44 protein-coding genes, 1 other RNA gene and 3 pseudogenes are annotated in these 54,207 nt (G+C 60.1%); 24 read left to right on the forward strand and 24 right to left on the reverse strand.

Annotated features, from left to right (window positions below; all coding sequences use genetic code 11):
* Nucleotides 1-117: 117 nt before the first annotated feature.
* The 10 genes and pseudogenes from ACW9H9_RS20570 to ACW9H9_RS20615 form a co-directional block, all read right to left on the reverse strand.
* Nucleotides 118-248, reverse strand: a pseudogene (locus ACW9H9_RS20570) (IS66 family transposase); the annotation flags it as partial.
* Between the two features lie 109 nt (nt 249-357).
* A complete protein-coding gene (locus ACW9H9_RS20575) occupies nt 358-1,467 on the reverse strand; it encodes a glycosyltransferase family 4 protein (protein WP_457344983.1) in 1,110 nt (369 codons plus the stop codon).
* On the reverse strand, nt 1,464-2,099 hold the full coding sequence (locus ACW9H9_RS20580) for an acetyltransferase (protein ID WP_457344984.1): 636 nt from the start codon (nt 2,097-2,099) through the stop codon (nt 1,464-1,466). Before ACW9H9_RS20580 ends, ACW9H9_RS20575 begins: the two co-directional genes overlap by 4 nt.
* Before the next feature lie 18 nt (nt 2,100-2,117).
* On the reverse strand, nt 2,118-3,746 hold the full coding sequence (locus ACW9H9_RS20585) for a glycosyltransferase (protein ID WP_457344985.1): 1,629 nt from the start codon (nt 3,744-3,746) through the stop codon (nt 2,118-2,120).
* Nucleotides 3,737-6,025, reverse strand: a complete 2,289-nt coding sequence (locus ACW9H9_RS20590; protein WP_457344986.1) for a glycosyltransferase — start codon at nt 6,023-6,025, stop codon at nt 3,737-3,739. The genes ACW9H9_RS20585 and ACW9H9_RS20590 overlap by 10 nt, the downstream gene beginning before the upstream one ends.
* Nucleotides 6,025-6,777 (reverse strand): ABC transporter ATP-binding protein, encoded by a 753-nt coding sequence (locus ACW9H9_RS20595; RefSeq protein WP_457344987.1) that lies wholly within the window; start codon nt 6,775-6,777, stop codon nt 6,025-6,027. Before ACW9H9_RS20595 ends, ACW9H9_RS20590 begins: the two co-directional genes overlap by 1 nt.
* Nucleotides 6,774-7,511, reverse strand: coding sequence for an ABC transporter permease (locus ACW9H9_RS20600; RefSeq protein WP_457344988.1), 738 nt, complete (start codon nt 7,509-7,511; stop codon nt 6,774-6,776). The genes ACW9H9_RS20595 and ACW9H9_RS20600 overlap by 4 nt, the downstream gene beginning before the upstream one ends.
* A 150-nt stretch (nt 7,512-7,661) precedes the next feature.
* Nucleotides 7,662-8,747: a DegT/DnrJ/EryC1/StrS family aminotransferase gene (locus ACW9H9_RS20605; protein WP_457344989.1), complete on the reverse strand. Its 1,086-nt coding sequence runs from the start codon at nt 8,745-8,747 to the stop codon at nt 7,662-7,664.
* A gap of 12 nt (nt 8,748-8,759) precedes the next feature.
* Nucleotides 8,760-9,854 (reverse strand): GDP-mannose 4,6-dehydratase, encoded by a 1,095-nt coding sequence (gmd, locus tag ACW9H9_RS20610; protein WP_457344990.1) that lies wholly within the window; start codon nt 9,852-9,854, stop codon nt 8,760-8,762.
* A 225-nt stretch (nt 9,855-10,079) separates the two neighbouring features.
* Nucleotides 10,080-11,525, reverse strand: a complete 1,446-nt coding sequence (locus tag ACW9H9_RS20615) for a mannose-1-phosphate guanylyltransferase/mannose-6-phosphate isomerase (protein WP_457344991.1) — start codon at nt 11,523-11,525, stop codon at nt 10,080-10,082.
* Between the two features lie 453 nt (nt 11,526-11,978).
* Here ACW9H9_RS20615 and ACW9H9_RS20620 point away from each other — a divergent pair, with 453 nt between their 5' ends.
* Nucleotides 11,979-13,544, forward strand: coding sequence for a methyl-accepting chemotaxis protein (locus ACW9H9_RS20620; protein ID WP_457344992.1), 1,566 nt, complete (start codon nt 11,979-11,981; stop codon nt 13,542-13,544).
* A 61-nt stretch (nt 13,545-13,605) separates the two neighbouring features.
* Here ACW9H9_RS20620 and ACW9H9_RS20625 read toward each other — a convergent pair whose 3' ends face one another.
* Nucleotides 13,606-14,289, reverse strand: a complete 684-nt coding sequence (locus ACW9H9_RS20625) for an alpha/beta family hydrolase (protein WP_457344993.1) — start codon at nt 14,287-14,289, stop codon at nt 13,606-13,608.
* Between the two features lie 79 nt (nt 14,290-14,368).
* Between ACW9H9_RS20625 and ccoN (ACW9H9_RS20630) the strand changes: the two genes are divergently transcribed.
* From ccoN (ACW9H9_RS20630) to hemN, 14 genes are all read left to right on the forward strand, one after another.
* Nucleotides 14,369-15,790, forward strand: coding sequence for a cytochrome-c oxidase, cbb3-type subunit I (gene ccoN / locus ACW9H9_RS20630; RefSeq protein WP_457344994.1), 1,422 nt, complete (start codon nt 14,369-14,371; stop codon nt 15,788-15,790).
* 10 nt (nt 15,791-15,800) lie between these two features.
* Nucleotides 15,801-16,409 carry a cytochrome-c oxidase, cbb3-type subunit II gene (gene ccoO, locus ACW9H9_RS20635; protein ID WP_457344995.1) on the forward strand — a complete coding sequence of 203 codons (609 nt, stop codon included), beginning with the start codon at nt 15,801-15,803 and terminating at the stop codon, nt 16,407-16,409.
* A 3-nt stretch (nt 16,410-16,412) separates the two neighbouring features.
* Nucleotides 16,413-16,613, forward strand: a complete 201-nt coding sequence (locus ACW9H9_RS20640) for a cbb3-type cytochrome oxidase subunit 3 (RefSeq protein WP_457344996.1) — start codon at nt 16,413-16,415, stop codon at nt 16,611-16,613.
* Entirely contained in the window at nt 16,610-17,533 is a 924-nt protein-coding gene (ccoP, locus tag ACW9H9_RS20645) for a cytochrome-c oxidase, cbb3-type subunit III (protein ID WP_457344997.1), read from the forward strand. Before ACW9H9_RS20640 ends, ccoP (ACW9H9_RS20645) begins: the two co-directional genes overlap by 4 nt.
* Nucleotides 17,534-17,901: 368 nt before the next feature.
* A complete protein-coding gene (gene ccoN, locus ACW9H9_RS20650; protein ID WP_457344998.1) occupies nt 17,902-19,344 on the forward strand; it encodes a cytochrome-c oxidase, cbb3-type subunit I in 1,443 nt (480 codons plus the stop codon).
* Nucleotides 19,344-19,952: a cytochrome-c oxidase, cbb3-type subunit II gene (gene ccoO, locus ACW9H9_RS20655; RefSeq protein WP_457344999.1), complete on the forward strand. Its 609-nt coding sequence runs from the start codon at nt 19,344-19,346 to the stop codon at nt 19,950-19,952. The genes ccoN (ACW9H9_RS20650) and ccoO (ACW9H9_RS20655) overlap by 1 nt, the downstream gene beginning before the upstream one ends.
* Before the next feature lie 5 nt (nt 19,953-19,957).
* Nucleotides 19,958-20,143, forward strand: a complete 186-nt coding sequence (locus ACW9H9_RS20660) for a cbb3-type cytochrome oxidase subunit 3 (protein WP_105523028.1) — start codon at nt 19,958-19,960, stop codon at nt 20,141-20,143.
* Nucleotides 20,140-21,117: a cytochrome-c oxidase, cbb3-type subunit III gene (gene ccoP / locus ACW9H9_RS20665; RefSeq protein WP_457345000.1), complete on the forward strand. Its 978-nt coding sequence runs from the start codon at nt 20,140-20,142 to the stop codon at nt 21,115-21,117. Before ACW9H9_RS20660 ends, ccoP (ACW9H9_RS20665) begins: the two co-directional genes overlap by 4 nt.
* 303 nt (nt 21,118-21,420) lie before the next feature.
* Nucleotides 21,421-22,836 (forward strand): cytochrome c oxidase accessory protein CcoG, encoded by a 1,416-nt coding sequence (ccoG, locus tag ACW9H9_RS20670; protein WP_457345001.1) that lies wholly within the window; start codon nt 21,421-21,423, stop codon nt 22,834-22,836.
* A 15-nt stretch (nt 22,837-22,851) separates the two neighbouring features.
* Nucleotides 22,852-23,385 (forward strand): FixH family protein, encoded by a 534-nt coding sequence (locus ACW9H9_RS20675; RefSeq protein ID WP_457345002.1) that lies wholly within the window; start codon nt 22,852-22,854, stop codon nt 23,383-23,385.
* Between the two features lie 42 nt (nt 23,386-23,427).
* On the forward strand, nt 23,428-25,872 hold the full coding sequence (locus tag ACW9H9_RS20680; RefSeq protein ID WP_457345003.1) for a heavy metal translocating P-type ATPase: 2,445 nt from the start codon (nt 23,428-23,430) through the stop codon (nt 25,870-25,872).
* A 22-nt stretch (nt 25,873-25,894) separates the two neighbouring features.
* Nucleotides 25,895-26,113, forward strand: a complete 219-nt coding sequence (ccoS, locus tag ACW9H9_RS20685) for a cbb3-type cytochrome oxidase assembly protein CcoS (RefSeq protein WP_457345004.1) — start codon at nt 25,895-25,897, stop codon at nt 26,111-26,113.
* Nucleotides 26,106-26,789, forward strand: a complete 684-nt coding sequence (locus tag ACW9H9_RS20690) for a sulfite exporter TauE/SafE family protein (RefSeq protein WP_457345005.1) — start codon at nt 26,106-26,108, stop codon at nt 26,787-26,789. Before ccoS ends, ACW9H9_RS20690 begins: the two co-directional genes overlap by 8 nt.
* A gap of 102 nt (nt 26,790-26,891) precedes the next feature.
* Nucleotides 26,892-28,274, forward strand: a complete 1,383-nt coding sequence (gene hemN / locus ACW9H9_RS20695; RefSeq protein WP_457345006.1) for an oxygen-independent coproporphyrinogen III oxidase — start codon at nt 26,892-26,894, stop codon at nt 28,272-28,274.
* Nucleotides 28,275-28,281: 7 nt separating this feature from the next.
* On the opposite strand, the gene ACW9H9_RS20700 is transcribed toward hemN, so the two are convergent.
* Complete coding sequence (locus ACW9H9_RS20700) at nt 28,282-28,758, reverse strand: hypothetical protein (protein WP_457345007.1); 477 nt, start codon at nt 28,756-28,758, stop codon at nt 28,282-28,284.
* 155 nt (nt 28,759-28,913) lie between these two features.
* Here ACW9H9_RS20700 and fnr point away from each other — a divergent pair, with 155 nt between their 5' ends.
* Both fnr and ACW9H9_RS20710 read left to right on the forward strand, forming a co-directional pair.
* A complete protein-coding gene (gene fnr / locus ACW9H9_RS20705) occupies nt 28,914-29,648 on the forward strand; it encodes a fumarate/nitrate reduction transcriptional regulator Fnr (protein WP_457345008.1) in 735 nt (244 codons plus the stop codon).
* A 79-nt stretch (nt 29,649-29,727) separates the two neighbouring features.
* A complete protein-coding gene (locus ACW9H9_RS20710) occupies nt 29,728-30,276 on the forward strand; it encodes an adenine phosphoribosyltransferase (RefSeq protein ID WP_457345009.1) in 549 nt (182 codons plus the stop codon).
* 43 nt (nt 30,277-30,319) lie between these two features.
* Here the strand turns inward: ACW9H9_RS20710 and recR are convergent, their stop codons facing one another.
* The 4 genes from recR to ACW9H9_RS20730 all read right to left on the reverse strand — a co-directional run bounded on the left by recR (nt 30,320) and on the right by ACW9H9_RS20730 (nt 34,491).
* Nucleotides 30,320-30,922: a recombination mediator RecR gene (gene recR, locus ACW9H9_RS20715; protein WP_457345010.1), complete on the reverse strand. Its 603-nt coding sequence runs from the start codon at nt 30,920-30,922 to the stop codon at nt 30,320-30,322.
* A gap of 132 nt (nt 30,923-31,054) precedes the next feature.
* Nucleotides 31,055-31,393 carry a YbaB/EbfC family nucleoid-associated protein gene (locus tag ACW9H9_RS20720; RefSeq protein WP_457345011.1) on the reverse strand — a complete coding sequence of 113 codons (339 nt, stop codon included), beginning with the start codon at nt 31,391-31,393 and terminating at the stop codon, nt 31,055-31,057.
* A 44-nt stretch (nt 31,394-31,437) separates the two neighbouring features.
* On the reverse strand, nt 31,438-33,498 hold the full coding sequence (gene dnaX, locus ACW9H9_RS20725; protein ID WP_457345012.1) for a DNA polymerase III subunit gamma/tau: 2,061 nt from the start codon (nt 33,496-33,498) through the stop codon (nt 31,438-31,440).
* Nucleotides 33,499-33,573: 75 nt separating this feature from the next.
* Nucleotides 33,574-34,491, reverse strand: a complete 918-nt coding sequence (locus ACW9H9_RS20730) for a DMT family transporter (protein ID WP_457345013.1) — start codon at nt 34,489-34,491, stop codon at nt 33,574-33,576.
* Between the two features lie 97 nt (nt 34,492-34,588).
* Here ACW9H9_RS20730 and ACW9H9_RS20735 point away from each other — a divergent pair.
* Nucleotides 34,589-35,451 (forward strand): annotated as a pseudogene (locus tag ACW9H9_RS20735) (LysR family transcriptional regulator).
* Between the two features lie 24 nt (nt 35,452-35,475).
* On the opposite strand, the gene ffs reads toward ACW9H9_RS20735, so the two are convergent.
* From ffs to ACW9H9_RS20765, 6 genes are all read right to left on the reverse strand, one after another.
* Nucleotides 35,476-35,572: signal recognition particle sRNA small type (gene ffs, locus ACW9H9_RS20740), an RNA gene on the reverse strand.
* 132 nt (nt 35,573-35,704) lie between these two features.
* Nucleotides 35,705-36,871, reverse strand: coding sequence for a zinc-binding metallopeptidase family protein (locus ACW9H9_RS20745; protein ID WP_457345014.1), 1,167 nt, complete (start codon nt 36,869-36,871; stop codon nt 35,705-35,707).
* A 63-nt stretch (nt 36,872-36,934) separates the two neighbouring features.
* The gene (gene ligA, locus ACW9H9_RS20750; protein ID WP_457345015.1) at nt 36,935-39,283 is read right to left on the reverse strand and encodes an NAD-dependent DNA ligase LigA; all 2,349 of its coding nucleotides are present in this window, start codon (nt 39,281-39,283) and stop codon (nt 36,935-36,937) included.
* Nucleotides 39,284-39,370: 87 nt separating this feature from the next.
* Complete coding sequence (gene zipA / locus ACW9H9_RS20755; RefSeq protein ID WP_457345016.1) at nt 39,371-40,249, reverse strand: cell division protein ZipA; 879 nt, start codon at nt 40,247-40,249, stop codon at nt 39,371-39,373.
* A 250-nt stretch (nt 40,250-40,499) separates the two neighbouring features.
* Nucleotides 40,500-43,988, reverse strand: a complete 3,489-nt coding sequence (smc, locus tag ACW9H9_RS20760) for a chromosome segregation protein SMC (RefSeq protein WP_457345017.1) — start codon at nt 43,986-43,988, stop codon at nt 40,500-40,502.
* Nucleotides 43,989-43,990: 2 nt separating this feature from the next.
* The gene (locus ACW9H9_RS20765; RefSeq protein WP_457345018.1) at nt 43,991-44,650 is read right to left on the reverse strand and encodes a GntR family transcriptional regulator; all 660 of its coding nucleotides are present in this window, start codon (nt 44,648-44,650) and stop codon (nt 43,991-43,993) included.
* Nucleotides 44,651-44,931: 281 nt separating this feature from the next.
* On the opposite strand from ACW9H9_RS20765, the gene xdhA reads away from it, so the two are divergent.
* The 4 genes from xdhA to guaD are packed head-to-tail and all read left to right on the forward strand — an operon-like array spanning nt 44,932 to nt 50,953.
* Nucleotides 44,932-46,380, forward strand: coding sequence for a xanthine dehydrogenase small subunit (gene xdhA / locus ACW9H9_RS20770; protein WP_457345019.1), 1,449 nt, complete (start codon nt 44,932-44,934; stop codon nt 46,378-46,380).
* Nucleotides 46,373-48,772, forward strand: a complete 2,400-nt coding sequence (gene xdhB, locus ACW9H9_RS20775) for a xanthine dehydrogenase molybdopterin binding subunit (protein ID WP_457345020.1) — start codon at nt 46,373-46,375, stop codon at nt 48,770-48,772. Before xdhA ends, xdhB begins: the two co-directional genes overlap by 8 nt.
* Nucleotides 48,773-48,798: 26 nt before the next feature.
* A complete protein-coding gene (xdhC, locus tag ACW9H9_RS20780; RefSeq protein WP_457345021.1) occupies nt 48,799-49,641 on the forward strand; it encodes a xanthine dehydrogenase accessory protein XdhC in 843 nt (280 codons plus the stop codon).
* A 7-nt stretch (nt 49,642-49,648) separates the two neighbouring features.
* A complete protein-coding gene (gene guaD, locus ACW9H9_RS20785) occupies nt 49,649-50,953 on the forward strand; it encodes a guanine deaminase (protein WP_457345022.1) in 1,305 nt (434 codons plus the stop codon).
* Between the two features lie 61 nt (nt 50,954-51,014).
* On the opposite strand, the gene ACW9H9_RS20790 is transcribed toward guaD, so the two are convergent.
* Entirely contained in the window at nt 51,015-51,779 is a 765-nt protein-coding gene (locus tag ACW9H9_RS20790; protein WP_457345023.1) for a GntR family transcriptional regulator, read from the reverse strand.
* A 229-nt stretch (nt 51,780-52,008) separates the two neighbouring features.
* On the opposite strand from ACW9H9_RS20790, the gene ACW9H9_RS20795 reads away from it, so the two are divergent.
* Nucleotides 52,009-53,181: a benzoate/H(+) symporter BenE family transporter gene (locus ACW9H9_RS20795; protein ID WP_457345024.1), complete on the forward strand. Its 1,173-nt coding sequence runs from the start codon at nt 52,009-52,011 to the stop codon at nt 53,179-53,181.
* Nucleotides 53,182-53,230: 49 nt separating this feature from the next.
* On the opposite strand, the gene ACW9H9_RS20800 is transcribed toward ACW9H9_RS20795, so the two are convergent.
* Nucleotides 53,231-53,569 (reverse strand): YggL 50S ribosome-binding family protein, encoded by a 339-nt coding sequence (locus ACW9H9_RS20800; RefSeq protein WP_457345025.1) that lies wholly within the window; start codon nt 53,567-53,569, stop codon nt 53,231-53,233.
* Between the two features lie 238 nt (nt 53,570-53,807).
* Here ACW9H9_RS20800 and ACW9H9_RS20805 point away from each other — a divergent pair.
* A pseudogene (locus ACW9H9_RS20805) lies at nt 53,808-54,155 on the forward strand (D-alanyl-D-alanine carboxypeptidase); the annotation flags it as partial.
* Between the last annotated feature and the right edge of the window lie 52 nt (nt 54,156-54,207).

Consider the following 54,207-nt stretch of genomic DNA (forward strand, 5'->3'; position numbering starts at 1 on the left):
GCCACGGTAAACCGTTAGCCCACTGTTGGGTAGGTGGGGTTTATGGATCGCATACTTCAAGTGCGTGGCACAGCCTCGATAGCCGTCAAGCAGGCGATCAGTACGTCCTTCACTAGACTGCAAGTGCTCGCCGCACGGGATAACCCAATGCGCCAAGGTCTGGCGCGAAATATCAATGCCATAGCGCCCACGTACGTTTCAAAGCGGTTAAGAGGCAAACGGTATACGTACTTGGTGGTCAGCAGTATCGGCTGAGATCTATTTTTGGTGACCTTCGGGCTGTTATCATCCGAAGTTAGCGGCTGCGTAAGGGCCGCTCATTAAGCGACCCGGCAACCGTGCATCGTTTCCGTCAGCTCAGCGAAGCAAAGAACGATACACGTCTGTGTAAGCACTCACCATACGATCAGCCGTAAACAGTTGCTCGAAACGCAATACGGCTCGTTGACCCATCGCCCTACTTTTTTCAGGGTGCTCCCATAGCCTGATCATCGCCTGCGCCAACGCATTCGCGTCGCAAGGGGGCACCACCAGCCCGGTTTCTTCGGCGACATTGATATAGGTTGTTCCTGTACCAATCTCACAGGAGATAAGGGGTTTTCCAAACATCGCACCCTCAAGTAGCGAAACACCGAATGCTTCAGAGCGAAGATGGGATGGAAAAACCAGGCAATAGCACAACGTCAACAAAGCAACTTTATCGTCGTCGGGCAAACCACCCAGGAAATGTATTCCGCCGAGCCCCAGTTTGTTGGCCTTAGCTTTCAACTCTGCTTCCAACGGTCCCCGCCCCACAATCACAATCGGGAACCGGGCCGTGCGAGCGGCCTCGAGCAAGTACTCCAACCCTTTGTAGTATCGCAGCGCCCCAATAAAAAGAAAAAAACGCTCGCCGACTCTTTCTTTCCAATAGTTCAGCTTTTTCGGAAGTACCGACGGGTAAGTGCCCCTCTCCAGCCCAATAGGAATTACGGTGACTTTATCCTTGAACTTTTGAAGCACAGGACTGCTTTCTACATACTGCGGAGATGATGCAACAATACGATCAACCCTTCCCAGAAAGCGATACATTAACGGCTGATACAACTTGAGCAGCATCTTCTGCTTAACAATATCTGAGTGATAACTAACAACCGTCGGCTTGTGCACTCGCGACACAAAATGAACTACATCCATAAATGGCCATGGGAAGTGGTAGTTTATGATATCCGCTTCCCTGGCCAACTCAGCAAAGTCGTTAAACGCAGACAACGAAAAACCCGTCGAAGCCAAGTGTAAATCCAGCTTTGAGGTATGGGCCAAGTGTCTTCCTACCGTAACGTCACGTGCCACACCATCAGCACTTAACGATAACACCTGTGCAGCGACCCCATATTCTCCTACACCCTCCGAAAGCTGAAAGATAACTTGCTCAACTCCCCCCATGGTTTGTGGGTAATAGGTTTTAAAGAAATGGAGAACTTTCAATCTAATATTTCCTTCGTAACTTTCTTCGCTGGTACGCCAACATAGACACCAGGGTCCAACAAATCACGGTGAGCGCATGCACCCGCGCCCAATGTGACTTGCGCACCTACACGAATGCCGTCGATAACCGTCGAACCGGCGCCGATAAAACAAAGGCTCCCTATACGCGATCGCCCTGCAACAGCGGCATTGATCGAAACATGGGTAAAATCATCAATGGTACATTCGTGCTCAACAATAGCACCGGTATTGATAATGCACCCCGCACCGACAGATGCCATCGGACCGACGTGAGCATGATGCCCCACAAATGTTCCAAGTCCTAATACAGCACCAAAGCCTATCGTTGCAGTGGGAGCGGCCAGCATTGCCATAGGCCAGCCCTGCTTATTGATCCAATCGTATTGTTGTTGGCGTTTGTGGTTGTCGCCTGCCGCCGGCATGACAAGCCACCCCTGCGGAAGTATGCCCTCCCAATGCGTGTACACCGGGAACGCCCCCAAACATTCATTCGGGCGGGCATTGCTGTCAATAAAGCACAGCGTTTTAAATCCGGATGACAACGCCACGTCCGCAACACTGCGGGCGTGACCGCCAAAGCCGAGGACCAGCAAACCTGATACTTCGCCCATTACGCCCTGCACCTCGCCCTAATCACCCTTTGAAATACGATCCAAGACGTCAACGTGCTCATTAACAACATCGGTCCATGAGCGCAAGTTTAATTTTTTATAAAACTGCTTTTGGGTGGCCAGTACCTGTTCGCGGTCGTTTAAGGTCATTTGAATACGCATCGCCATGTCTTGCCAGTCATAGGGATCAAAGAACGTGATCGCTTGAATCGCTTCATCATTCAAGACCTCTTCAGCCACCGGAATTCTGGCCATGACAACAGGCGTATCGACGGAGAGTGCCTCCGTAAAGGTGAACGGACATCCGCCTTCGCTCAGGCTTGGGTTCACAGCGAGATCTGCCAATTTATAACAAGCTGCCAGTTCCTGGACTGTCAAGCCATGGAGACACACGACGTCGTTTTCCAGCGTATGATCCTTGATGAACTTTATGACGTCTTCCATGCCATTCGGGTTACCCGTCAAAATCAATTTATGTCCGATAAATTTGCTACGAAGCAGGTATTCATAGGCACGGAGCAGTGACAACACATTTTTATTGGGCCTTATTTGACTCGCATAAAACAAGAAGTTTACATCAGGATTAGAAAACGTGGCGGCGTATTCAGAACCGACCGACTTCTGCAATGCTTTCTTGAATAAGCTGTGGCAAAGACTACGAGATGCCTGTTCCGGGTTCATCCCACCCGACACGTCAACCCACTGATTCAACCTATTAGGTGCGTGATGAATGACCGAAATTTTAGAGTGATTGATAGCATACCGATCAACCAAGGTATCCCATTTTACAGTGCTGCTATAAGTCACATAGTTCTGCCCTTTATAAATAGTGTCCTCTATCTCACCGAAAATTCTCAAAAATCTTTCGCCGCCAATGCTGGAAAACCCAACAGGAAAGTCGGTGAGCACCACGTCAGGAACACACATGAGCTTGGGTGCTTTAATCAAGTTAAACGCTGGCCAAAAAGCAGTAGGGCTATACCAGGCCAATACATGATCGAGCTGCTCGATCAGCGCCAGCATTCGCTTCGACTCAACGCCCTCCATGCCTTTGTACAATCGCAAAATCAAAGCATCTTCTTTGGGCGAGCTCAAAACCAACTTGAGACGAAAGATTTTTCTTGAAAGAGGCCGCGCAATCTTGTTAACAAAGAGCCGAAGTTTCAACAAAGAAACGATTAATAAACCGAGCAGCAAAACAGGAGAAAGTACCACCCCTAACACACACACACACAAACCAATCACCGCCAAAGGAATGAGGTGATAAAACGAGTGCGCAACGACTAACCGTTCTTCAAAATAATTAGCAACCTGCTTATAGCTCCACGATAATACACCTGCAATCCGAGCAACCAATGTAGGCCCTCGATCTCGCTTTTTGTATTTCAAATAAGATTCATATAGCTTTAAAATCAAGGGTTCTTTGTCAGGAGAGAGCAACTTAAATCGACTTTTTTGAACACCTTCACTTAGAAAAAGATCTTCGAGGCTATTTTTCGACCAGCTCGGGCAAACCAGCACAAATTGAATATCTTCACGTCCGGAGGCTCCCTTCAGGAAGGCCGCCAGATAACGCCCTAACCCTTCATGCCGTAGATCGACACCTGGAGGATAGGACAGGTAAATACCATAATGTTTTACAGACATACGCGTACCTCCTCCCAATACTTAGACGCAAAATTCACAAGATCATTTTGGGCCAACTTTTCCTGGGAGGGGAGTGTCTTTGCCAACTGAAAATAATTTTCCTCCATATATTTCAACTTTTTCGCCATGTCCGTCGGACTGCCTGAGTCCATCCATGTCAAATTCAAGAAAAACCGAGTATTTATCTCGTGCATCGCAGGATAATTACTGCTTAATGAGGGGGTCCCAACGCACGCAGCCTCAATAACACTGAAGGTGCCGTTGTCAATTTTTCCGGCATGCCACAAGAAACAGGAATTGGCCAAAGTCTTGATATATTGGCGCTCGGAGAGCCCACCTAATAGTTTAATTTTTCTGTTCAACAAACGACTGCCTTTCACCAAGCTCCCCAGCGATTTCAGATGAGGCATGTCACTTTTAAGCAAATTCTCGGTGCCCACACCCGTGATGTGACACGATAACAAACCGTCATATTCTTCATAATAAATTTGTAATGCCTTAAGGGCATTGACGTGATTTTTGTGCTGATTCGCATTGGTCGTCCAGATAAAGTATGACGATGCTTTGTCGGCCTTCACGACAGACTCTTTCCAGAACTCTGGAACCAGCATGGGCACCGAGACAACTTTTTCTGCACTCACGCCTGCGTACTGCAATGCGTCATGCTTTGTAAACTCAGTCGTCACTAATACTTTCCTGGACACCCTGACGGCTTCCAAAAATACAGAATCCGCACCATGGGCAAGAATCGGCTCATAACGCTGTAAGTAATCATAGACCATATAAATGGTTGGTTTCAGCGGCAGTAAAGGTGCCTCAAGCCGATCGGAAATGACAATCCACAAATCACAATCAGCCAGATGTTTTATTCCATCATCCGGGGTCACGTACTTACTATGAACAGGCTCCCAATCTGGCTGCCCTGAGTACCGCATGGCCCGTCGAGCTTCATCCGCGCCGAGTGTTTTCCATTTATAGGGCCGAATTTTTATATCAGAATCAACATCTTCAAATGCATCGTTGGCATAGCACTCTCTGTCGTCCAGATGGCAAATGACAACCTCAACATCCTCGCCACTTTGACGACTGCCAATGTATAATGATTGCGCAAGCATTTTAGTGCCACGCAAGCTGCCACCCCTGTATTTTACAGGGACAATTATGGCAATACGCTTTCGCTTCTTCGGCCGCCCTACCGCTTGAGCCCGAACAGCATACAGTTCACTGGTAATCTTCGCCCAACCCACCGTCCATTGCTGGCCGACAGCTTCTGCAGAAAAACGTCCGAGCCCCTGTTCTTGAGCGTTCAGAATCGCCGAGATAAAATTTTTGTCGCCTTCTAATATACGCCTGACTTTACTTTTGGCTTCTTCGATAGTGCTACAGCGCCCCGGCGACTTGACGAAGCGCAGCTTATCGAGCATACCTCCCGCCATAAACACCAACGCGATTCCCGAGCGCATTGCACGCAACGGTGCCTCTTCGATACCGTTGGACGCCACAGAGTCATAAAACATGACTTTGTATTGGCTGGAGAAGCAATCACGGGACTCAAAGTCTACTGCGCCCACGATGTTGTCTGCATCCACCACAACCGGCTGCTCCCCCGCAACCGAGTAGTCGACTCCTTTAAAATCGACAATCAACTTCTTATACAAATCAGAATAGACATCCGAAACATTTATGTTCGGGCAAAATAACAACAGCTTATTCAACTGACGCTCAGAATAATCAATGACGGGTGCAACACCATATTCTGCCGGCAAACAGAAAGTACGTCGACTCAGGTAGCTCAATTCGTGGGCAGCTTGATGTTCATGTAAAGTACCAAGCCAAAACCGATTGCCCGCTGCTTTAACGCGATAAATCCCGTCTTCTCCCAGATCCTTGCGCAGCGCGTCTGAATAGGAGCTACCGTCCAGAAAACCTGTCGCCCGCAGCACCACAGCACCGTTAAACCCGTTGAGCGTGGCTAACAACTGCTCCGCATGACTGCCGACAAACGCAACATCAAAATGACGATTGGCGACGGCCCACGCCGCATCACTCGGATGACCGTACCAATCCTGCGCATTGAGTAATTCAAGGTCGCTGGCCGGAATACTGATTGCCTGATCGAAACTAAAATCTACATCGTCCGACAGAGTGTATGGCGTCGCAGGGAATTGCTTGGGCATGAAAAATTCAGTAACGCCCACACGTTTTAACTGAACCACATCCGTTTCACGCAACTCTTTCTTGTTTAAGAGCCACAAAACCCTGAAGGCGTTATTTAGCATTACGATAGTCCATTCACTTTCTTGTACTCATCAATCGCATCGCCACAATCCCCATCAAACACGAGTGAGCCATGGTGAAAGACCAATCCACGATTACAAATTGACTTCAAAGAGCCCAGATCATGCGAGGCCAAAACAAGAATTTCCGCGCGCTCGATCAGGCTGGTAATACGTTCCTTCGCCTTAACCATAAAATTCGCATCCCCCGCCCCGATCACTTCATCGAGAAGAAGAATATCGCCACCCACGGTTGTCGAAATGGCAAAGGCCAATCTCACTTGCATACCGGCAGAATAGGTTTTCATTGGGTAATCAATGAATTCACCAAGCCCAGCAAACTCAACAATTTCGGCTTCCATACGCCGCATAAAGGCGGGGGACAACCCTAACAACAACCCACGGTAAAGAATGTTCTCTCGGCCTGTAGCGTCTGGCTCAAACCCCAGGCTAAGGTCAAACAAAGAACGTATTTGCCCGTCAACTTTCAGCGTCCCGCTGGAAATCGGGTATAAACCGGCAACCGTTTTGAGAAATGTACTTTTACCCGCACCATTGTGCCCAAGCACACCCACCCTTTCGCCGCTGAAAATTTCAACCGAAACATTTTTTAATGCATGAATATCCGCCACGGTAGTCGATTTTTTCGACCCACTGAAAATACCCGCCATCAATGATTTGAGCGAACGCTCTTTATAAGCGACCGACGCGTAATGAAGATTAACGTCCTCAAGAAATATTTTATTCTTTTTCATAAGTAAAAAATGACCTTACGCTCGGATTTATAACCTACCAGGATAGCGATCACCGCAAAGAAAACGGCCGCCCCCAAACTGAACATATAATTCTCAAGCGTTGGCCACTCACCTTGCAGCAATGGCGCGCGAACCAACTGCAAAATATGATAAATCGGATTGTAATCAACCAATGCATGCAGCCCGCCATTTTTGAACATTTTTGCTTCAAAATAGACAGGAGAAACAAACCATAGCGATTGCATCACCAATCCAAGAGCGTGGGGGATATCACGGAAGCGGGTACTGATATAAGCCAAGAGTGTTGAAACCGGCCATACAATCAACGCCAATATCGGATAAATCGTGAGCGTTGCCAGCCAGCACCAACCAATATTCTGCGGCAATACAATAGCGACCCAACCATATAACGACAGGCTGGCTAGCATCAGGATTATCAGACTTCCAATCACCGTACGCAGCGTGTAAATCGCCAATGGGTGATTGCATTGCTTGATATAGGAATCCGCCTGAACAAACGACAACGAGCCACCAACTGTATTGGCCGAAATATATTCCCAGACGATAATTCCGGAGAGGATATAAGGAGCGTAGGTCACAATATCAGTATTAAAAAGCCGGCTAAAAACCAGCGTCAGCAATAGCGTCAAACCCAGCGGCTGAATAATTGACCACGTCACACCAAAAAAAGACCGTCTCCATCTCGATCGTAAATCGGCAAGGGCAAGGTGCATCCAAAAATACCGGGCACCCCATATGCGAGAAAAATACGAAAACATCTTTTCACCTGAGTAAATGATTAAAGCCAAAATTCAGTTTCAACATGTCCCTCTGAACTCCACTTGGCAATCGGGGTTGATTACTCAACCCCGACGTTCTGCATTTTAGTTAGCGAAGTAGCGTCGAATTTCCTCAGCCACCTGCTGTACCTGTTCGCGGGTCAGTGTCGGATAACTCGGAAGGTTCATCCCTCGGGTGCTAAGATCTTGTGCAACCGGGAAAACTTCATCGGTTTTGCAGTGCGGCATGTTGTGCGCTGGCGCGAACAGCGGGCGTGTTTCTATCCCGTTGCTCTTAAGGTGATCACGCAGCCCCTGACGCTGTTCGGGATCATCCAGCAACACCGAGCACATCCAATAAGAGTGGCGCGTTCCCGGTTGTTCTGCATGCATCTGCAGCGGAAGACCTTCAAGCGCCTCGCGATACCAGTCTGCAACCTGACGCTTGAGCAGGATGATTTCGTCTGCACGTTCCAACTGGGCGAGGCCAATGGCCGCGCAGATGTTGGTCATACGGTAGTTAAACGCCAACTCGTCATGCCAATACTCGCGGGTCTTAGAGACACCCTGGCTTTTCAGATGGCAGGCCTTTTCGTGCACAACCTTGTCTCTGGAAACCACCATCCCACCTTCACCGGTGGTGATGGTCTTGTTTCCAAAGAAACTAAAGGTGGCGACATCCCCGAAAGTCCCTACATGCTGCCCTTTGTATAAGGAACCAAAAGCCTCTGCACAATCCTCGATCAGCAGCAAGTTGTACTCTTTACACAGAGCCACAACTTCATCCATGTCACACGCGAGACCATACAAGTGCACGACCATGATAGCTTTGGTTTTCGCCGTGATACGGCTGCGGATGTCGGGAACACTGACATTCCAGGTATCAGCCAGAGACTCAGCGTATACAACGCTGGCACCGGTTTGCATGATGGTGTTGACCGATGCCACGTAAGTCAGCGTTGGAACAATCACCTCATCACCTACACCAAGCCCCAAAGCAGCCATGGCCAAGTGAAGGGCAACCGTACCGTTACTCACGGTGGTTGCATGTTCGGCACCGATGTATCGGGCAAACTCGCTCTCGAAGCGGGAAATAAATTCTCCACGAGAAGAAATCCAGGTCGAATCAAGACACTGGTTTACGTATTCCTTTTCGCGTCCGCCCAGAAAGGGCTGATATACCGGTATCATCCGAGCCGCCCCTTATTCCTGACCTTTGAAGTATTTGTAACCATGCGCCTGGACCAGTTGGTCGCGCTCGGCTTCACGCATGTCTTCACGCATCATTTCTTCGACCAACTCGGCGAAGGTCGTGGTCGGTACCCAGCCCAACTTGGCCTTGGCTTTGCTTGGGTCACCCAGCAGAGTTTCCACTTCGGCAGGGCGGAAGTAACGCGGGTCTACCGCAACGATGCACTTACCAGTTTCAACGTCGTAGCCTTTCTCGTCTACATCGGTGCCTTCCCAACGGATCTGGATGCCAATTTCTTTGGCGGCCACTTCAACAAACTCACGTACGGAGTGTTGCTCGCCGGTCGCGATCACAAAGTCTTCAGGCTCGTCTTGTTGCAGCATCAGCCACTGCATTTCCACGTAATCGCGGGCATGGCCCCAGTCACGCAGTGCATTCATGTTGCCTAGGTAAAGGCACTCTTGCAGACCGAGTTTGATACGCGCCAGCGCGCGGGTGATTTTACGGGTTACGAAAGTCTCGCCACGGATAGGAGACTCGTGGTTGAACAGAATGCCGTTGCAGGCATAAATACCGTACGACTCGCGGTAGTTCACGGTCATCCAGTAAGCGTACAGCTTGGCGACGGCATACGGAGAACGAGGATAGAAAGGCGTAGTTTCTTTCTGTGGAATTTCCTGCACCAGGCCGTACAGCTCGGAAGTCGAGGCCTGATAGAACTTGGTTTTCTTTTCCAGCCCGGCAATCCGGATAGCTTCCAGAAGACGCAAGGCGCCCAAGGCGTCAGAGTTCGCGGTGTACTCCGGCTCTTCAAAAGAAACAGCAACGTGGCTTTGTGCTGCCAGGTTGTAGATTTCGTCCGGCTGAACTTCCTGAACGATACGGATCAAGCTGCTGGAGTCGGTCAGGTCACCATGGTGCAACGTCAGATCGTAGCCGGTGGCATGCGGATCGTGGTACAGGTGGTCAATACGCGCCGTATTGAACATGGAACTGCGACGCTTGATGCCGTGAACCGAGTAACCTTTTTTAAGCAGGAACTCGGCAAGGTAAGCACCATCCTGGCCCGTAATACCCGTAATCAACGCTACTTTCTTGTCGCTCATTTGTTCACCAATTTGATTTAACCAATCGAACAGTAAGTCTCTGCTACAGAGCCAAACTCTCGCTTTACCTTCACCTTCCCTGTGGAAACGAGAAGCCTTTCGTCACGCGTTACAACTACTGTTCAGCAATCCATCAGAAGCGCGGTCATCCAACACCTTCCGTGCTGCCTACTCCATTTCACTCCTGCCTCGGCCATGCTGCCGCGGCAGGCTCCAAACAGGCTGTCAATTGACACCCGCACGGCCATAAATGTCCTCGAACCGAACAATATCGTCTTCGCCCAAGTAATCGCCGCTTTGCACTTCAATCAACACCAGATCAATGACCCCCGGGTTCTCGAGGCGATGGGTATGACCTGCTGGGATAAAGGTGGACTCGTTGGTGTTAAGCAAGAACTCGCGATCGTTATTAACCACACGCGCCATACCACTCACCACGATCCAGTGCTCGCTACGATGGTGGTGCATCTGCAAAGACAGCGATGCCTGCGGCTTGACCACGATACGTTTGATCTTGAAGCGCTGACCTTCCTCTAGGGTCGTATAAGTCCCCCAGGGGCGGCGAACCGTCGTATGGTCGTGATGTGTGCGATGACCGCTTTTCTTCAGCTGTGCGGTAATTGCCTTGATGTCTTGCGCATGATCTTTGTGTGCAACCAGCAAGGCATCAGGTGTATCGACAATAAGCAGATCTTCGACGCCGACCAAGGCGGTCAGCCGACGTGGGCTTCGTACGTAATTGTTGCTGGCCGCATGCAAAACAGCTTCACCCTCAATACGGTTACCCTGCTCATCCGGTAAGGACAGCTCACTCATCGCATTCCAGGAGCCGATATCGCTCCAGCCGATATCGCAAGGCACCGTTGCTACTTTGCTTGACCGCTCCATCAGCGCGAAATCGATAGAGATATCCGGGACATTAGCAAAGCTCTGTGGCTCAAGATGCAGGCTGCGATGACCGCTGCCCTGCATCGTCCCCGACCCAGCCAAACAAACGTCGACCGCACTGGAAACATCGGGTGCGCACAGCGCCATTTCTTCAACCAGGGTGCCTGCGCGGAAACAGAACATGCCGGAGTTCCAAAAGTACTCACCGGACTCCAGGTAACCTTTGGCCGTTTCCAGATCCGGTTTTTCGACGAACCGTCTCACCTTGAAACCGGAGCCCAGCGGTTCATTTATGTTTTTCTGAACATAGCCGTAGCCGGTTTCCGGATACTCGGGAGTCACACCAAAAGTCACCAGCAGACCGCTTTCGGCCAACCGCGAGGCAGACTCAACGGCAGCAGCAAATGCTGCCTGGTCATCAATCAAGTGATCGGCAGGAAGAACCAGCATGATGGCATCATGCCCATGAGCTCGGGCAACCTCTTGAGCCGCCACTGCAACTGCCGCTGCAGTATTACGACCGAAAGGCTCAAGAACGAAACTCAGGTTGGTAAAATGGGGGGCGGCTGCACCGTATTCATCGAGAGTTTTGAAATAGAGATCACGGTTAGTGATGGTCAATACTTCGGCCACGCCCTTTAAAGCCAATGCGCGATTGAATGTTTTGCGAATCAAATTACCGCCGTCGGGTAACTCGATAAATGGCTTGGGGTGCGCAGAACGCGAAACAGGCCAGAGACGGCTGCCCGCACCGCCGCAAATAATTACCGGAATAAGCGTCACTCAGTACTCCTTTACGCAATTTCACTTCAAACCGCGCCTCCCTCCCCTGGCGATACGCAGATTTGAAAGCAAAGTAATATAAAAATTGCTTCAATTAAAAAACGCCACACCGTCTATCTGCATAGGGGAGGCAAATACAATAATTTCTTACAAAAGGCGGCATTCTTTCTCAAAAGGCCCTTTTTGTCTAGTTAAAGACAAGCCTCCTCCGCGACCATGGAGGCGTTTCGAGTGAAAAAGCAGCGGTTTTTTCGATCCGTGTCGATTTTCGACTTTGAGGGTACATACACCAACCAAATACAGCCGGAACTTGTCGGTGCCCAGCACCGGGCCGCTGGCCAAAGCTGTCATTTTCCCAACAACACAAGGAGGGAAAATACACCCTAACAATTTCCCCTCAACAATTTCCCGGACCTGCCGACAACTCCTCAAAGCCTTGCGGATTGAACAACCATGCGTAATAACCAACCCGTTACCCAGCGCGAACGTACCTTCCCCGCTCAGCAACGGTTGATCTCAACCACAGATGCCAAAGGCGTGATTACCTACTGCAACGACGCTTTCGTCGAGATCAGTGGGTTTTCGCGTGACGAGCTGGTGCGTGCCCCGCACAACCTGGTTCGCCACCCGGACGTCCCGTCCGCGGTGTTTGCACACATGTGGTCCACGCTCAAACAAGGCTTGCCATGGATGGGCATCGTCAAGAACCGTTGCAAGAACGGCGATCACTATTGGGTCAACGCCTATGTGACGCCGGTCTTCGATGGCAACCAGGTGGTCGGTTACGAGTCCGTGCGGGTCAAGCCCACCGCCGAACAGATCCGCCGTGCCGAGGCGCTTTACCAGCGCATCAACCAGGGCAAGTCCGCTATTCCGCGCCGCGACAAGTGGTTGCCGGTGGTGCAGGACTGGCTGCCGTTTATTCTGGTCAGTCAGTTGAGTTTTCTGATTGGCGTGTGGCTGAACTCGCACTGGGGTTTTGCCCTGGCCGCTGCGCTGTCGGTGCCGCTGGGCCTGTTGGGCCTGAGTTGGCAGCAGCGTGGCCTCAAGCGTTTGCTGCGGTTGGCGGAGCAAACCACGTCCGACCCGTTGATCGCGCAGATGTACACCGACAGCCGGGGCGCGCAGGCGCGGCTGGAGATGTCGATTCTCAGCCAGGAAGCCCGCCTGAAGACGTGCCTGACGCGCCTGCAGGACACCGCCGAGCACCTCAACGATCAGGCAGCGCAGTCCAACACCCTGGCGCATAACAGCTCCAGCGGCCTGGAACGCCAGCGCGTGGAAACCGAGCAGGTGGCGACCGCTGTCAACCAGATGGCCGCCACCACCCAGGAAGTGGCGAGCCATGTGCAGCGCACCGCCGATGCCACTCAGGAAGCCAATCGCCTGACCGGCCGTGGTCGCGACATTGCCGGGGAAACCCGCGAGGCCATTCAGCGCTTGTCCACCGCCGTGGGTGAAACCGGCGTGACGGTGACCCAGTTGGCCAAGGACAGTGACGAAATCGGCGGCGTGGTGGATGTGATCAAAGGCATCGCCGACCAGACCAACCTGCTGGCCCTGAACGCCGCCATCGAAGCGGCCCGCGCCGGGGAGATGGGCCGGGGGTTTGCGGTGGTGGCCGACGAAGTGCGGCAATTGGCCCAACGTACCAGCGAGTCCACCGGGCAGATCCACGCGTTGATCGCCAAATTGCAGCAAACCGCCAATGCGGCCGTGCAGACCATGGACGCCGGGCATCGCCAGGCCGAAGAAGGTGTGGCGCGGGTAATGGAGGCGGACAAGGCGTTGGTGGGGATCAGTGAGGCGGTGGCGCACATCACCGACATGACCACCCAGATTGCCGCAGCGACCGAGGAGCAAAGCTCGGTGGCGGAAGAGATCAGCCGCAATATCAGCACGATTGCCTTGCTGGCGGATCAGACCTCGGAGCAGGCACTTAATTCGGCGCAGTTGAGTGAAGAGTTGACGCATACGGCCAATACCCAGTACTCGCTGGTGGAGCGTTTTAACCGCTGACCCACGCCCACCCGCCTGTTTGGAACGCATTCTGAACGGGCGGGTAGGTCGTAATGCGCTTCTAGCGTGCGCCGATAAACCCGGCCACCGCTACCGCCGCCGCCTGCAGATGTTGCTCATGACTGAACCCCGAAGCCTTCAGCGGCTTTAAGTCATGATCGGCCGCCTCCAGCCACATCAGCGCGATGCTCGGCGATAACACATACCCTTGCACCGCCGCCCGATTGCCCAGCGCATCCCGCTCGCCCTGCACAATCAATGTTCGTGCCTGCAAACCCGCCAAGTGTTCCACCCGCGGTTTCTCGGGCTTGCCCACCGCGTAAAACGGATACCCCAGGCACACCAGCGCGTCCGCGCCCAGTTCGTCCGCCAGCAGGCTGGCCATGCGCCCGCCCATGGACTTGCCGCCAATGGCCAGGCGCCCCGTGACATGGCGTCGCACCTGGGTATACACCTCACGCCAGCATTCGAGCAATTTGGGCGCCGGGTTCGGCGGGCGCTTACCCCCGTCGAGCCGGCGCTGGGCCATGTACGCAAACTCGAAGCGCACGACGTTCACGCCCTGTGCGGCAAGGCGTGCAGCCATGTCATTCATGAAACTCGAGTCCATCGGCGCGCCCGCGCCATGGGCCAAAATCAACGTGCCCAGGGCCTCGCCATGCGCGGCATTCCACAGCCAGCCCTGCGCCTGGACACACTGCGCCCATTGATCCCCGTCAATACTGGCCTTGTGCTCTTCTCCCATGCTTGCCTCGCTTTTTAGTCTGCCTATAACTCCAGCCCAAGCGCCGCATTGGCTTGGGTTGAACCGTGGATGGGGAACCATGAACACTACTTCAAGTACCGCCTACAACTATAAGGTGGTCCGCCAATTCGCCATTATGACGGTGGTGTGGGGCATCGTCGGCATGGGACTCGGGGTTTTTCTCGCCGCCCAATTGGTTTGGCCCGCCCTCAACTTCGACTTGCCCTGGACCAGTTTCGGCCGCCTGCGCCCTTTGCACACCAATGCCGTGATCTTCGCCTTTGGGGGCTGTGCACTGTTTGCCAGCTCGTTCTACACGGTGCAACGCACCTGCCAGACCCGGCTCTTCGCGCCAAAAATCGCGGCGTTCTGCTTCTGGGGCTGGCAGTTGGTGATTGTGCTGGCGGCTATCACCTTGCCACTGGGCTACACCAGTTCCAAGGAATACGCCGAACTGGAATGGCCCATCGACCTCCTCATCACCGTCGTCTGGGTGGCCTACGCCATCGTATTCTTCGGCACGGTGATGCAACGCAACACCCGGCACATCTATGTCGGCAACTGGTTCTTCGGTGCGTTCATCATCACTGTGGCCATCTTGCACATCGTCAATAACCTTGAGATCCCGGTCAGCCTGACCAAGTCCTACTCGCTGTACGGCGGTGCGACGGATGCTATGGTGCAGTGGTGGTATGGGCATAACGCTGTGGGCTTTTTCCTCACCGCAGGCTTTTTGGGGATGATGTATTACTTCGTGCCCAAACAGGCCGAACGCCCGGTGTATTCGTATCGCCTGTCCATCGTGCACTTCTGGGCGCTGATCACGCTGTACATCTGGGCCGGCCCTCACCACCTGCATTACACCGCGCTGCCAGACTGGGCACAGTCGCTGGGCATGGTGATGTCACTGGTGCTGCTGGCCCCGAGCTGGGGCGGCATGATCAACGGCATGATGACCCTCTCGGGCGCCTGGCATAAGTTGCGCAGCGATCCGATCCTGCGCTTTCTGGTGGTGTCGCTGGCGTTCTACGGCATGTCGACCTTTGAAGGCCCGATGATGGCGATCAAGACCGTCAACGCCCTCTCCCACTACACCGACTGGACCATCGGCCACGTCCACGCGGGTGCCCTGGGCTGGGTGGCGATGATCTCCATCGGCGCGCTGTACCACATGATCCCCAAAGTCTTCGGCCGCGAGCAGATGCACAGCCTCGGCCTGATCAACGCGCACTTCTGGCTGGCCACGATCGGCACTGTGCTCTACATCGCCTCGATGTGGGTCAACGGCATCGCCCAGGGCCTGATGTGGCGTGCGATCAACGAGGACGGCACGCTCACCTACTCCTTCGTCGAAACCCTGGTGGCCAGCCACCCCGGCTTCATCGTGCGGCTGGTGGGCGGGGCGATCTTTCTCAGCGGCATGTTCCTGATGGCCTACAACACCTGGCGCACCGTGCGGGCGGCGCCTGCCGAAATCACCGCTGCGGCGCAACTGGCCTGAGGACTCCGTGATGAAACACGAAACGCTTGAAAAAAACGTCGGCCTGCTGATGCTGTTGATGGTGCTGGCCGTGAGCATTGGCGGCCTGACGCAGATCGTTCCATTGTTTTTCCAGGACGTGACCAACAAGCCGGTCGACGGCATGAAGCCCTACACCGCGCTGCAGTTGGAAGGCCGCGATATCTACATTCGCGAAGGCTGCGTGCAGTGCCATTCGCAGATGATCCGCCCGTTTCGCGCCGAAACCGAACGTTATGGCCACTACTCGGTGGCCGGGGAAAGCGTGTGGGACCACCCCTTCCTGTGGGGCTCCAAGCGCACCGGCCCGGACCTGGCCCGCGTCGGCGCCCGCTACTCGGACGACTGGCACCGCGCGCACCTGTACAACCCGCGCAACGTGGTGCCGGAGTCAAAAATGCCGGCCTACCCGTGGCTGGTCACCGCCCAGGTCGACAGCAGCAGCACCGAAACCAAACTCAAGGTGATGCGCACGCTGGGCGTGCCGTACACCGACGAGGACATCAGCGGCGCCGTCGCCAGCCTCAAAGGCAAGACCGAGATGGACGCCCTGGTGGCCTACCTGCAAGTGCTCGGCACTGCCATCAAGAGCAAGAGGTGAACCATGGGATTTGCATATGACGCAGGCACCATTCGCGGCGTGGGCACGCTGGTGGTTGCCATTGCCTTTATCGGGTTGTCGATGTGGGTGTTCAGCCGCCGCCGCACCGCCGAGTTCGAACAGGCGCGCCAACTGCCCTTTGCCGACGAACCCTCGCCCACCGACGCGCAAGCAGCGCCCACTACAAGGAGCCCCCGGCCATGACCACCTTTTGGAGCACATGGATCTGCGTACTGACCCTGGGCAGCCTGGTCGGCCTGGCCTGGCTGTTGATCGGCACGCGCAGGGGCGAAACCCGCGGCAGTGTAGACCAGACCTTGGGCCACGCATTCGACGGGATCGAGGAGTACGACAACCCGCTGCCGCAATGGTGGTTCGTGCTGTTCGCCGCCACGCTGGTGTTTGCCCTCGGCTACCTGGTGCTCTACCCGGGCCTGGGCAACTGGAAAGGCATCCTGCCGGGCTATGAGGACGGCTGGACCCAAGCCAAGGAGTGGGACAAAGAGATGGCCCGCGCCGACGCCCGGTTCGGGCCCCTCTACGCCAAATTCGCCGCCCTGCCGGTGGAAGAAGTGGCCAAGGACCCCCAGGCACTGAAAATGGGCGCACGTCTGTTCGCCTCCAACTGCTCGGTGTGCCACGGCTCGGACGCCAAGGGCGCCTATGGTTTCCCTAACCTTGCCGACAACCTCTGGCGCTGGGGCGGCTCGGCCGAGGCGATCAAGACGAGCATCATGAACGGCCGTCACGCCGCGATGCCCGCCTGGGGTGAGGTCTTGGGCGAGGCCGGTGTAAAAAACGTCGCCGCCTACGTGCGCCACGACCTGGCCCAATTGCCCTTGCCGGCCGACAGCAACGTCGACCTGGCGGCAGGCAAAGCCGCGTTCACCACCACCTGCGTGGCCTGTCACGGGTTGGAAGGCCACGGCATGCCCGCCATGGGCGCGCCCGACCTGACCCAGCCAGGCGGCTTCATCTACGGCACCAGCCTTGCGCAATTGCAGCAGACCGTGCGCCACGGCCGCCAAGGCCAGATGCCCGCCCAGGCCGACCTGCAAGGCGCTGACAAAGTCCACCTGCTGGCGGCCTATGTTTATAGCCTCTCGCAAAAAGAGCCGCGCTAAACCTCCCGCCACACGCTGCAAGCAAAGAGCCACCGGCTTGGCGCTTGCAGCGGTTTTTCGCACCGCGTGCGGCACTGTCCTTTCCCCTCCTACCATTCGGGTCTACGCTTGTTTCCACGACGGCTGAGGTTGGTCTGACGCGGGTTTAAACACACGCAGTCAGAAGTAATCGAGACGCTTGTATTTTTCTGACCGATCCGTCAGCTTTACGTGCCCAATTTTGTCCCTACTCCAAACAGGGAAAGGGCACAGATCAGGGTGCGCAGCGCATTGACGCAGGTCACCACGCGTTGCATTGGAATCTTGCTTTCTCCATACTTGCGGCCGTTTTTTAACTATAAAAAAATTTATAACCGTGGAACCTTAGAATGAGCACAGCAATCAGTCCGACTGCTTATAACTATAAGGTGGTCCGCCAATTCGCCGTCATGACGGTGGTGTGGGGGATCCTAGGGATGGGGCTCGGCGTTTTCATCGCCTCGCAACTGGTATGGCCCGAGTTGAACTTCGGCCTGCCGTGGACGACCTTTGGCCGCCTGCGCCCGCTGCACACCAACCTTGTGATCTTCGCCTTCGGCGGGTGTGCGCTGTTCGCCACCTCCTACTACGTGGTGCAGCGCACGTGCCAGACGCGACTGATCTCCGACGCCCTCGCCGCCTTTACCTTCTGGGGCTGGCAAGCGGTCATCGTCGGGGCAATCATCACCCTGCCGCTGGGCTATACCACCACCAAGGAATACGCCGAACTGGAATGGCCGATCGCCATTTTGCTGGCCATTGTCTGGGTGACTTACGCGGTGGTGTTTTTCGGCACCATCGTCAAGCGCAAGACCAAACACATCTATGTGGGTAACTGGTTCTACGGCGCCTTCATCCTCGTGACCGCCATGCTGCATATCGTCAACCACGCGTCCTTGCCGGTGAGCTGGTTCAAGTCTTACTCGGCCTACGCCGGGGCGACGGATGCAATGATCCAGTGGTGGTACGGCCACAACGCCGTAGGCTTTTTCCTCACCACCGGTTTTCTGGGGATGATGTACTACTTCGTGCCCAAACAGGCCGAGCGGCCGATCTACTCCTATCGCCTGTCCATCGTGCATTTTTGGGCGCTGATCACCCTGTACATCTGGGCCGGCCCCCACCACCTGCACTACACCGCGCTGCCAGACTGGGCGCAGTCGTTGGGCATGGCCATGTCGATCATCCTGCTGGCGCCCAGCTGGGGCGGCATGATCAACGGCATGATGACGCTCTCGGGCGCGTGGCATAAGTTGCGCACCGACCCGATCCTGCGCTTTCTGGTGGTGTCGTTGGCGTTCTACGGCATGTCGACCTTTGAAGGCCCGATGATGGCGATCAAGACCGTCAACTCGCTGTCCCACTACACCGACTGGACCATCGGCCACGTCCACGCGGGCGCCCTGGGCTGGGTGGCGATGATCTCCATCGGCGCGTTGTACCACATGTTCCCGAAATTGTTCGGCCGCCCGCAGATGCACAGCGTGAGCCTGATCAACGCGCACTTCTGGCTGGCCACGATCGGCACCGTGCTCTACATCGCCTCGATGTGGGTCAACGGCATCACCCAGGGCCTGATGTGGCGTGCGATCAACGATGACGGCACCCTCACGTACTCGTTCGTCGAAGCGCTGCAAGCCAGCCACCCGGGTTACATCGTGCGAGCCCTGGGCGGGGCGTTCTTTGCGTTCGGTATGTTGCTCATGGCCTACAACGTGTGGCGCACCGTGCGCGCCGCCGACCCCGCAGAAGCCGAAGCCGCCGCCAAGATCGCCGTTGTGGGAGCCCACTGATGAAGCATGAAGTCGTCGAGAAGAATATCGGCCTGCTGGCCTTCTTCATGGTCATCGCCGTGAGCATCGGTGGCCTGACCCAGATCGTCCCGCTGTTTTTCCAGGACGTGACCACCAAACCGGTCGAAGGCATGAAGCCGCACACCGCCCTGGAACTGGAAGGCCGCGACGTGTACATCGCCAACGGTTGCGTGGGCTGCCACTCGCAGATGATCCGTCCGTTTCGCGCCGAAACCGAACGCTACGGCCACTACTCCGTGGCCGGTGAAAGCGTGTGGGACCATCCGTTCCTGTGGGGCTCCAAGCGCACCGGCCCGGACCTGGCCCGCGTGGGCGGGCGTTACTCCGATGACTGGCACCGTGCGCATTTGTACAACCCGCGCAACGTGGTGCCGGAATCGAAAATGCCGGCGTACCCCTTCCTGATCGAAAACCGGCTCGATGGCAAGGACACCGCCAAGAAAATGGAAGTCTTGCGCGCCCTGGGCGTGCCCTACACCGACGAAGACATCGCCGGGGCGGCCGCCGCCGTCAAGGGCAAGACCGAAATGGACGCACTCGTGGCCTACCTGCAAGGCCTGGGCACTCTCATCAAAAGCAAACGGTGACCTGGATGGATATCGGAATGATTCGAGGCCTGGGCACCGTTGTGGTGATGGTGGCCTTTGTCGGCCTGGCGTTGTGGGTGTTCAGCCCCAAGCGCAAGTCGGAGTTCGACGACGCAACCCTGCTGCCCTTCGCGGACGATCCCGAAGCCATCAAGCACGTCGAACAAGCGTCTAGGAGTAATAAAGAATGACTACGTTCTGGAGTCTGTACGTCACAGTCCTGACCCTGGGCACCATCTTCGCCCTGACCTGGCTGCTGCTGTCGACCCGCAAGGGCCAGCGCGCCGAGCAGACGGACGAAACCGTCGGCCACTCGTTCGATGGCATCGAGGAGTACGACAACCCGTTGCCCAAGTGGTGGTTCATGTTGTTTGTCGGCACCATCGTCTTCGCCTTGGGCTACCTGGCGCTGTACCCGGGCCTGGGCAACTGGAAAGGCGTGTTGCCCGGCTATGCGTACCTGGATAACGAAAAACAAACCCCGTTCGCCAACGGCCAGACCGGCTGGACCGGCGTGCACGAGTGGGAAAAGGAAATGGCACGCTCGGACGCCAAGTTCGGCCCCCTCTTCGCCAAGTACGCCGCCATGCCCATCGAAGAAGTGGCCAAAGACCCGCAGGCCCTCAAGATGGGTGGCCGCCTGTTCGCCTCCAACTGCTCGGTGTGCCACGGCTCCGACGCCAAGGGCGCCTATGGCTTCCCCAACCTCACCGACGCGGATTGGCGCTGGGGCGGCGAGCCCGCCACCATCAAGGAAACCATCATGAAAGGCCGCCACGCGGTGATGCCGGCCTGGGCCGACGTCATTGGCGAGCAAGGCGTGGCGGATGTGGCCGGTTTTGTGGTGACCAACCTCGATGGCCGCAAGCTGCCGGAAGGCGCCAAGGCCGACGTAGCCAATGGTGCAAAACTGTTTGCCGCCAACTGCGTCGCCTGCCACGGCCCGGCCGGTAAAGGCACCGCCGCCATGGGCGCGCCCGACCTGACCCACCCGGGCGCATTCATCTACGGCTCAAGCTTTGCCCAACTGCAGCAGACCATCCGTTACGGCCGCCAGGGCCAGATGCCTGCGCAGGAACAACTGCAAGGCAACGACAAGGTGCACTTGCTGGCGGCGTATGTGTACAGCCTGTCCCATGGGGAAAAGGAGACGAACGCCCAATAGGCATGCGAGCAAGGCAAAAGCCCCGTCGATAGCCGTCAACGGGGCTTTTGCGTTTAAAGGCAGCCGCAAATCCCGCGCAAGGCGATGGACCGAATGACCGTCTAGCGCGCAAAAACCGGCCATACTCCCTAAGTCAATTGATCCAGGTCACATATACCATCTGTTGATTTCCCCCAACGCGACCAAAGGTCGCACCCGATCAGCCGTACCGGGGGCGTATCATTACGCCACTGCAGCACCCTATTTTTGACCCCGGCCGGCACGTACTGGCCGAGGCAATTTCCACCGCCGTGGGATTCAATGATGAGCGACCAAATACCGGTACATGACGTTACCCCGCCTGCCAAAACTGCCAGCCACACCGTCGACCTGTACGCCTCGCGGGAGAAGATCTACACCCGTGCGTTCACTGGCCTGTTTCGCAACTTGCGCATGCTTGGCGGGGCCGGGCTGTTCCTGTTGTACTTCGCCACCGTGTGGCTCAACTGGGGTGGCCACCAGGCCGTGTGGTGGAACCTGCCCGAGCGCAAATTCTTCATTTTTGGCGCCACCTTCTGGCCCCAGGACTTCATCCTGCTCTCGGGCCTGTTGATCATTGCCGCGTTCGGCCTGTTCTTCATCACCGTGTATGCCGGGCGCGTCTGGTGCGGCTATACCTGCCCGCAAAGCGTATGGACCTGGATTTTCATGTGGTGCGAAAAAGTCACCGAGGGTGACCGCAACCAACGCATCAAGCTGGACAAGGCGCCGATGAGCGCCAACAAGTTCCTGCGCAAATTCAGCAAGCACAGCCTGTGGCTGCTGATCGGCTTTGTCACCGGCCTGACCTTCGTTGGCTACTTCTCGCCGATCCGCGCGCTGGTGTTTGACTTCTTCACCGGGCAAGCCGATGGCTGGTCGTATTTCTGGGTCGGTTTTTTCACCCTCGCCACCTATGGCAACGCGGGCTGGCTGCGCGAACAGGTGTGTATCTACATGTGCCCGTATGCGCGCTTCCAGAGCGTGATGTTCGACAAGGACACCCTCATCGTCTCCTACGACCCGCGCCGTGGCGAAGCCCGTGGCCCGCGTAAAAAAGGCCTCGATTACCAGGCCCAGGGCCTGGGCGATTGCATTGATTGCACGATGTGCGTGCAGGTGTGCCCCACCGGCATCGACATCCGCGACGGCCTGCAGATCGAGTGCATCGGCTGCGCGGCCTGTATCGATGCGTGTGACAGCATCATGGACAAAATGGACTACCCCCGCGGCCTGATCAGCTACACCACCGAACACAACCTGTCGGGGCAAAAAACCCATACGCTGCGCCCCCGCCTGATCGGTTATGCACTGGTGTTGCTGGCAATGATCAGCCTGCTGGTAGGGGCTTTTTTCATGCGTTCGCTGGTGGGGTTCGACGTGAGCAAAGACCGCGTGCTGTACCGCGAAAACGCCGAAGGGCGAATCGAAAACGTCTACAGCCTGAAGATCATGAACAAAGACCAGCGCGACCACACCTACGTGCTCGACGCCAGCGGCCTGCCAGACCTCAAGCTGCAAGGTCGGCGCGAAATCCGCGTGGCCGCCGGTGACATCGTCAGCCTGCCGGTGGAGCTGTCGAGCGCGCCCGAGCAACTGCCGTCGAGCACCAACGAGATCAGGTTCATCCTCAGGGATGCCGACGACGACAGCGTCCACATTCAAGCCAAGAGCCGATTCATCGGCCCACAAGTCCGTTAACACGAGAGCCGAACAATGCGCGCAGCCACTGCCACAAGCCCCTGGTACAAGCACCTCTGGCCCTGGATCATCATCGCGATTCTGGCCTGCTCGGTGACGCTGACCTTGACCATGGTGACCATCGCGGTGAAAAACCCCGACAACCTGGTCAACGACAACTACTACGAGGCCGGCAAAGGCATCAACCGCGCCCTGGACCGCGAACTGCTGGCCCAGACCCTGCAACTGCGCGCCACTCTGCACCTGGACGAGCTGACCGGCGAAGTCGACCTGCGCCTGACCGGCCGCAGCAACCCCGCCACCCTGGAACTGAACCTGATCTCGCCGACCCAGCCAGACAAGGATCGCAAAGTTGTCCTGGCCCAAAGTGCCAGCGAGCAGGGCCGCTACATCGGCCAGGTGACCGACAAGGTAGAAGGCCGCCGCTTCGTCGAATTGCTCGGCGTGGAAGGTGATAAAACCTGGCGCCTGTTTGAAGAAGAACACGTCAGCCACGACAAAGACCTGCTGCTGGGCGACGAGCCCATCCAAGGCGCCGAACACCCTTAACCCCCGCGACGAGGCCCGCTCCGCCACCCAAGACCCCACGCCATGACGACGCCCTGCTACCACTGCGCCCTCCCCGTTCCGCCCGGCCACCGTTTCACCACGGTGATCCTCGGCGCGCCGCGCGAACTGTGCTGCCCGGGCTGCCAGGCCGTGGCCGAGGCCATCGTCGCCGGCCACCTGGAAAGCTACTACCAACACCGCAGCGAAGCCTCGGCCAACCCCGAAGCGCTGCCCGTGCAACTGTGTGACGAACTGGCCCTGTACGACCGCGCGGATGTGCAAAAGCCCTTTGTGCGTCATGACGGCGAACTGGCCGAAATCACCCTGTTGATCGAAGGCGTCAGCTGCGCCGCCTGCGGCTGGCTGATGGAAAAACACCTGCACAAGCTGCCCGCTGTCGCCGAGGCGCGGCTGAACCTGTCCAACCATCGCTTGCACGTGCGCTGGGCCGACGGGCAATTGCCCCTCAGCCAACTGCTCGGCGAACTGCGCCAGATCGGTTACGCCGCCCACCCCTACCAGGCCGACCGCGCCGCCGAGCAATTGGCCAACGAAAACCGCCGGGCCCTGCGCCAGCTCGGCGTGGCCGGGCTGCTGTGGTTCCAGGCGATGATGGCAACCATGGCCACCTGGCCCGAGTTCAATATCGACCTGAGCCCGGAGCTGCACATCATCCTGCGCTGGGTAGCGATGTTTCTCACCACCCCGATCGTGTTCTACAGCTGTGCGCCCTTCTTCAAAGGGGCGCTGCGCGATCTGCGCACGCGGCACCTGACCATGGACGTGTCAGTCTCACTGGCTATCGGCGGGGCTTACCTGGCGGGCATCTGGACCGCCATTACCGGCACCGGCGAGCTGTATTTCGACGCTGTGGGCATGTTCGCCCTGTTCCTGCTGGCCGGGCGCTACCTGGAACGCCGTGCCCGCGAGCGCACGGCGGCGGCCACCGCGCAGTTGGTCAACCTGCTGCCCGCCTCGTGCCTGCGCTTGCAGGCCAACGGCCAGAGTGAACGCATCCTGCTCAACGAACTGGCCCTGGGTGATCACGTGCTGGTGCACCCGGGGTCGGTGCTGCCAGCGGACGGCGTGATCCTTGACGGGCACTCGAACGTCGACGAGTCCCTGCTCACCGGCGAATACCTGCCCCAGCCCCGCCGCCCCGGCGACGCCGTCACCGCGGGCACGCTGAACGTTGAAGGCGCACTGACCGTGCAAGTACACGCCCTGGGCCACGACACCCGCCTGTCTGCCATCGTGCGTTTGCTGGAGCGGGCCCAGGCGGAAAAACCCCGCCTGGCGCAACTCGCCGACCGCGCCGCCCAGGGGTTCCTGCTGTGCTCGCTGATCGCCGCCGGGGTGATCGGCCTGGGGTGGTGGCAGTTGGACCCGTCCCGCGCCTTCTGGATTGTGCTGGCCATGCTCGTTGCCACCTGCCCTTGCGCCCTGTCCCTGGCAACGCCGACTGCCCTGACCGCGGCCACCGGCACCTTGCACAAACTCGGCCTGCTACTGACCCGGGGCCATGTGCTGGAAGGCTTGAACCAGATCGACACGGTGATTTTCGACAAGACCGGCACGCTCACCGAAGGCCGCCTGACGCTGCGGGCCATCCGCCCGCTGGGCGGCCTGGACAGCGACCATTGCCTGGCCCTCGCCGCCGCCCTGGAAAACCGCTCTGAACACCCGATTGCCCGTGCCTTCGGCCGTGCGCCGCAGGCCGCGCAAGAGGTGTCGAGCACACCAGGACGGGGCCTTGAAGGCCAGGTGGGCGAGCGCCGTCTGCGTATCGGCCAAGCGGAGTTTGTCTGCGCACTGAGCGGTTGCCCGGTCCCCGCGCCCCCTGATGAAGCAGGCCAATGGCTGCTACTGGGGGATGGCGAGGGCGCACTGGCCTGGCTGGTCCTGGACGATCGCCTGCGCAGCGATGCCCCCGCGCTGCTGGCCGCCTGCAAGGCGCGTGGTTGGCGTACGTTGCTGCTGTCGGGCGACAGCTCGCCGATGGTCGCCAGCGTCGCCGCGCAACTGGGCATCGACGAAGCCCACGGCGGCTTGCGCCCTGCCGACAAGCTGCACGTGCTGCAACAACTGCACCAGGAAGGCCGCAAGGTGCTGATGCTCGGTGATGGCGTCAACGACGTGCCGGTCCTGGCCGCCGCCGACATCAGCGTGGCCATGGGCTCGGCCACCGACCTTGCCAAAACCAGTGCGGACGCGGTGCTGTTGTCCAACCGCCTCGACACCCTGGTGCAGGCCTTCACCCTGGCGCGTCGCACGCGCCGCGTTATCCTCCAAAACCTGCTGTGGGCCGGCCTGTACAATGGCCTGATACTGCCGTTTGCCGCCGTGGGTTGGGTAACCCCCGTGTGGGCGGCCGTCGGCATGTCGTTAAGCTCGTTGACCGTGGTGCTCAACGCCCTGCGCCTGGCTCGCCTGCCCGGCGCGCACACCCCGGGCCCCGCCCACGAACCCCGTCCGCTGCCGGCCTGAGCCGCACAGACATGGAGTGCAGATGCCAGCGCTTTACGTGATGATTCCAGCGGCACTATTGATCGTCGCCATCGCCCTTTACATCTTCTTCTGGGCGGTGGACAGCGGCCAGTACGACGACCTCGACGGCCCCGCCCACAGCGTGCTGTTCGATGACCAGGACCCCAACCACCTGGCGGCCATCGACGAAGCCAACGCGGCCGACGAACCGCCCAAACCCAAAGAGCCGCCCCATGCTTGAACTGGCGCCCCTGCTCGTCTCGGCGGTGATCCTCGGGTTGCTGGGCGGCGGCCATTGCCTGGGCATGTGCGGCGGGCTCATGGGCGCGCTCACGCTGGCCATCCCCCCGGCACAACGCAGCCGACGCTTCCGCTTGCTGCTGGCCTACAACCTGGGGCGAATTTTCAGCTACGCCGCCGCCGGTTTGCTGATCGGCCTGGCAGGCTGGGCCGTGGCCAACAGCCCGGCGGCGATGTTCATGCGTGTGCTGGCCGGGCTGTTGTTGATCGCCATGGGCTTGTACCTGGCCGGTTGGTGGAGCGGCCTGACCCGCGTCGAAAGCCTGGGGCGCGGCCTGTGGCGCCATATCCAGCCAGTGGCCAACCGTTTGCTGCCGGTGTCCAGCCTGCCCCGCGCCTTGCTGCTGGGGGCGCTCTGGGGCTGGTTGCCGTGCGGGTTGGTCTACAGCACCCTGCTGTGGGCGGCGAGCCAGGGCAATGCGCTGGACAGCGCCGCGCTGATGCTGGCGTTTGGCCTGGGCACCTGGCCCGTGCTGCTGGCCACCGGGGTGGCGGCCGAACGCGTGGGCGCGTTGTTGCGCCGACGCAGCGTGCGCATGGCCGGTGGTGTGCTGGTCATGTTGTTCGGGGCCTGGACCTTGCCCGGCCCGCACCAGCACTGGTTGATGGGCCACTGAGCGGCCTGTGGCAGCGCGCCGCTGCCCGTTGATGCAAATCAAGATGAGGCTCAAGGCCAGCCCCTAGACTCGGCCCACTAGCCTATCCGGGGGACTGCCCGCATGCTCGACGCCATTCGTTGGGACACCGACCTGATTCACCGCTATGACCTGGCGGGCCCGCGCTACACCTCCTATCCCACCGCCGTGCAGTTCGACAGCCAGGTAGGCCCCTTCGACCTGCTCCACGCCCTGCGCGACAGCCGCAAGGCCACCCGGCCGTTGTCGTTGTACGTGCACGTGCCGTTCTGCGCGAACATCTGCTACTACTGCGCCTGCAACAAAGTCATCACCAAAGACCGTGGCCGCGCCCAGGCTTACCTGCAACGCCTGGAGCAGGAGATCCAGCGGGTGGCCTGCCACCTCGACCCGAAACAACCCGTACAGCAGTTGCATTTTGGCGGCGGCACGCCGACCTTCCTGAGCCACGCCGAGCTGCGCCAGGTGATGGGCACGCTGCGCCAGCGCTTCAACCTGCTGGCCGACGACTCCGGCGACTACGGTATCGAAATCGACCCCCGGGAGGCCGACTGGGCCACCATGGGCCTGCTGCGGGAATTGGGCTTCAACCGCGTCAGCATCGGCCTGCAAGACCTGGACCCCGACGTGCAACGGGCGGTCAATCGCCTGCAAAGCCTGGAAGAAACCCGCGCCGTGATCGATGCCGCGCGCACCTTGCAGTTTCGCTCGATCAACATCGACCTGATCTACGGCCTGCCCCAGCAAACCCCGCTGAGCTTTGCCCGCACCGTAGACGAAGTAATCAACCTGCAACCCCACCGGCTGTCGGTGTTCAACTACGCGCACTTGCCGGAGCGTTTCATGCCGCAGCGGCGCATCGACGCCCGCCAACTGCCCGGCCCCGCAGAAAAACTGCTGATGTTGCAGACCACCATCGAGCAACTGACCCGCGCGGGCTACCGCTACATCGGCATGGACCACTTCGCCCTGCCCGACGACGAACTGGCCATCGCCCAGGAAGACGGCACGCTGCAACGCAACTTCCAGGGCTACACCACCCACGGTCATTGCGATTTGATTGGGTTGGGGGTGTCGGCCATCAGCCAGATCGGCGACCTGTACTGCCAGAACAGCAGCGACCTCGCCCAGTACCAGAACGCCCTGGCAGACGCGCAACTGGCGACCCGCCGCGGCCTGGTGTGCACCCGCGACGATCGTTTACGTCGGGAGGTGATCCAGCAGTTGATCTGCCATTTCAGCCTGAGCTTCGAGGCGATAGAACAGGCGTTCACTGTGGATTTTCGCGGCTATTTCGACGCATGCTGGCCGCAATTGCAGGCCATGGCTGCCGATGGCCTGATTGAGCTGGATGCACAGGGCATTCGCGTCTTACCCGCGGGCCGCCTGCTGGTGCGCTCGGTGTGCATGGTGTTCGATGCCTACCTTGAGCACCAGAACCGCCAGCGCTTCTCGCGGGTGATTTGACGCAGCGTTACTTCGACAACAGCGATGCGGTGGTCATCGCAGCTTCCGGGCTCATGCCTTTTATTTGTTTAGCCAGCGAGGACGAGGCCGACATCAGCGCACCCTGCAGGGTCGCCAATTGGCTCTGTAACGCGTTGACCTTGGCGCGGGCCTGGTCAGCGCTCAAGTTTTTATCGGCCATGACGGCCGCGAGCTCGGCTTGCTTTTCAGCAATCTGCTTTTTCAGCTCGCGGATCATTTTCAACGTTTCCTTGACCGCCGGGGGCAGGCCACTGTCGTCGATATCCTGGTTGGGGTTTTTACTGGCGACCGCAGAAGCGCTAAGGCCTGCCAGCGAAATATTGACCACCACGCCAGACGCGGGCTTGTCACCGACCGGGGCCGAACCTGCGGCGGTTTTATCGTCCTGGGTGACGTCTTTTTTGGGGTCGAGCAGCGACTGTACAGCGGGGTTGCTCGCGGTGTTTGCGTTGATAGAAACCATGATCCAAACCTCTAGGTTCGCGTTGCCATGGCTTTGTATCGGCGCCGACACCGCAAACTTTATGGTGCAGGCGCACGTTTGTACGCACTGGCCTCACCTCCCCCCAGTACGTTACCCTTACGTCTTATGTGTGTTTTCCCACAAGGATTTAAGAAATGTCCGAGCCAGTCAAACTGCGCGCTCACGGCCAGACTCACTGCAAGGATTGCAGCCTGGCCCCGCTGTGCCTGCCACTTTCGCTGAATTTGGAAGACATGGATGCGCTGGACGACATCGTTAAACGCGGGCGCCCGCTCAAGAAAGGCGAGTTCCTGTTTCGTCAGGGCGACACCTTCGATGCGGTGTACGCCGTGCGTTCAGGCGCGCTGAAAACCTTCAGCCTGAGCGACAGCGGCGAAGAACAGATCACCGGCTTCCACTTGCCCAGCGAGCTGGTGGGCCTGTCGGGCATGGACACCGAGCGTCACCCGGTGTCGGCCCAGGCCCAGGAAACCACCTCGGTGTGTGAAATTCCGTTCGAGCGTCTTGATGAGCTGGCCCTGCAATTGCCGCAATTACGCCGCCAGTTGATGCGGGTCATGAGCCGCGAAATCCGCGACGACCAACAAATGATGCTGCTGTTGTCGAAAAAGACCGCCGACGAGCGGATCGCCACCTTTCTGGTCAACCTCTCGGCCCGCTTCCGCGCCCGGGGGTTTTCGGCCAACCAGTTCCGCCTGAGCATGTCGCGCAATGAAATCGGCAACTACCTGGGCCTGGCGGTAGAAACCGTGTCCCGCGTGTTCACGCGCTTCCAACAGAACGCGCTGATTGCCGCCGAAGGCAAGGAAGTGCACATCCTGGACCCCATCCAGCTCTGCGCGCTGGCCGGTGGCACACTGGACAGCTGATCCCTGCACTGCGGCCGCGCCAATCGGCAGGGCCGCAGGTATACTCCGAGTCCGTTTCCCGCCCCAGGACTCTTCGACGATGGCCTTCGATTCGTTCGACATCAAATCCCTGATCCGCCCAGTCATCGACTTCCCCAAGCCGGGCGTGATCTTTCGCGACATCACGCCGCTGTTCCAGTCGCCCAGGGCCCTGCGCCTGGTGGCGGACAGCTTTGCCCAGCGCTACGTCGAAGCCGACTTCACCCACATCGGCGCGATGGATGCGCGGGGGTTCCTGATCGGCTCGATCATCGCCTATCAGTTGAACAAGCCGCTGATCCTGTTCCGCAAACAGGGCAAATTGCCCGCCAACGTGTTGTCCGAGGGTTACCAGACCGAATACGGCGAGGCCTTTTTGGAGGTGCATGCCGACACCCTGTGCGAGGGCGACTCGGTGCTGATGGTTGATGACCTGATTGCCACGGGTGGCACCTTGGTCGCTGCTGCCAACCTGGTGCGGCGCATGGGCGCACGGGTATTTGAAGCGGCCGCGATTATCGACCTGCCGGAGCTAGGCGGTTCGCAGCGCCTGGAAGACATGGGGGTTCCAACGTTCTGCCTGACGCAGTTTGCGTTGAGCGAGCAATAAGCGTCATCCCGGAACGCAGGTTGGCCTGCGCCCCGGGCGTGTTTTAAAGCACGATCGGCTTGCGACCGGCAAACGAGTGCGCCAGGGTGCCGCCGTCCACCAGTTCCAGCTCGCCGCCCAACGGCACGCCGTGGGCGATACGCGAGCCCACCAAGCCTTTGTTCGCCAGCAATTGCGCGATGTAATGCGCGGTGGCCTCGCCTTCCACCGTCGGGTTGGTGGCCAGGATCACCTCGGTAAACGTCCCTTGCTGCTCGATCCGCTCCATCAGTTGCGGTATGCCGATGGCCTCCGGCCCCAGCCCGTCGAGCGGCGACAGGTGGCCCTTGAGCACAAAATAGCGACCGCGATAGCCGGTCTGCTCCACGGCATACACATCCATCGGCCCCTCGACCACGCACAACAGCGTGTCGTCACGGCGCGGGTCGGCGCATTGCGGGCAGAGTTCTTCCTCGGTCAGGGTGCGACACAAACGGCAATGCCCCACCCCTTCCATGGCCTGGCTCATGGCCAGGGCCAGCCGGGAGCCGCCGCTGCGGTCACGCTCCAGCAATTGCAGCGCCATACGCTGGGCGGTTTTCTGGCCCACGCCCGGCAGGATGCGCAGGGCGTCGATCAGTTGACGAATCAGGGGGCTGAAGCTCATGGGGGCAAGGTCCGACAAAACAACGAGACGCGGTTTATACCCGCGCTCTGGATGAGCGTCAAATGCCCGGGCCCGGCGTGCGGGCAAAAAAATGCCAGGCGCAAGGCCTGGCATTTCAAGGCAACCCACCGATCAGAACGGCAGCTTCATGCCCGGCGGCAGTTGCATGCCAGCGGTCACGCCAGACATTTTGTCCTGGCTGTTGGCGTCGATCTTGCGCACGGCGTCGTTGACGGCCGAGGCGAACAGGGCTTCGAGCATTTCCCGGTCATCTTCGCCCACGCCTGGCAATACGCTGGGGTCGATGCTCACGCGCTTGATGTCGTGACGACCGGTCATCACCACACTGACCATATCGCCACCGGCTTTACCGGTGACTTCGGCGTTGGCCAGTTCTTCCTGCATCTTGGCCATTTTTTCCTGCATCTGCTGCGCCTGCTTCATCAGGCCGGCCATGCCACCTTTCATCATGGGAATCACCTCAAAAGTACGTGGATCAATTATTGGATCCCGGTTCAGGACGCTTGGGGGACCGGGGTTTCGACGGGTTCAATCGTATCGTGGCGCACCACCGCACCAAACTGCTGCATCATCTGCTGGATGAGCGGGTCACCGTGAATGGCGTCCTCGGCCTCGCGCTGGCGGTTGAGCCTGCGCCGCGTGGCCGCTTGAGCCGGGGTTTCCTGCTCGGGCTTGATCAGCTCGATGCGGATGGTCAGCGTGCGCTCGTGGTACTGGTTCAGCGCATCGTTGAGACGGCGCTGCTGGGTGGCATTGAACAGGGCGCTGTGGGCCGGGTCCAGGTGCAGCAGCCACTGATCGCCATCGACGGCGATCAACGTGCAGTTGGCCGCGATGCTGCCGGTCATGCCGGAGATCGGCAACTTGGGAAACAATTCCAGCCATTGCAAAGCCAGCCCCGTGGCCGGTGCGGCAGCGGGCTCAGGCTCGGGCTCAGGCTCGGGCTCAGGTGTGGGTTCGCCTGTGTGCTCACTGGCCAGATCGTCCAGGTAGCTGTAGGCCGAGTCCATATCAGGCTCGATGTAGTCTTCGTCCAGCGGCGGCTCGTCGTCGAGGTCGATGCCCGGCGTGGCGGCTTCAACCTGCGCAACGGTCGGCTCGGGCACCGGCGCTGCGACCCATTCGGGCGCGTCCGGCACCACGCTGACCGGGGTCGGCGTGGGCATTGGCGTGAGTTCGGGCTGCTCGCCGACCGTTTCCAGCACCGGCTCCACAGCCGGTTGCTGCTCGATTTGGGCTGCTACCGGGTCATTCCAGGGCAGGTCGACCACCGGCGCAGCAGGCTCGGGCTCGGGCTCGACCACTGGCGCAGGTGCAGGCGCAGCCGCAATAGGTGGCGGTGCAGCGGGTTCCGGTGCCGGGACGCTCGGTGGCACCACGGGCGCCGCAACCGCCACGGCGTTGGCGGAATCAACTGTGGCCTGGCTGATCCCCACTGGCTTTAGTGGCTGTCTGGGCGCATCCGCCGTGTCGGCAGGCCGGAATGCCAGCATGCGCAGCAGGACCATTTCAAAACCGCCACGCGGGTCGGGCGCCAACGGCAGGTCGCGACGACCGATCAGGCCCATCTGGTAGTAAAACTGTACGTCTTCGGCGGGCAGGGCCTGGGCCAGGGCCATCACGCGGTCGCGGTCACCATGGCCGTTATCGACCCCTTCAGGCAGCGCCTGGGCGATGGCAACACGGTGCAAGACGTTGAGAATCTCGGACAGCACGCCATTCCAGTCCGGCCCCTGTTCGGACAGGTGGCGCACGGCTTCAAGCAGCGCCTTGGCGTCGCCTTCGATCAGCGCGTGCAGCACGTCGAATACTTGGCCGTGGTCCAGCGTGCCGAGCATCGCCCGCACATCGGCGGCCATGACCTTGCCTTCACCAAACGCGATGGCCTGGTCAGTGAGGCTCATGGCATCGCGCATGGAACCGTCGGCGGCACGGCCGAGCAACCACAGGGCGTCGTCTTCGAAGGGCACGTTTTCCACGCCCAATACGTGGGTCAAGTGCTCGACCACACGCTCAGGGGTCATGTTCTTGAGGGAGAACTGCAGGCAACGCGACAGAATCGTTGCCGGAAGTTTCTGCGGGTCGGTAGTGGCCAGGATAAATTTGACGTAGGGCGGCGGCTCTTCCAGGGTTTTCAACAACGCGTTGAAGGAATGGCTGGAGAGCATGTGCACTTCGTCGATCAGGTAGACCTTGAAGCGGCCACGGCTGGGCGCGTACTGCACGTTGTCGAGCAGTTCGCGGGTGTCTTCGACCTTGGTGCGGCTCGCGGCGTCGATCTCGATCAGGTCGACAAAACGCCCTTCGTCGATTTCCCGGCACACCGAACACGCGCCGCACGGCGACGAGGTGATGCCGGTTTCGCAGTTAAGGCACTTGGCAATAATGCGCGCAATGGTGGTCTTGCCCACGCCCCGGGTGCCGGTGAACAGGTAGGCATGGTGCAACCGCTGGCTGTCCAAGGCATTGATCAGGGCCTTGAGCACATGGGTCTGGCCGACCATTTCGCGGAACGAGCGCGGACGCCATTTACGTGCAAGAACCTGATAACTCATCGAAAACCGTCGCAACTGGAGAGCAGAAGGCGGTAATGCTAGCGGAGCAAGGGGGAAATTGCATCCGGCACGCTTCTATAAAGGGTGTCGGGGGCGATGAAACAGGCCTGCCCCCACGCCGGTAAAGCGCCGTTCCAGGCCCATGGCACCGACACTTGCCAGCACGATCAGGCCACCCGACACCACCTGCAGCGACACCGGCTCACCCAGGAGTGTCGCGGCCATCACCATCGCCACCGGCGGCACCAAGTACAGCGCCACCGACGCCCGGCTTACCGCCACATGCTTTAACACATAGGCCCAGGCCAGGTACGCCAAGGCGCTTGGAAACACGCCCAGCACCACCACCGCCAGGTCGGCCTCGGGTGTCGCCTGCGCGATGGCCGAAGGTAAACCCGGCAGGTAAATCGCCAGAAGCACGGTGCCGGACCAGACCGTGTAGCACACGGTGGTCAATGGGCTGTAGCGCCGGGCGTAGTGTTTCTGCAAGGTGAAATACACACTCCAGGACAGCGCCGCTGCCAGAATCATCAAGCCACGCGGGTCAATCGCCCCCAACCCTCGGTCCCCCCAGACCACCACCAGTACCCCGACAAGGCCCAGCAACACGCAGCCCCAGCGCCACACCGTCACCGCCTCCTTCAGAAACACACACGCCACCCCCACACTGAACAGCGGCACCGACTGCGCCAACACGCTGGACGCCGCCGCCGTGACGAACTGCTGGCCAACATTGAGGGTGAGGTGGTGCAGGAAAATGCCGAAAAACCCCAGCAGCACCAACCAAGGCAAATCACGCACGCGCGGCACCTCGATACGGGCCACCAGCGCCACGCCGCCCATGCACAACGACGCGATCAAAAATCGTATCAGCGCCAACTGACCCGGGCTGTAGCTGTGCAAGGCCAGATGCACGCCAATCGGCGAGTAGGCCCAACACAGGATGACGCAGGCAGTGACTAGCGTAAGCTTGAGCGGTGACGGGGTATTCATGAACAGCGTCCAGCAGTGGGAATGCCGTCAGTCTTGTCCTGCACGCCCTGCAGGACAATTAACCGTTTCTGACTTCTGCAATCACTGGAACTGAGTAATGGAACTGGCCCAACTGAAGATGGTGAAAGCCGTGGCGCAAACCGGCAGCGTGGCCCAGGCAGCCCTGCAACTGCACTGCGTACCGTCCAACATCACCACGCGCATCAAACAGCTGGAAAGCGAACTGGGCACGCCGCTGTTTATCCGAGCAGGCCGAGGCCTGGCCATCAGCGCGGCGGGCGAAGTGTTTCTGGACTACTGCGAGCGGATTCTGGCGCTGGTGGACGAATCCAAGCGTGCCGTGGACAGCAACGCCGTCCCCCGTGGGAAATTGCGCATCGGCGCCGTCGAATCCAGCGCCAGCGGCCGCCTGCCGCCGCTATTGGCTGAATACCATCGTCGCTACCCGCTGGTGGAGCTGGAACTGGTGACCGGCGCCTGGGCCCAACTGCTCGACGACCTGCAACACCACCGACTCGACGCCGCCCTGGTGGCCGCCGGGGGCAAACGCGCCAAACTCGAGCACAGCGTGGTCTACAGCGAACGCCTGGTACTGATCAGCAGCGCCACCAGCGCCCCCATCAAAGACGCCCGCGACCTGGCCGACCGCACGCTGCTGGTCTGGCCCCAGGCTGCCCGTACCGGGCCACCCTGGAAAACTGGCTCAAGCCCCACGACATCAAACCCGCCATTGCCAGCTACGCCAGCTGGGGCACGATCATCGGCTGCGTCAGCGCAGGCATCGGCGTGGCCCTGGCGCCGGAGGGCATACTGGCGCGGTACGAACAGGCGAATCAACTCACGTCCTATCGCTTCGAGGAGTTGGCGGCGGTGGACAATATGTGGTTTTGGCACAAAGACAGCCAACGGCATCTGGCACGGGATGCGTTTGCGGGGCTGTTGCGGGAGGCGTTTGGGTGAAGCAGGAGGGCGTTATGGAGGCAACCCCACCAGCCACACCCCGGCACACAATGTTCCCGCTGTGGCTGCTGCCTTCCGGCTCTGACCAGGTTCACGGGTAATCGTTGCGGGGGGACCGATGGGGTCACCATAACAACGCTTGCCGCTGGGCAAGCGGGGGCCATTGTACCGATCTCGTCGGAAGTTACAACTGTTGGCGCAGGATTAAAAAACGAGGAGGCTCAAGCACTTGCCAGGGCCGGTGCTGGGCACGTCAGTGGGCCTGCAGCACTTCGTCGGCCCGGCCGCCCTCTTGCTGGATCACCAGGTGAATGAAGTGCAGCTTGGCGATCACCGCAGGCGGCAGCACGAACGGGTAGAAATCCGGTTGCCCCATGCTGCGGGACAGTTCGTTGAGCATGCCGGCCAGTTCGATCCACGCATTGACGAAGGATAAAAACGCCGCACCGCCGGGGTGTTGCGGATCGTAGAGGGTGCTGGCGGGGAACAGCGGGTAATCCAGTTCCATTTCCCGGGCGCTCATGCCAAAGCCCAGCGCGGTGTCGACGGCGTCCATCATGTGCAGGTAGTGGGCCCAGGTTTCTGCCCAGTCTTCCCAAGGGTGCATGGTGGCGTAGGCGCTGACGCCGTGTTGTTGCCAGTCGGGGCGCGGGCCGTTCTGGTAGTGCTGGTCGAGGGCGTCGGCGTAGCTGGCGCGTTCGTCGCCGAAAAGCTGACGAAAGGGTTCAATCCAAGGGGTATCGGCAATCAGGCGGTCCCAATAATAGTGGCCCACCTCGTGGCGAAAATGCCCAAGCAAGGTGCGGTACGGTTCGCGCATTTGTACGCGGACTTTTTCGCGATGGGCATCGTCGGCCTCTTTGATATCAAGGGTGATCAGGCCGTTGGCGTGGCCCGTGGTGGGTGCATTGCCAGCCAGGTCAATGCCGATGAAATCAAACGCAAGGCCGCTGTTTTCGTCAACGCTCTTGGGCACCACCGGCAAGCCCAGGCTGATGAGTTGCGCCACCAGGCGGCGCTTGGCGGTCTCTACCTTGCGCCAGCGTTCGGGGTTTTGCGGAGCCGACAGGTCGGGGATGGTGCGGTTCAGGCTGCACGCCACGCACAGGGGCTGACCGCTGCTCGCCGGGAGTAGCCAGTTGCAGGCGGCCGGAGTGTCGAGGTTGGCGCAGCGGCGGAACAGGCCCGCCTCCGGGGCGGCGTCCAGGGTCCAGGTGCCGGCCTCAGGCCCGGGCTGCAAGGATGACAAGCGGCTCTGCTCGGGCTGGTAACCGAGCAGCGCCGAACAGGCCAGGCATTGGCTGTTGCGAACGAACAGTGCTTGCCCGCAACGGCACTGCCAGACCTTGCTGTGACGCGAAGGCCCGGCGGTGAACGGTGCGGTAATTCTGGCGCTGAGCTGTTCAAAGAAGCGGTGCATGGTGATCTCCCCCAAGGCTGCCCAAGACTAGATCATCGCCCGGGCGGGATCGTTCAGTGCAAATCAGACGCTGATATTGTGCTTGCCCAAAAACGCGACGAACGCCTCCTCGTCCAGCACCGTCAGGCCCAGCTCACTGGCCTTGGCCAGCTTCGACCCGGCACCGGGGCCAGCCACCACGCAGTGGGTTTTCGCCGACACCGAACCCGCCACTTTGGCGCCCAGGCTTTCGAGTTTTTCCTTGGCTACGTCGCGGCTCATCAACTCCAGCGAACCGGTGAGCACCCAGGTGTGCCCCGCTTCGGGCAGGCCTTCGACGACTTTTTTCTCGCTCTGCCAGTGCATGCCGAAGTCCTTGAGCTGCTGCTCAATGGCCAGCGCACGGCGGGCGTTGTCGTCGATGTCAAAGAAGTCGCGCACGGCCTTGGCCTGTTTCTCGGGCAGCGCCTGGCGCATGTCGAGCCAGTCGGCCTTGATCACGCCTTCCACGGAGCCGAACTTGTCCGCCAGCTTCTGCGCCGCCCCCGGGCCCACCGACGGGACGTGCAGCTTGTCCAGCAGGCCGCCCAGGGTGGCGCTGGCGGCGAATTCGGCGCTCAGGTCGCCCTGGTCCTGCAACGCCAGGCCACATTCGTTCGGGTCCAGCAGGGCCCCGATCACGTCCTGGTTATGGCTGTCGACGAAGAAGCTGTGAATCTCATGGGCCACTTCCAGGCCCACGTCCGGCAGGTACGTGAGCACTTCCGGCAACGCCTGCTGCACCCGCGCCAACGAGGCCAGCGAGCGGGCCAGGACCTTGGCGGTTTCTTCGCCCACGTCGGGAATGCCCAGGGCGTAGATGAAACGCGCCAGGGTCGGCGACTTGCTGTGTTCGATGGCGGTGATCAGTTTTTTACTGGAGATGTCGGCAAAGCCTTCCAGGTCGATGATCTGCTCGTACTTGAGCTTGTACAGGTCGGCGGGCGAGCCGATGAGCTGTTCGTCCACCAACTGCTCGATGGTTTTGTCGCCCAGGCCGTCGATGTCCATCGCCCGGCGCGAGACGAAATGGATGATCGCCTGCTTGAGCTGCGCACCACAGGCCAGGCGCCCGACGCAGCGGTACACCGCGCCTTCGCTGACGGTTTCCCTGCCCTTGCTGCGCTTGACCAACTGCGTGCGCTCCACGTGGGAGCCACACACCGGGCAATGCTCGGGAATGGGCACGGCGCGGGCGTCTTCCGGGCGGCGCTCGAGCACCACCGACACCACTTGCGGGATCACGTCACCGGCGCGGCGGATGATCACGGTGTCGCCAATCATCACGCCCAGGCGGGCCACTTCGTCCATGTTGTGCAAGGTGGCGTTGGACACCGTAACACCGGCCACCTTGACCGGCTTGAGGCGCGCCACCGGGGTGACGGCGCCGGTGCGGCCCACCTGGAACTCCACGTCGAGCAGCTCGGTGAGCTCTTCCATGGCCGGGAATTTATGCGCGATGGCCCAGCGCGGTTCGCGGGCGCGAAAGCCCAGCTCGCGCTGTGACGCGATGCTGTTGACCTTGAACACCACGCCGTCGATTTCATAGGGCAAGGCGTTGCGGCGCTCGCCGATGTCACGGTAGTAGTCCAAGCAGTCCTGAATGCCCTTGGCCAGTTTCAACTCGTGGCTGATTGGCATGCCCCATTTCTGCAACTGTTGCAGGTTGCCGACATGGGTGTCGCTGATGTCGGTGGTCACGCCGTAGCAGCAGAACTCCAGCGGGCGGCTGGCGGTGATCTTCGAGTCCAGTTGCCGCAGGCTACCGGCGGCGGCGTTGCGCGGGTTGGCGAAGGTCTTGCCGCCCACCTCCAGCTGCGCCGCGTTAAGGCGCTCAAAACCGGCCTTGGACATGAACACTTCGCCGCGCACCTCAAGGGTGGCCGGCCAGCCGCTGCCGTGCAGTTTGAGCGGGATGTTGCGCACGGTGCGCACGTTGACGCTGATGTCTTCACCCGTGGTGCCGTCGCCGCGCGTGGCGCCGCGCACCAGTTCGCCGTCCTGGTACAGCAGGCTGACCGCCAGGCCATCGAGCTTCGGCTCGCAGCTGTATTCGACACTCCCGAACAGGTCGCCCGCTGGCAAATCCAGGCCTTCGATCACACGGCGATCGAACTCCAGCATGGTGGTTTCGTCGAACGCGTTGCCCAGGCTGAGCATGGGGATTTCATGGCGCACCTGGGTGAACGCCGACAGCGCCGCACTGCCCACCCGCTGGGTCGGCGAATCACGCGTGATCAACTCCGGGTGTTCAGCTTCCAGGGCCTTGAGCTCGTGGTAGAGCCGGTCGTACTCGGCGTCTGGAATGCTCGGCTCATCGAGCACGTGATAGCGGTAGTTATGCTGATCCAATTCAGCGCGCAGTTCGAGGATGCGGGTGTGGGCGGCGGTCATGGGTGTTCTCTCATAAAGCAAAAGAGCAGCCGAAGCTGCTCAATATGTTAGTGCGCTTATTCTATCGACAACGCTGCAGGACAATCCTCAGCGCTTCTGTGTCAGGGCACGACGCTCGAACTCGACGATGCGCTGACGGTAATGCTCGATGGTCTGGGCGGTGAGCACGCTGCGTTGGTCGTCTTTCAGCTCGCCGTTCAGTTCCTGGGACAGCTTGCGGGCGGCGGCCACCATCACGTCGAAGGCCTGCTTGGGGTGACGCGGGCCGGGCAAACCGAGGAAGAAGCTGACCGCCGGGGTGCTGAACAGGTCGATGTCGTCCAGGTCGAAGGTGCCGGGCTTGACCGCATTGGCCATGGAGAACAGCACTTCACCGTTGCCCGCCATGCTTTCGTGACGGTGGAAGATGTCCATCTCGCCAAACCGCAGGCCGCTTTCCAGAATATTTTGCAACAACGCCGGGCCCTTGAAGCCTGCGGCGTCACGGCAGATCACGCTGATAACCAGCACCTCTTCGGCGGCCGGTTGGTCTTTGAGCGCTTCTTTGCCGGTGTCCTTGGCAACGTCACGTGCCGACACCTTGACCGGCGCGTCGTCCGGGAAGTCTTCGTCACGGCTGCTGAAGCTTGGGCCTTCGTCGATGTCCAGGTTCAAGTCACCCTGGCTCGGCTCGCTGGCCCCACGCTTGCCGCGCTTGGGCGCAGGCTCACGGGCTTCGCGCACTGGCGCGCTCATCGACGGCAAGTCATGCTCGTCCAGTTGCGGTTCTTTATGGTTATCCAGCACACGGGATGGCCCCAGCAGCTCGGCGCTGCCGTCGTCGTCCGGCAGGTTGGACAAGTTGCGGTCCAGGCGAAACTTCAACTTGCCCTTGCCGCCGCGCATACGGCGCCAGCCATCAAAAAGAATACCGGCAATGACAATAATGCCGATGACGATCAGCCATTCGCGCAGACCGAATTCCATGTAATCCCGTGCCTCTAATAAAAAATGCTGAAAAATAAGGGGTTTAGCAACCTGCAAACCGCTTTAAAACGTGGCGCCAACTCTATGTTCTGACTGGCGTTTTACCCACGCATACGAAAATTTGACGTTAAACTAGCACGACCGTTGCATCGTTGGCGAGAAACCTGTGGTTGGGGTAAGCAGCAGGCCACAAGTTGCAAGCGCCCGGTTAACGCCCACTCACGGACAACTTGTCGCTCCCCGCTCGCCGCTAGGCGTCTACCATCGCCATCGCTTCTTCCACGTCCACCGCCACGAGCCGCGAACAGCCGGGCTCGTGCATCGTCACCCCCATCAACTGATCGGCCATTTCCATGGCGATCTTGTTGTGGGTGATGTAGATGAACTGCACCGTCTGAGACATCTCTTTGACCAAACGGGCATAACGTCCAACGTTAGCGTCATCCAGCGGGGCGTCAACTTCGTCGAGCATGCAGAACGGGGCCGGGTTGAGCTTGAAGATGGCAAATACCAGCGCCAATGCGGTCAGTGCCTTCTCGCCACCGGACAACAAATGGATGGTGCTGTTCTTCTTGCCCGGCGGCCGCGCCATGATCGTCACCCCTGTATCGAGTAGATCTTCGCCCGTCAGTTCCAGATAAGCGCTGCCGCCACCGAAAACTTTTGGGAATAAGGCCTGTAAACCGCCATTTATCTGATCAAAGGTATCTTTGAAGCGGTTGCGGGTTTCCTTGTCGATCTTGCGAATGACGTTTTCCAGCGTCTCCAGCGCCTCCACCAGGTCGGCGTTCTGGGCATCCAGGTAGCGCTTGCGCTCGGACTGCTGCTGGTACTCGTCGATGGCCGCAAGGTTGATCGCACCCAGGCGCTGGATACGCGCGGCGATGCGTTCAAGTTCTTCTTCGGCGTCTTTCTCGTTGGCCTCGGCGGTCAGGGTGTTGAGCACGCCGTGCAGGTCGTAGCCGTCTTCCAGCAGTTGGTCTTGCAGGGTTTTGCGGCGCACGGTCAGGGCTTGCCATTCCATGCGTTGCTGTTCGAGCTGGCCGCGGATCAGCTGGGACTGTTGCTCGGCCTGGGTCCGGCGCTTTTCCGCGTCGCGCAGTTCGCGGTCGGCGTCTTCCAGGGCGATTTGCGCGGTCTTGAGTTCTTCGTCCACGCTCATGCGCTTTTCCAACAACTCTTCCAGCTTGAGCCGCAACTCTTCCAGTGGGGCTTCGCCCTCCTCCAGGTTGAGGCTCAATTGCTCGCGCTTTTCGGTCAGGCGTTCGGACTGCATCTCCAGGCGCTCAAGGGCCTGGCGCGTGGAATTGTGCTGCGCGTGCAACGAACCCAGGCGCACGGCCAGTTGATGGGCGTGGTCCTTGTGCTGGCGGGCTTCCTGGCGCACCCGGTCAAGGCGCTCGCGCAGGCCGTCACGCTGAGCCATCAGCAGCTCGCGCTGTTCGGTGTCCAGCGCCATGCTGTCCAGGGCCTCTTGCAACTGCAGGCGCGCCTCGCCGATCTGTTCGTGCTCCAGGGCACGCTGCTCGCCCATCTCGGCCACTTCTTCATCGAGCCGAGTGCGGCGCAGGTTCAGTTGCTCGACCTTGGCTTTGCTCGCCGACAACTGCGCCTTGAGCTCACCCTGCTGACGGGCTTCGTCCTGCAACAGCCGGCGCAGGTGTTCGCGGCCGGTTTCCTGCTGGCGCTGGGTGGCGCGCAGGGTTTGCAGTTCGGTTTCAAGGCCTTCGAGGGTGGCTTCGCGCTCTTCCCGCTCGGCGATCAGGCGCGTGATTTCCTGGCCCCGGGCCAATACGCCGCTCTCGGCTTCGCTGGCGCGGCGCACCCGCAGGAAGTGCCGGCCGACCCAGTAACCGTCACGGCTGATCAGGCTTTCGCCCGGCGCCAGTTGGCCCCGCAGCGCCAGGGCCTGCTCAAGGGACTCCACCGGCTTGACCTGCCCCAGCCACGGCGATAAATCGATGCTCGCCTCAACCTTGTCCAACAGGCTGCCCGGGATGCGCACGCCGTCGGCCGCCGGGCTGAGCAAGCGCAAATCGCCCTGCTCGAACCCCACCAAGTCCAAACCGCTGAAGTCGTCCACCAACACCGCTTGCAGGTCGGCGCCGAGCACGGTTTCTACCGCCAGCTCCCAGCCCGCCTCCACGTTCAGGCCCTCGGCCAGCCGTGGGCGATTGGCCAGGTGCGCCTCGCGCAGCCATTCGGCAGTGCCGGTGCCGGGGTCCAGCGCGGCTTGTTGCAAGGCTTCCAGCGAGGCCAAACGCCCCTCCAGCCGTTGCAAGTCGCCTTGGGCCTGCTGCTGGGCCTGGGTCGCCTGTTGCAGTTGCTGACGCAGTTGCTCAAGGCGCTCCACTTGCTGTTCTTCGCTGGCTTCCAGTTCTTCCAGCGTCATGTCGCTTTCGGCCAGTTGCTCGCTCAGGTCCAGAATGGCCGCGTCTTCGGGGTCGGCCGCCAGCAAGGCGCGCTCTTCCAACAACCGGCGCTGGCGCTCGGCCAGGCGCTCCATGCTGGTTTCCAGCTGCTGGATACGCGACTGCTGCACCTCGGCCTGGCGACGCGGCTCGGCGGAGCGCAGGTTGAACGCGTCCCACTGCTCCTGCCAGCCATGCATGGTGGTTTCGGACTCTTCCAACGCCGCCGCGGCCTCTTCGGCGGCGGCGCTGGTCACTTCCTGTTCGGGGGTGAGCATGTCCAGCTCTTCGCCCAGGGTCAGCAGTAACGTGCGGTCGTGGCCCAGATGCGATTCGGTTTCCAGGCGGGCACGCTCGGCCTCTTTCAAATCGTCCTGCAACTGGCGCAGGCGTTGCTGGCCGTGCTGGATGCTTTGTTCGACGCGGGCGATGTCGCCGCCCACCGAATAGAAGCGGCCCTGCACCAGATTGAAGCGTTCGGACAGGTCATGGTGCCCGTCGCGCAGGCGCTCGATGCTGGCGTCGGCGTTACGCTGCTCGGCCACCAGCGCTTCAAAGCTGATTTCCTGCGTGCCGATGATCGCCTCACGCTGGCCCACCTGCTCGTTCAACGCCTGCCAGCGCAAGGCCGACAGCTGCGCCTTGAGCTGACGCTCCTCGCCTTTGTATTCCTGATACTTCTCGGCGGCCTGGGCCTGGCGGTGCAGGCGCTCGAGCTGGCGCTCCAGCTCTTCACGCAGGTCCGTCAGGCGGGCGAGGTTTTCGTGGGTGCGGCGGATGCGGTTTTCTGTCTCGCGGCGGCGCTCTTTGTACTTGGAGATGCCGGCGGCTTCTTCGATAAAGTTGCGCAGGTCTTCGGGCTTGGCTTCGATCAGCTTGGAGATCATGCCCTGCTCAATGATCGAATAGCTGCGCGGCCCCAGGCCGGTGCCCAGGAAAATGTCGGTAATGTCCTTGCGGCGGCACTTGGCGCCGTTGAGGAAGTAGCTGTTCTGGCTGTCGCGGGTGACTTTGCGGCGGATGGAAATTTCCGCGTAGGCCGCGTACTCGCCGATCAGGGTGCCGTCGGAGTTGTCGAACACCAGCTCGATGCTGGCCTGGCTCACGGGTTTGCGGCTGGTCGAGCCGTTGAAGATGACGTCGGTCATCGACTCGCCACGCAGGTTTTTTGCCGAGCTCTCGCCCATCACCCAGCGCACGGCGTCGATGATGTTCGACTTGCCGCAACCATTGGGCCCGACCACCGCCGCCATGTTACTGGGGAAGTTCACCGTGGTCGGGTCGACGAAGGATTTGAACCCCGCCAGTTTGATGCACTTGAGCCGCACGCTTAGGCTTCCGCCAACGCTTGGATCACCAAGGAACAGCTGCGCTGGCCGTAGGCCGAGAGCACTTCACGGATCTTTACCAGGTCACGGGCCATCACGGCGGCGAGCAGTTGCTCGAACAACACCAGGTACTCGCTCATCGACGCCTTGCGCTGGTCCAGCGCCAGGTAATAAAAGCGGTTCATGGCGGGCTGCAGGTTTTCGACGGTTTCTTGCAGGTACGGGTTGTTGGCGAAGGGATACGCCGGGCGCATCACATTGAAGCTTTCGGCGACAAACGCGCGGATGTCCTGGCGCTCGAAGGCACTGATCAGGCGCTGCTGAATTTGCAGGAACGCCGCCATGTCGGCCTGCACCTGCCAGCCCTGGGCCACTGCGTTGGCCAGCAAGATATACAGCTCGCCCATCAACGTGCACAGGCTCTGCACTTTGTGCGCGGTGAGTTCGGTCACGTGGGCGCCACGGCGCGGCAGGATCGCAATGAGGTGGCGGCGTTCAAGGATCAACAAGGCTTCGCGCACGGAACCACGGCTGACATTGAGGGCCAGCGTGACCTTTTGCTCCTGGATCCGCTCCCCAGGCTTGAGTTCGCCACGAATGATACGTTCGGCGAGGTGGTGAGCGATTTGCTCGGCAAGACTGTCCGGCGCCTTAAACGTCATGTTTTCCCTTCAAAATCTTCTTTGCGATACAAGCGGCGCAGTGTAGCGCAAATGCCCGCTGATGGCGCTGGGCCCACGGCGCTGAATTTGGCACGAAACACGCAATCCTCCTAGCCCACACGCCCCTGAAAACGGCGGCTGTGGCGAACTGAACCATAATTGAATGTGTTGCGATCGCAATTTCTTGACCTTCCGGTCAGAAAATCGTTGACCGAAAAGTCAGACATGACTAGATTCGGCCCACAGCGGTTAACAACAATAATGAGTCTGCGAGGCCTTCCGTGATCCAGTTTTTACTCAACCAGGAACTCCGTAGCGAGCACGCCCTGGACCCCAACCTGACGGTGCTCAACTATTTGCGCGAGCACGTGGGCAAGTCCGGTACCAAGGAAGGCTGCGCCAGCGGCGATTGCGGTGCGTGCACCGTGGTGGTCGGCGAATTGCACACCAATGACCTGGGTGTGGAGCAGATCCGCTATCGCAGCCTCAATTCGTGCCTGACCTTTGTGGCCTCCCTGCACGGCAAACAGCTGATCAGCGTCGAAGACCTCAAGCACCAGGGCCAACTGCACAGCGTGCAACAGGCCATGGTCGAGTGCCACGGCTCGCAATGCGGCTTTTGCACCCCGGGCTTTGTGATGTCGTTGTTTGCCCTGCAAAAAAACAGCGACACCCCGGATAGCCACAAGGCTCACGAAGCCCTGGCCGGCAACCTGTGCCGCTGCACCGGTTATCGCCCGATCCTCGCCGCCGCCGAGCAAGCCTGCTGCAACAAGCCCCAGGACCAGTTCGACAGCCGCGAGGCCCAGACCATCGCCCGCCTCAAGGCCATCGCGCCCACCCAAACCTGCGAGCTCAACAGCGGCGACAAACGCTGCCTGGTACCGCTGACCGTCGCCGACCTGGCCGACCTCTACGACGCCTACCCTCAAGCCCGCCTGCTGGCGGGCGGCACCGACCTGGCGCTGGAAGTTACCCAGTTTCACCGCACGCTGCCGGTAATGATCTATGTGGGCAACATCGCGGATATGAAGCGCATCGAACGCTTCGACGACCGCCTGGAAATCGGCGCCGCCGCCGTCCTGTCCGACTGCTACGCGGCGCTGAACGCCGAGTACCCCGACTTCGGCGACCTGCTGCAACGCTTTGCGTCCTTGCAGATCCGCAACCAGGGCACCCTGGGCGGCAACATCGGCAACGCCTCGCCCATTGGCGACTCGCCGCCCCTGCTGATCGCGCTGGGGGCGCAGATCGTGCTGTGCAAGGGCAGCACCCGGCGCACGCTGGCGCTGGAGGACTACTTCATCGACTACCGCGTGACCGCCCGCCAGGACAGCGAATTCATCGAGAAGATCATCGTGCCCAAGGGCCACTCGCTGTTTCGCGCCTACAAGGTGTCCAAGCGTCTGGACGACGACATTTCCGCCGTCTGCGCCGCCTTTAACCTGACCCTCGACAACGGCGTGATCAGCGCCGCCCGCGTGGCCTTTGGCGGCATGGCGGCCACCCCCAAGCGCGCCAAGCAGTGCGAAGCCGCCCTGCTCGGCGCGCCCTGGACGTCCGCCACCGTGGAAACAGCCTGCGCGGCCCTGGCCCAAGACTTCACCCCGCTGTCGGACTTTCGCGCCAGCAAGGAGTACCGCCTGCTCAGCGCCCAGAACCTGCTGCGCAAGTACTTCATCGAACTGCAAACCCCGCACATCGAAACCCGGGTGACCGCTTATGTCTAACCATCACGGCGTCGTGAAAACCCAGGCCGAACTCGCCGAACTGTTTGCCCAGGACCTCACCACCGGGGTGGGCCGCAGCGTCAAGCACGACAGTGCCGCCAAGCACGTGTCCGGCGAGGCGCAGTACATCGATGACCGCCTGGAATTCCCTAACCAGTTGCATGTGTATGCGCGCCTGTCCGACCGCGCCCACGCGCGGATCCTCAGCATCGACACCATGCCCTGCTACGCCGTTGAAGGCGTGCGCCTGGTCATCACCCATGAAGACGTGCCGGGCCTCAAAGACATCGGCCCGCTGCTGCCGGGCGACCCGCTGCTGGCTATCGACACCGTGCAGTACGTGGGCCAGGTGGTGCTGGCCGTGGCCGCCCGCGACCTGGACACCGCCCGCAAGGCCGCCATGGCCGCCGTGATCGAATACCAGGACCTGGAGCCGGTGCTGGACGTGGTCGAGGCGTTTCGCAATAAACATTTCGTACTCGACAGCCACACCCACCAACGCGGCGACGCCGCCGCTGCACTGGCCAGCGCCCGGCACCGCCTGCAAGGCACGCTGCACATCGGGGGCCAGGAACACTTCTACCTGGAAACCCAGATCTCCTCGGTGATGCCCACCGAAGACGGCGGCATGATCGTCTACTGCTCCACGCAAAACCCCACCGAAGTGCAAAAACTGGTGGCCGAAGTGCTGGACGTGTCGATGAATAAGATCGTGGTGGACATGCGCCGCATGGGCGGCGGCTTTGGCGGCAAGGAAACCCAGGCCGCCAGCCCCGCCTGCCTGTGTGCGGTGGTCGCGCACCTCACCGGCCAGCCCACCAAAATGCGCCTGCCGCGCGTTGAAGACATGCTGATGACCGGCAAGCGCCACCCCTTCTATATCGAATACGACGTGGGCTTTGATGATAGCGGCCGCCTCACCGGCATCCAGCTGGAACTGGCGGGCAACTGCGGTTACTCGCCAGACCTGTCCAACTCGATCGTCGACCGCGCGATGTTCCACGCCGATAACGCCTATTACCTGGGCGACGCCACCGTCAACGGCCACCGCTGCAAGACCAACACCGCCTCCAACACCGCTTACCGGGGGTTTGGCGGCCCGCAAGGCATGGTCGCCATCGAAGAAGTGATGGACACCATCGCCCGCCACCTGGGCCTGGACCCGCTGGCCGTGCGCAAGGCCAATTACTACGGCAAGACCGAGCGCAACGTCACTCACTACCACCAGATCGTCGAGCACAACCTGCTCCTGGAGATGACCGCAGAGCTTGAGGCCAGCAGCCAATACGCCGAGCGCCGCGAAGCGATTCGCCTGTTCAACGCCCACAGCCCCGTCCTGAAAAAAGGCCTGGCGCTGACCCCGGTGAAATTCGGCATTTCGTTTACCGCCAGTTTCCTCAACCAGGCGGGCGCGCTGATTCACATCTACACCGACGGCAGCATCCACCTGAACCACGGCGGCACCGAGATGGGCCAGGGCCTGAACACCAAGGTCGCGCAGGTGGTGGCCGAAGTGTTCCAGGTGGACATCGATCGCGTGCAGATCACCGCCACCAACACCGACAAGGTGCCGAACACCTCGCCCACCGCGGCCTCCAGCGGCGCCGACCTGAACGGCAAGGCCGCGCAGAACGCCGCCGAAACCCTCAAGCAGCGCCTGGTGGAATTTGCCACGCGCCACTACCACGTCAGCGAAGCGGACGTGGTGTTTCACAACGGCCTTGTGCGCGTGCGCGATCAGCTCCTGAGCTTTGAAACGCTGGTCCAGCAGGCGTATTTCGCCCAGGTGTCGCTGTCCAGTACCGGGTTCTACAAGACCCCCAAAATCTATTACGACCGCAGCCAGGCACGGGGCCGGCCGTTTTATTACTTCGCCTTTGGCGCCGCCTGTTGCGAAGTGATCGTCGACACCCTCACCGGCGAATACAAAATGTTGCGCACCGACATCCTGCACGACGTGGGCGCCTCGTTGAACCCGGCCATCGACATCGGCCAGGTCGAGGGCGGTTTCGTGCAGGGCATGGGCTGGCTGACCATGGAGGAGTTGGTGTGGAACAACAAAGGCAAGCTGATGACCAACGGCCCGGCCAGCTACAAGATCCCGGCCGTGGCCGACATGCCGTTGGACCTGCGGGTAAAACTGGTGGAAAACCGCAAAAACCCCGAAGACACGGTGTTCCACTCCAAAGCCGTGGGCGAGCCGCCGTTCATGCTCGGCATTGCCGCGTGGTGCGCGATCAAGGACGCGGTGGCGAGCCTGGGTGATTACCGCCACCAGCCAAAGATCGATGCACCTGCCACGCCAGAAAGAGTCTTGTGGGGTTGTGAGCAAATGCGCCAGTTGCAGCCCGTAAAAGCGGCTGAGGCACCCACCGAGATGGCTTCGCTTTAGCCATTGCAGCCCCCCAAGAGGTGATTATGAACGACTGGATCAGCGCCCTCGCCCACCTGCAGAACCGGGGCGAACCCTGCGTACTGGTGACCATCATCGAGGAGCTTGGCTCCACGCCGCGCAATGCCGGTTCAAAAATGGTCATCAGCGCCGACCAGGCCTTTGACACCATCGGCGGCGGGCACCTGGAGTACAAGGCCATGCAACTGGCCCGCGACATGCTCGTGCGCGGCCAGCAAAACACCCACCTGGAGCGCTTCAACCTCGGCGCCAGCCTGGGCCAGTGTTGCGGCGGCGTGACCGTGTTGCTGTTCGAGCCCATGGGCCAGGTGCAGGCCCACATCGCGGTGTTTGGTGCCGGCCACGTGGGCCGTGCGCTGGTGCCGTTGCTGGCCAGCCTGCCGTGCCGGGTCAGTTGGATCGACTCCCGGGAACAGGAGTTTCCACCGCATATCCCGCAAGGCGTGCGTAAAGTCGTCAGTGAGGAGCCAGTGGACGAAATTACCGACTTGCCGGTGGGCAGTTACTGCATCGTCATGACCCACAATCACGCGCTCGACCTGGAACTCACCGCCGCCCTGCTCAAGCGCAACGATTTCACCTACTTCGGCCTCATCGGCTCGAAAACCAAACGCGTGAAGTTCGAGCACCGCCTGCGCGAGCGCGGTTTCGATAACGCGCAGTTGCAACGCATGCGCTGCCCCATGGGGCTTTCCGAGGTCAAAGGCAAACTGCCGGTAGAAATCGCCATCTCCATCGCGGGCGAAATCATCGCCACCTATAACGCTAATTTCGGCCAGCACCTTGCGAGCGCCGAACCCATCGCCAAACTGCTGCCGGCCTCGCGCCGCAGCCAAGCTATCAATTGAGACTGCCATGCCTTTGACTCACAACGCTTACCGTGCCGCCCTGTTGCACAGCATTGCCGACCCTGCCGAAGTGGGTGTCGACGCGTCCTACGAGTATTTCGAAGACGGCCTGCTGGTAATCGAGAACGGTCGGATCAGCGCCATCGGCCACGCCAGCGACCTGCTGCCCACGCTGCCCGCGGGCGTGGAGGTCACCCATTACCCGGACGCGCTGATCACCCCTGGCTTGATCGACACGCATATCCACCTGCCGCAAACCGGCATGATCGGCGCTTATGGCGAGCAATTGCTGGACTGGCTCAACACCTACACCTTCCCGTGCGAAAGCCAGTTCGCCGACGCGGCCCATGCCGAGGCCGTCGCGGATATTTTCATCAAGGAGCTGCTGCGCAACGGCACCACCACCGCGCTGGTGTTCGCCAGCGTGCACCCGCAGTCGGTAAACGCGTTTTTCGAGGCGGCCGAGAAGCTCGACCTGCGCATGATCGCCGGCAAAGTGTTGATGGACCGCAACGCGCCGGACTACCTGACCGACACCGCCGACACCGGCTACGCGCAAAGCAAGGAGCTGATCGAACGCTGGCATGGCAAAGGCCGCTTGCACTACGCCGTCACGCCACGTTTCGCCCCCACCAGTACACCGCAGCAACTGGCTTTCGCCGGGCAATTACTGGCCGAGTACCCCGGGCTGTACATGCAGACGCACATCAGTGAAAATCCGCAGGAAGTGCAATGGGTCAAGGCGCTGTTCCCAGAGCGCAGCGGTTACCTGGACGTGTACGACCATTACCACTTGCTGGGGGAACGCTCGGTGTTCGCCCACGGTGTGCACCTGTGTGACGAGGAATGCGCGCGGCTGGCAGAAACCGGCTCGGCGGTGGCGTTCTGCCCGACGTCGAACCTGTTTCTGGGCAGTGGGTTGTTCAACCTGCCAATGGCCGAAAAGCACAAGCTCCCTGTGGGCCTGGGCACCGACGTGGGCGGCGGCACCAGCTTTTCGCTGCTGCACACGTTGAACGAGGCCTACAAGGTCATGCAGTTGCAGGGCGCACGGCTGAGCCCGTTCAAATCGCTGTACCTGGCAACGTTGGGCGGTGCGCGGGCGCTGCGGCTGGAGGACAAGATCGGCACGCTGCAACCGGGCACAGAGGCAGACTTTGTGGTGCTGGACTACCACGCCACGCCGCTGCTCAGCTATCGCCTCAAGCAGGCCACTCACATTGCCGAGACGTTGTTTGTATTGATGACGCTGGGGGATGACCGGACGGTGTCGCACACCTATGCCGCGGGCCAGTTGGTGCACCAGCGCTGAGGCTTGCCACGGCGCCAGGCAACGGTGGGAGCCCGCGTGCTCCCACAGGGTTCAACCGGGTTTACAGCTTTACCGAAGGGCGCCCCGGCTTTTTGGTTTGCAGCAGGTGCGAGAACACCGCGTGCAAATCATCCGACGCGCTTTCTTCGTCGAGGTTGAGCTTGCTGTCGATGTGATCCATGTGATGCATCATCAGGTCCACCGCCAGCGCGGCGTCCCGCGCTTGGATCGCATCGATCAACTGGGTGTGCTCATCGTAGGAGCAGTGCGAGCGGTTGCCGCTTTCGTACTGCGCGATGATCAATGACGTCTGCGACACCAGGCTGCGCTGGAAGCTGATCAGCGGAGCGTTTTTTGCAGCCTCCGCCAGCTTCAGGTGGAACTCGCCGGAAAGGCGGATACCGGCACCGCGGTCGCCACGGGAAAAACTGTCACGCTCCTCATTGACCATCTGGCGCAGCTCGGCCAGTTGCTCGGCGGTGGCATGTTGTACCGCAAGTTCGGTGATCGCACGCTCCACCAACCGGCGGGCGAGGAACACCTGGCGGGCCTCCTCCACGCTGGGGCTGGCCACCACCGCGCCGCGATTGGGGCGCAGCAACACCACGCCTTCATGGGCCAGGCGCGACAGGGCGCGACGAATGATGGTGCGGCTCACGCCGAAGATTTCCCCGAGTGCCTCCTCGCTCAATTTGGTCCCGGGCGCCAGGCGTTGTTCGAGGATCGCCTCGAAGATATGCGCGTAGACGATATCGTCCTGGGTTCCACTGCGACCGGCCTTGCCAGCGCGCGGTTGTTTCTTGAGAGGTTGCAACTGTTCGTTCATGGGCACTCGGGTCGGGAGAACGGCGGCGAATTAACGGTAATACGGCAACGACGGGGCGCTGGCAAGTATCACCCAAAAACAGGGCACATTGTACACAACCCATTGCACCAACACACTGTACGGCTGTTTGCGGCCCCGGCTGTATTGCAAAGCTTTGTAACGTTTGAGTTTAGGCTTGAATTCGCGCGCTCTCCTGCACACAGCCCTCCGGTAAAAGGAACACCGCCCCATGACCCAAGCCCTCCCGCGCCCGCTGGCCGATACCTCTCCCTCTGCGATCGTCGCAGGCTTCATCGCCATGATGACCGGCTACACCAGTTCCCTGGTGCTGATGTTCCAGGCCGGCCAGGCGGCGGACCTCACGACGGCGCAGATTTCTTCGTGGATCTGGGCGCTGTCCATCGGCATGGCGGTGTGCAGCATCGGCCTGTCGTTGCGCTATCGCACGCCCATCACCATCGCCTGGTCGACCCCGGGCGCCGCGCTGCTGATCACAAGCCTGGGCGGGGTGAGTTATGGCGAGGCCATCGGTGCCTACGTCACCTGCGCCGTGCTGGTGACGATCTGCGGGCTCACCGGCAGTTTTGAAAAGCTGGTCAAACGCATCCCCGCGTCCCTGGCGGCGGCCTTGCTGGCGGGCATTCTGTTCAAGATCGGCAGCGAGATTTTCGTCGCCGCCCAACACCGCACCGGGTTGGTGCTGGGGATGTTTTTTACCTACCTGATCGTCAAACGTGTGTCACCCCGTTACGCGGTGCTGGCCGCACTGCTGATCGGCACCGTGCTGTCGGGCCTGATGGGCTTGCTGGACTTCAGCGCCTTCCACCTGGAAGTGGCGACGCCGGTGTGGACCACGCCGCACTTCTCGCTGGCCGCGACCATCAGCATCGGCATCCCGCTGTTCGTGGTGGCGATGACCTCGCAAAACATGCCCGGCATCGCCGTGCTGCGCGCCGACGGCTATGACGTGCCCGCCTCGCCACTGATCACCACCACGGGCCTGGCCTCGCTGGTGCTGTCGCCGTTCGGCTCCCACGGTATTAACCTGGCGGCCATCAGCGCAGCGATCTGCACCGGACCGCATGCCCACGAGGACAAGCGCAAACGTTATACGGCGGCAGTGTGGTGCGGGGTGTTCTACGGGATCGCCGGGGTATTCGGCGCGACGTTGGCGGCGTTGTTTGCAGCGCTGCCCAAGGAGCTGGTGCTGTCGATTGCCGCGCTGGCGCTGTTTGGCTCGATCATCAATGGCTTGAGCATTGCCATGAATGAGCCCAGCGAGCGGGAAGCGGCGCTCATTACCTTTATGGTCACGGCATCGGGGCTGACGCTGTTTTCCATCGGTTCGGCGTTTTGGGGAATTGTGGCGGGCGTGGTGACGCTGGTGATTCTCAAGCGTTGAGCGAACGGCAAGCTGCACAGCCCAAGGCGTGCAGCTTGCCACTCACGCCTTACGCCTTGATCGGCGTCTCAGGGTGCCAGGCATCCAGCAGCTCGCTGACTTCAACGCGGGTCAACTCTGGGCGGGCTTTGAGCCAGGCCTCAACGGTTGCGCGCTGTTCTGGGGTCACCGAACCACGGGTGGCTTTGCATACCAGACCGAAGTCTTCGCCGCCCACGTAGTCCAGGCCGTTGCCGTCCATGGCTTCGGTCAGGAATGCGTCGAGGAAAGCGTCAACCGCTTCATCGTCCAAACCTTCTTTGAAATCCAGGTTCAGTTCGAAACCCAGCTCTTGAAATTCATCAACGCACAGTTTTTTGCGCAGACGCCGGGAACGGTTAGTCGCCATTGGAACAATCCTCTTAAGTAATAACGGCGGGCACTCTACCAGTTTCGGGCGGCGATTGCCCGACTCTCTGGGACAGGCGGCACAGTGCCAGTAAAAAAATCCCCGATTACCCGCTATCGTTCAGGCACAAGTGGATCCACCTTGGGGCATAATGCCGACACTTTCATGACCACTGAGGGATTTTCTTACATAGCCCTCGCTTTTTTAACCCTTGCTCAGCAGTAGGGTCTTACTTCTTATGATCAAATCCTTACGTCCATTGTTACTCGCCAGTGTCCTCCTTCCCCTGGCTTTTTCCGTTACCGCCGCCCCCGTCAACACCACCCTGCCGCCCAAGGTCCAGGAAGCGCTCCAAAAGGCCAAGCTGCAAAACAACGCCTTGTCCCTGGTGATGATCCCCCTCAACGGCCCCGGTACGCCGACGGTTTTCAACGCCGATGTGTCGGTCAACCCGGCCTCGACCATGAAGCTGGTCACCACTTATTCGGCCCTGGAAATGCTCGGCCCTAACCATCAGTGGAAAACCGAGTTCTACACCGACGGCACCCTGAGCGGCGGCATTCTGCACGGCAACCTGTTCCTCAGGATGGTCTGAAGTAGGCCACTATGTTTCGACAGCCGAGCCATAGACGCTTTCA

This window comes from Pseudomonas sp. SDO5215_S409 (assembly GCF_054071325.1).

Coding starts and splice junctions, on each gene's coding strand:
- ACW9H9_RS20580 (WP_457344984.1), bottom strand. CDS start 2,099: ATGGGCGAAGTATCAGGTTTGCTGGTCCTCGGCTTTGGCGGTCACGCC.
- ACW9H9_RS20585 (WP_457344985.1), bottom strand. CDS start 3,746: ATGTCTGTAAAACATTATGGTATTTACCTGTCCTATCCTCCAGGTGTC.
- ACW9H9_RS20590 (WP_457344986.1), bottom strand. CDS start 6,025: ATGCTAAATAACGCCTTCAGGGTTTTGTGGCTCTTAAACAAGAAAGAG.
- ACW9H9_RS20595 (WP_457344987.1), bottom strand. CDS start 6,777: ATGAAAAAGAATAAAATATTTCTTGAGGACGTTAATCTTCATTACGCG.
- ACW9H9_RS20600 (WP_457344988.1), bottom strand. CDS start 7,511: ATGCACCTTGCCCTTGCCGATTTACGATCGAGATGGAGACGGTCTTTT.
- ACW9H9_RS20605 (WP_457344989.1), bottom strand. CDS start 8,747: ATGATACCGGTATATCAGCCCTTTCTGGGCGGACGCGAAAAGGAATAC.
- gmd (WP_457344990.1), bottom strand. CDS start 9,854: ATGAGCGACAAGAAAGTAGCGTTGATTACGGGTATTACGGGCCAGGAT.
- ACW9H9_RS20620 (WP_457344992.1), top strand. CDS start 11,979: ATGCGTAATAACCAACCCGTTACCCAGCGCGAACGTACCTTCCCCGCT.
- ACW9H9_RS20625 (WP_457344993.1), bottom strand. CDS start 14,289: ATGGGAGAAGAGCACAAGGCCAGTATTGACGGGGATCAATGGGCGCAG.
- ccoN (WP_457344994.1), top strand. CDS start 14,369: ATGAACACTACTTCAAGTACCGCCTACAACTATAAGGTGGTCCGCCAA.
- ccoO (WP_457344995.1), top strand. CDS start 15,801: ATGAAACACGAAACGCTTGAAAAAAACGTCGGCCTGCTGATGCTGTTG.
- ACW9H9_RS20640 (WP_457344996.1), top strand. CDS start 16,413: ATGGGATTTGCATATGACGCAGGCACCATTCGCGGCGTGGGCACGCTG.
- ccoP (WP_457344997.1), top strand. CDS start 16,610: ATGACCACCTTTTGGAGCACATGGATCTGCGTACTGACCCTGGGCAGC.
- ccoN (WP_457344998.1), top strand. CDS start 17,902: ATGAGCACAGCAATCAGTCCGACTGCTTATAACTATAAGGTGGTCCGC.
- ccoO (WP_457344999.1), top strand. CDS start 19,344: ATGAAGCATGAAGTCGTCGAGAAGAATATCGGCCTGCTGGCCTTCTTC.
- ACW9H9_RS20660 (WP_105523028.1), top strand. CDS start 19,958: ATGGATATCGGAATGATTCGAGGCCTGGGCACCGTTGTGGTGATGGTG.
- ccoP (WP_457345000.1), top strand. CDS start 20,140: ATGACTACGTTCTGGAGTCTGTACGTCACAGTCCTGACCCTGGGCACC.
- ccoG (WP_457345001.1), top strand. CDS start 21,421: ATGAGCGACCAAATACCGGTACATGACGTTACCCCGCCTGCCAAAACT.
- ACW9H9_RS20675 (WP_457345002.1), top strand. CDS start 22,852: ATGCGCGCAGCCACTGCCACAAGCCCCTGGTACAAGCACCTCTGGCCC.
- ACW9H9_RS20680 (WP_457345003.1), top strand. CDS start 23,428: ATGACGACGCCCTGCTACCACTGCGCCCTCCCCGTTCCGCCCGGCCAC.
- ccoS (WP_457345004.1), top strand. CDS start 25,895: ATGCCAGCGCTTTACGTGATGATTCCAGCGGCACTATTGATCGTCGCC.
- ACW9H9_RS20690 (WP_457345005.1), top strand. CDS start 26,106: ATGCTTGAACTGGCGCCCCTGCTCGTCTCGGCGGTGATCCTCGGGTTG.
- hemN (WP_457345006.1), top strand. CDS start 26,892: ATGCTCGACGCCATTCGTTGGGACACCGACCTGATTCACCGCTATGAC.
- ACW9H9_RS20700 (WP_457345007.1), bottom strand. CDS start 28,758: ATGGTTTCTATCAACGCAAACACCGCGAGCAACCCCGCTGTACAGTCG.
- fnr (WP_457345008.1), top strand. CDS start 28,914: ATGTCCGAGCCAGTCAAACTGCGCGCTCACGGCCAGACTCACTGCAAG.
- ACW9H9_RS20710 (WP_457345009.1), top strand. CDS start 29,728: ATGGCCTTCGATTCGTTCGACATCAAATCCCTGATCCGCCCAGTCATC.
- recR (WP_457345010.1), bottom strand. CDS start 30,922: ATGAGCTTCAGCCCCCTGATTCGTCAACTGATCGACGCCCTGCGCATC.
- ACW9H9_RS20720 (WP_457345011.1), bottom strand. CDS start 31,393: ATGATGAAAGGTGGCATGGCCGGCCTGATGAAGCAGGCGCAGCAGATG.
- dnaX (WP_457345012.1), bottom strand. CDS start 33,498: ATGAGTTATCAGGTTCTTGCACGTAAATGGCGTCCGCGCTCGTTCCGC.
- ACW9H9_RS20730 (WP_457345013.1), bottom strand. CDS start 34,491: ATGAATACCCCGTCACCGCTCAAGCTTACGCTAGTCACTGCCTGCGTC.
- ACW9H9_RS20745 (WP_457345014.1), bottom strand. CDS start 36,871: ATGCACCGCTTCTTTGAACAGCTCAGCGCCAGAATTACCGCACCGTTC.
- ligA (WP_457345015.1), bottom strand. CDS start 39,283: ATGACCGCCGCCCACACCCGCATCCTCGAACTGCGCGCTGAATTGGAT.
- zipA (WP_457345016.1), bottom strand. CDS start 40,249: ATGGAATTCGGTCTGCGCGAATGGCTGATCGTCATCGGCATTATTGTC.
- ACW9H9_RS20765 (WP_457345018.1), bottom strand. CDS start 44,650: ATGACGTTTAAGGCGCCGGACAGTCTTGCCGAGCAAATCGCTCACCAC.
- xdhB (WP_457345020.1), top strand. CDS start 46,373: ATGTCTAACCATCACGGCGTCGTGAAAACCCAGGCCGAACTCGCCGAA.
- xdhC (WP_457345021.1), top strand. CDS start 48,799: ATGAACGACTGGATCAGCGCCCTCGCCCACCTGCAGAACCGGGGCGAA.
- guaD (WP_457345022.1), top strand. CDS start 49,649: ATGCCTTTGACTCACAACGCTTACCGTGCCGCCCTGTTGCACAGCATT.
- ACW9H9_RS20790 (WP_457345023.1), bottom strand. CDS start 51,779: ATGAACGAACAGTTGCAACCTCTCAAGAAACAACCGCGCGCTGGCAAG.
- ACW9H9_RS20795 (WP_457345024.1), top strand. CDS start 52,009: ATGACCCAAGCCCTCCCGCGCCCGCTGGCCGATACCTCTCCCTCTGCG.
- ACW9H9_RS20800 (WP_457345025.1), bottom strand. CDS start 53,569: ATGGCGACTAACCGTTCCCGGCGTCTGCGCAAAAAACTGTGCGTTGAT.